Source organism: Aliarcobacter trophiarum LMG 25534 (assembly GCF_003355515.1).
GTDB classification, from domain to species: domain Bacteria; phylum Campylobacterota; class Campylobacteria; order Campylobacterales; family Arcobacteraceae; genus Aliarcobacter; species Aliarcobacter trophiarum.
Genome location: NZ_CP031367.1, coordinates 1 through 57,671, shown reverse-complemented (window position 1 = coordinate 57,671; position 57,671 = coordinate 1). Strand labels below are relative to the sequence as shown.

Below are 57,671 nucleotides of genomic sequence, written 5' to 3'. Positions count from 1 at the left end.
GGGATATGATGGAGGCAAATACTTGGTTTCCACGAGAAGTTCAAATGACACAAGATGCTAAAGATTATAAGTTTTTAACTCAACCTGAAAAAAGAATGTATGATTTGGTTTTAAGTCAACTAATTTTTATGGATAGTTTACAAACAAATAACCTTATGGATAATATCAATCCATATATTACTGCTCCTGAAATAAATGCTTGTTTATCAAGACAATCATATGAAGAAGCAAATCATAGTAAATCTTATGCTGTTATGGTTGAAAGTATCTCTGATAATACAGATTTAATCTATGATATGTGGAAAACAGATACAAAACTAAGAGAAAAAAATACTTATATTGCTGGAGTTTATGAAGATTTATCAAATGGCGATTTAACTGATGAGAAGATGGTTTTAGCAATGTTTGCCAATCAAATTTTAGAAGGACTATATTTTTATGCTGGATTTGCAGCTATTTATGCACTTGGGAAAAGTGGGAAAATGCTTGGAAGTTCACAAATGATTAGATTTATTCAAAGAGATGAGGTAACTCACCTTTTACTATTTCAAAATATGATAAATAGTGTAAGAAAAGAGAGAGCAGACCTTTTTACACCTGAACTAGAAGAAAAAGTTAGAGCAATGTTTAGAAAAGCTGTTGATTTAGAGGCATCTTGGGGAGCTTATATTACTCAGGGGCAAATTTTAGGATTTACAGATAGTATTATTAGACAATATATTGAATATCTAGCAGATAGAAGACTTGAAGCTATAGGATACAAACCTGAATATAATGTAAAACATCCAATTCCATGGGTAGACGGATATGCAAGTTTTAATGACCAAAGAACAAACTTCTTTGAAGGGAATGTAGTAAACTACTCAAAAGGTAGTATAGATTTTGATGATTTCTAATATTTAGTTAGACAAGGAAAACATATGTCAATTTTTATGAAGATTTCTATTTTACTAATTTTATTTATATCTCTAAATATTTTATCTATTTATACTTTTGATTATAAAGATTACTTTGCAAATAAAAAAGAGAGTATAGAGTTAAATGAGAAAAATAGTATATTTAAGTTCTTTAGTGAAGATTTCTTTAAAAAACCCACTTATGTTTCATCAAACTTTGTTATTACAAAAAACAACAATAAACTATTTTTAAGCGGTATATTTTCAAGCAATGAAATGGCAAAGAAAATTACTGATTTTTTAAAGATAAATAACTTAGAAAATATTACTATTGTGGAAAATAGTCAAATTAATAAAGATTTATTAGAGCAAATTGTAGAGCTAACTGCTATTTTGAAAGATAATTTTGAAGATAACTCAAAAATAAGTTTTGATGGTAATAAAATAGTTTTAGAAGGCTTTCTTAAAGATGAAAGCTATAGGGAATTAGTAAATATAACTCTTTCAAAAATATCAAACTATGAGATTCAAACAAATATCTATGAAAAAATTAAAAGTGTTGACTTAAATCAAGAAAATGTTACAAAAGATGATGAATTAAATAAATTAAATAATAATCTTCAAGAAAAAAAGAGTATTTTGTCAAAAGATGATGTACAATTGCTTGTAAATAACCTTTTTATCACAGATAAAATATCTTTTGAAAGAAAAAGTGTAGAGCCAACAGAAAAATCAAAGATGTTGATAGAAAACTTAAGTATTATTTTAAAAGAAAATAATAGTTTTTCTATAGAGGTTGGTGGTCATACAGACTCAAGAGGAAATAAGGAGCTTAATAAAAAAATATCTCAAGATAGAGCCGATATGGTAAAAGAGATTTTAATAAGCTTTGGAGTGGATAAAGATAGAATTAGAGCAGTTGGATATGGAAATGAACGACCAATCGCAAAAGATGATGAAAACGGTTTATCAGATATAAATAGAAGAGTAGAGTTTATTATAGGGGATTAATAATGCTTACAGATGTCGCACAGTATATTGTCTTGAATTTAGCAGTTGCCTTTGTCTTAGGTCTAGTTTTTGGTTATATCCTTGGGAAAAGAAGTAAACAGACTTTTTGCTCGGCACAAAATAGTAAAGATATAAATGTTGTTGAGAAAAATAAGTTTAAAATCAATCCTATTTTCAATAAAAGTGCTAGTTTAGACTTCAAACCAATGGTTTTGAGTTCATCAAATAAAAAAGATAACCTTAAAAAGATAAAAGGTATAGATGAAAATATAGAAAATGAGCTGTTTAAATTAGGTATTTACCATTTTGAACAAATCTCATCTTGGACTAGTAAAAATACTGAATGGGTAGAAAACTTCTTAAATCTTCCAAACTATGCACGAGCAAATCAGTGGCTTGAACAAGCAAAAATTTTAAAAACTGGAAAAGAGACAAACTATAGTCAAAAACTTTTAGAAGATTTAGAAAATAGCTCTCAGAATTTAGAAAATTAAAAACTTATATTTTAGTTTAGCTTTACTATATATCTTCCAATACTTTTTGAATTAAGTAGCTCTTTATAGGCATCTCCTATCTCATCAAGAGTTATCTCTTTTATAATAGTATTTAACTTATCAACCCTAAATTTACTAGCTAACTGTTCCCATGACTCTTGTTTCTTAACTAAACTGCACTCAACACTATCAATTCCAATAAGTCTTACACCTCTTAAGATAAATGGAAACACATTTGTATTTAAATCACTTGAAGCTGTAAGACCACAGCAAGTAACCACTCCATCATATTTTGTTTGCTTTAAAGAAGTTGATAAAATATCTCCACCTACAGTATCAATAACAGCTGCAAATTTTGGAGCTAAAAGAGCTTTTGCACTATCTTTTAAAAAGTTGTCTCTTAAAATAACTTCCTTTGAACCAATCTTTTTCAGAAAATCTATCTTATCACTTTTCCCTGAAATTGCTACAACATTAAAGCCCAAACTATTTAAAATAGTAACTGCTAAAGAGCCTACACCACCTGTTGCTCCTGTAACTAAAATATCTCCACTTTCAGGAGAGATATTGTTATTAATCAACTCATTTATGCTTAAAGCAGCTGTTAGTCCAGCTGTTCCATATGACATTATCTCTTTATCACTTAAACAATCTGGTGCTTTTACAATCCATGAAGCAGGAACCTTTGTAAACTGTGCATGACCACCATCTGTATTCATTCCCAAATCATATCCTGTTACAATAACTCTCTGCCCTACTTCAAAATGATTTGATTTTGTCTCAAAAATAGTTCCTATAACATCAACACCAGTTATATGTGGAAATTTTCTAGTAACTCCACTATGTCCAATAGAGCTCAAAGCATCCTTATAGTTTAAACTAGAGTATGTAACTTTTATAAGAACTTCATCTTCACCACAAATTGGTTTTTCTACCTCTTTTACACTAGAACTAACTTCACCATTTTTATCTTTTTCTACTACAAAAGCTCTCATTTTTTCCCTTTTGATTTGAATTTTTAGTTTTTTATTAAATCATTTAAACTATCTTTTGGACTTTTTCCATCTAGTATAAGTTTAACCTCTTTTGCAATTGGAGTGTAAATCTTGTACATTTTTGATAGCTTATCTATTGCATTTGCTGTTTGTACTCCCTCAGCAACTTCTCCTAACTCTTTTAATATCTCTTCTAAACTTCTATTTGTAGCAAGTCCCAAACCAACTCTATAGTTCCTACTCATTGTAGAGTTTGCTGTCAAAAATAGATCTCCAGCTCCACTAAGACCTAAAAAAGTCATCTTTTTTGCTCCAAAATATTTACCAAATCGTTGCATCTCCACTAAGCCTCTTGATATTAAAGAGGCTTTTGCATTATTCCCTAAATTTAATCCTTCACAAATTCCACTAGCAATTGCTAAAACATTTTTATAAGCCCCTGCTATTTCAGCTCCTACAACATCTGAACTATAGTATGTTTTTATAAAATTTGGGAAAAATTTACTAAACTCTTCATATATCTTTTTTGATTTAGAATTTATAACTAAAGCACAAGGAAGCCCTTGTATAACCTCAGCTGCAAATGATGGTCCAGAGATAAAACCAATACTATTATTTGGTATAAAGTTACTATAGATTTCATTTAAAAATGCTCCTGTAGAGGCCTCTATTCCTTTGCTTGCAACTAATATTTTTTGATTGGAATATACAAAGTTTTTCTCTAGCCAATTTCTTATTTCTTGGGCGGGAATTGCAATTACTAAATATTCACAAGAGAGAGCAAACTCTAAGTCAACAAAGTTTTTAATATCCCTTTTTGATCTTGAAGTTATATAGCACTCTTCTTTTTGACTTAATGCAAAATGAAGAGCTTGTCCCCATTTTCCTGCTCCAATAACTGCAAGTTTCCCTTTTCTCATTATTTTGATAATCTCTCTTTAATTAACTCATTTACTTTTTGAGGATTTGCACTACCTTTACTAGCTTTCATAGTTTGTCCAACAAAGAATGCAAACATCTTTTCTTTTCCAGCTTTATATTCAGCTACTTTATCTTGATTTGCACTTAAAATCTCATCAATAATAGCCAATATTGCTCCATCATCACTTACTTGTTTAAGTCCCAATTTTTCAATTGTTGCATCTACATTATCAGAGCTATTTGCAATTAAATCATCTAAAACCTCTTTTGCGGCTTTTCCTGAAATTGTACTATCTTCAATCCTTTTTACAATTGTAGCTAGTGTTTTTGCATCTATTGGAGACTCTTCAATAGTAACACCCTCTTTTAATCTTCCTTGAAGTTCAACTGTTAACCACGTTGTCGCATTTTTGGCACTAATTCCTTCGCTCATCATTGAATCAAAATAGTTTGCCATCTCCAAAGATGAAGTTATAACAGATGCATCATACTCTTTTAATCCATACTCTTTTACAAATCTAGCTTTTTTTTCATCAGGAAGTTCTGGAATTTTTGAATACTCTTCTAACATCTCATCACTAATTACTAAAGAGAGTAAATCAGGGTCAGGAAAATATCTATAATCAGCAGCATCCTCTTTTCCTCTCATACTTCTAGTTTCCCCTGTATTTGTATCAAAAAGTCTAGTCTCTTGAACTATCTCTCTTTCATAAACACCATCTTCCCAAGCTTCTATTTGTCTATTAACTTCATAGGCAATTGCTTTTTCAATAAACCTAAATGAGTTCATATTTTTAATTTCACATCTAGTATAAAACTTTGTATCACCTTTTGGACGAATAGAGACATTTACATCACATCTAAAACTTCCCTCTTGCATATTTGCATCGCTAATTCCAATATACCTAACAATTGAGTGAAGTTTTTTAAGATATAAAATAGCCTCTTCTGCACTTCTCATATCTGGTTCACTAACAATTTCAAGTAACGGAGTTCCTGCACGGTTTAAATCTACTTGTGAGTGGTTACCACTATGAATGTTCTTTCCAGCATCATTTTCTAAATGTGCTCTTGTAACTCCAATAGTTTTACTAGTTCCATCTGGAAAATCTATAGTCAATTCACCAAGTCCAACAACAGGAGTACTTAATTGAGATATTTGATAACCAGTTGGTAAATCAGGATAGAAATAATTCTTTCTATCGAATACTGATACTTTATTTATCTTTGATTTAAGAGCAGTTCCTAACATAATTGCTTTATGTACTGCCTCTTTATTTAGAACTGGAAGTCCTCCAGGAAGAGCTAAACAAGTTGGACAAGTGTTACTATTTGCCTCTTCTCCAAAACTTGTTGCACAAGAACAAAAAAGCTTACTTTTTGTATTTAATTGTGCATGAACCTCTAGCCCTATTACTGTTTCAAACATACTTGACATATTTATAATCCTTATCTTAATACTTTTATATCTGCTTTTACTTTTTGTTTCTCAAAATGATCTTTCAAAAATGTTTGCTCTCTTTGTTCCATAATATCATTAAAAACTCTAGGTTTTACCATCTCAAAAGGTAAAGCAACTTTCCCTTCTGCTTGTTTTAAAAATAGAGTAACATACTGTTTATCAGCCGTAAATATTGGTGTAAATGTATTTTGTTTTGTTCCATTTAAAATATATTGTAACTGAGCATGAATTTTACTACTATCTAATCTTAAGGGAGTTTTTGTAACTTCACTTGATTTTGCTTTTGCTTGATTTTGAATTGTATCAATAAGTGCATTTTTATTTGTAGAGCTATATTGAATAACCTCAAAATACTTTGAAGTTAAATATTTATTTATATTTTTTTCATAATATAGTTGCATATCATCATCATTTGCAATTGCAAGTTGCCCACGAACTAAGCTACTAATAAGTTTTTGTCTAATTACAGCATTTTTTGCCTCATTCTCAAAAACTTCATAGTTTGGATACTCTTGTTTTACAATAGATTTAAAAGCATATACATCCATTCCATTTGAATTTGCAAGTTTTTCAATATACTCATTTGTTTCAAAAATATCAGCAGAGATATTGTTTTTCTTTACTAATTGGTCATATAAAATCTTATCTATAAGATAGCTAACTGCTTCATTCTTTGAGATTTTATTTACTGACATTGTTTTTTCAATATCATATTGTGTAATTGGTTCATCATTAACCGTAATTGCTATACCATTTAGTGTTGAAGCATATGTTAAACTTGAGCCTAAAAGTAAAGCTAATAGAAATTTGTGCATTTTTGGAAATCCTTTCTTTGATAAAAGGGATATTTTATCGAAATTCCCTTAAATTTTATAAAATTTGCTCTATAACAACACCATTATCTTCTAAGAATTTTGAGATGATTTGCGAATTTGTATGTTCATAAGATTTTTCATATACTATTCTTTTTATTCCACTTGCTATTAGATTTTTTGAGCATTCGCTACAAGGTTCTAATGTCACATAAATTGTTCCACCTTCGATACTAATACCTTTTCTTGCAGCCCAAATAATAGCATTCATCTCTGCATGTATCTCATAAGTTTTTGACCATTCGTGGTGCTCTTTTGTATATTCTGCATTCCAATAATCACTGCAATTTTGGTACCCAGAAGGTGTTCCATTATATCCAGTTGATAGAATTCTTCCATCTTTTACTATTACAGCTCCAACTTGTTTTGATACGCATTTTGAAGCAAGAGATATCTCTTTTGCAATATTTAAAAAGTTTTTATCACTAATCATATTTCTAACCTAATTTTTTTTAAAGATTATAACAAAATTTGATTTATAATCTTAAAAAAAGCTTATTTTTGTAAATAAAAATATAAAAATTAGAAAGTTTTTGATATTATCATAGAAATTTTTCTAAAAAAAAGGCTAAATATGGATTTTAAAGATATAAAAGAGTTGATTAGAGTTTTCGATAAAAGTGAACTTAATAAACTAAGAGTTAAAGAAGGAGAGTTTGAAATCTCTATGCAAAGAGGTTTTGAAGGTGGGGTTACTACAGTTTCTACAACTCCAATGGCTCAAGCTATTGCTCCAGTTGCTCAAACTGCTTCTACATCTTCATCTGTTTTATCTACTCCTGCTGTTTCAAATGAAACACCAAAAGAGAATTCAGTAAATGGAATAACAATAAATGCACCTATGGTGGGAACTTACTACTCTTCTCCTTCTCCTGATTCTCCATCTTTTTGTGGAATTGGTGATATTGTTAGAAAAGGACAAACTCTATGTATTTTAGAGGCTATGAAAATTATGAATGAGGTTGAAGCTGAATATGATTGTAAAATTATTGATATTTTAGTTCAAAACGGTGAACCAGTTGAATATGATATGCCAATATTTATAGTTGAAAAAGTTTAAGAAGCAAAATATGGCAGAAATAAAAAAGATTTTAATAGCAAATAGAGGTGAGATAGTTCAAAGAGCTATTAGAACTATAAAAGAGATGGGTAAAAAATCTGTTGCAGTTTATAGTGCTGGAGATAAAAATGCCTCTTATTTAAAACATGCAGATGAAGCTGTTTGTATTGGTGGAGCAAAATCTAGTGAATCATACTTAAATATTCCTGCTCTTATAACAGCAGCTGAAATGACTGGTTGTGATGCAATTTTCCCTGGATATGGATTTTTATCTGAAAACCAAGATTTTGTAGAGATTTGTAAACTACACAATATTAAATTTATTGGTCCATCTTCTGAAGTTATGGAAAAGATGGCTGATAAATCAAAAGCAAAAGAAGAGATGGTAAAAGCAGGAGTACCTGTAGTTCCTGGAAGTAAAGGTGCAGTAAGAACTCTTGATGAAGGTAAAAAAATTGCACGTGAGATTGGTTATCCAATTATGGCAAAAGCATCTGCTGGTGGTGGTGGAAGAGGTATGAGATTAATCAAAGAAGAGAAAGACTTTGACTCACAATACCTTGCAGCTTCAAGTGAAGCATTAGCAGCATTTGGTGATGGGACTATGTATTTAGAGAGATTTATAAATAATCCTAGACATATAGAAGTTCAAGTAATTGGAGATAGCCATGGAAATGCTATTCATGTTGGGGAAAGAGATTGCTCTTTACAAAGAAGACACCAAAAAGTTATTGAAGAATCACCAGCAATTTTATTAAATGAAGAGACAAGAGCAAAACTTTTGGAAGTTGCAGTAAAAGCTACAAAATATTTAAAATATGAGGGTGCTGGAACTTTTGAGTTTTTAGCAGATGATAAACAAAATATCTATTTTATGGAGATGAATACTAGACTTCAAGTAGAACATCCTGTTTCTGAGATGGTTTCAGGTCTTGATATTGTAGAGTTGATGATAAAAGTAGCTGAAGGTAAAGAGCTTCCAGCTCAAGATAGTATTAGATTTAGAGGTCATGCTATTGAGTGTAGAATTACAGCTGAAGACCCAAATACTTTCTTACCATGTCCTGGAAAGATAACTCAATGGATGGTTCCAGGTGGAAGAAATGTAAGAGTAGATTCACATATCTATACAAACTATATAGTTCCTCCTCATTATGATTCAATGATTGGAAAACTAATCGTTTGGGGTAGAGATAGAAATAAAGCTATAAACATTATGAAGAGAGCTTTAAGTGAGTTTGAGGTTGAAGGAATTAAAACAAATATCCCATTCCATAAAAAAATGATGGCGAACCAAGATTTTGTTGATAACAACTACGATACAAAATACCTTGAAAACTACAAAGGTCTTGATAGCATTTAAGAAAGTTTTCTTTCTTAAAGCTATATCTAATATATTTTTAGATAAACTCCGCAGATTTATACACATTTATATGCCTATCTTTTTTTAAGATTTAGTAATTTTATACTAATAACTTACATATTTTTTATATTTGATTATCCATTTTAGGAAGGTTTTTTAATATAAGAGTGTATATTTAAAATATATACTTTAAGGATAAAAAATGACTTTTAAAGATTTTAATTTCAAAGAAAATTTACAAAAAGCAATAGACGAAGCTGGATTTAAAGAGCCAAGTCCAATTCAAATAGATGCTATCCCACATATACTTTTAGGAAAAGATATGGTAGGACAAGCTCATACAGGAACAGGAAAAACAGCAGCTTTTGGACTACCTGTTTTAAATCAATTAACGGGTAAAAATGCAGAGGCAGTTGTAATAGTTCCAACAAGAGAACTAGCAATGCAAGTATCTGATGAACTTTTTAAATTTGGAAAGTTTCTAGGAATAAATACAGCAACAGTTTATGGTGGTCAATCATACTCAAGACAACTAAAACTAATGGAGACTGCTAGTGTAATTGTAGCAACACCTGGAAGATTTTTAGATTTATTAAAAAATGGACATATAAAAATCAAACCAAGATTTGTAATTTTAGATGAAGCAGATGAGATGCTTGACATGGGATTCTTAGATGATATTAAAGAGATTTTCACATATCTTCCTGAGACTAGACAAACTTTACTATTTTCAGCAACAATGCCAACAGCAATAAAAAATCTAGCAAAAACAATTTTAAAAGAGCCAGAGTTTGTAACAATTACAAAAGCTGATGTAACAAACAAAAACATTACTCAAACTTTCTATGTAGTAGATGAAAGAGAGAGAGATGATGCACTTATAAGACTTTTTGATTATAAAAATCCAAAAAAATCTATAATTTTTTGTAGAACAAAAAAAGATGTTGATAGATTATCAACTTTTTTAATCTCTCAAGGGTTTATGGCTAAATCATTACACGGTGATATGGAGCAAAAACAAAGAGAAGAAGCTATTAAAGCATTTAAAACTTCAAAGCTAGAGATTTTAATTGCAACTGATGTTGCTGCAAGAGGACTTGATGTAAATGATGTAACTCATGTATTTAATTATCACTTGCCTTTTGATGGTGAATCTTATGTTCATAGAATTGGAAGAACAGGAAGAGCTGGAAAAGAAGGAGTTGCTATTTCAATTGTAACACCTCATGAGTTTAGAACTCTTCAAAGAATTGAAAAAACAATTGGTACAAAATTAGAATCTAAAGTTGTTCCAAATATTTCAACTGTAAAACAGAAGAAAATTGATGAGCTTAAACAATCTATTTTAGATCAAGAGATAAAAGATTATGCAATAGCTATTGTTGAAGAGTTAAAAGATGAGTTTGACATATCTACAATTGCATTTAAATTAGCTTCTATAATTGCTTCAAAAACTTATGTAAAGGGGAACAATCACATAGGAAAAAGTGAGCTTGATATAAGTAGATTAATAGAAAATGTATCAAGAAATAACGATAGAAGTGATGATAGAAGAGGTTCTTCAAGAGGAAGAGGAAGAAGTGGTGGACAAAGAAGAGATTTTGCTCCAAGAGATGATAGAGGTGGTCAGAAAAAGCCCTCAACATCAAGAAGTAGAACTAGTTCAAGTAGAGATTCTGCTGATAAACCTGCAAGAAGTTCAAGACCTAGAAGAAGAGATTAAATCTCTTCTTTTTCCCCGTTATCACTAAACTCGAAATAAGAGTAATTAAACTATAATAACTTTATCACAATTTAGATACATAAGGAAAATCGTATGGATATTAAAACTATAAAGACTATTGAAAGTGCCACCGAGAAATCTCTTTCAAGTTTCGCAAAATTATCTCTCTCACTGCTATTTTTATTAGCAGTATTTCTTTGGACATACTCTTCTCACGGTAAAGTACCCGATAATACTTTTTTAATAATAGGTGCCATTTTTGGAGCATATATGGCTTTAAATATTGGGGCAAATGATGTTGCAAACAATGTAGGGCCAGCAGTTGGAGCAAGAGCTTTAACTTTAACAGGGGCAATTATAATAGCAGCAATATTTGAAAGTGCTGGAGCTATTGTAGCTGGAGGGGATGTTGTTAATACTATTAAAAGTGGAATTATTGATATTACATTAATTTCTGATAAAAACTCATTTATTTGGGCAATGACAGCAGGTCTTCTTGCAGGTGCTGTGTGGTTAAACTTTGCTACATCTATTGGTGCACCTGTTTCAACTACTCATGCAATTGTTGGTGGTGTAATGGGAGCTGGAATAGCAAGTGCTGGCTTTTCTATTTTAAATTGGGGTAGCTTAGCAGAAATTGCTTCTTCTTGGGTTATATCTCCTTTACTCGGTGGAATTATTGCTGCTAGTTTCCTATATTTTATAAAAAAACAGATTGTTTATAAAGAAAATATGCTAGAACAAGCTAAAAAATTTATTCCTATTTTAATCGCTATAATGACTTGGGCATTTTCTACATACCTAATTTTAAAAGGTTTAAAGCAAGTAATTCATGTTAGTTTCTTATTTGCCTCAGGAATTAGTATTCTATTCTCTGTATGTGCATATTTTTTGACTAAAAGAAGTATAGATAAAAATTTATCCTCTCTATCAAATGATAGAGCTAGTGTAAATAAATTATTCACACCTGCTCTAATCTTTGGTGCAGCTCTACTATCATTTGCACATGGGGCAAATGATGTTTCAAATGCAATTGGTCCTCTTGCTGCTATAAATGATGCAATTTTACATGAAGGGGCAAATGTAAATGCATCTGTTCCATTTTGGATTATGGTTGTTGGTGCAATTGGTATAGTTATTGGACTTATTTTATATGGTCCTAGACTAATAAGAACTGTTGGTAGTGAAATTACAGAACTGGATCAAATGAGAGCATTCTCTATTGCAGTAGCAACTGCTCTTACTGTTATTTTAGCAAGTCAATTAGGTCTTCCTGTATCTTCTACTCATATTGCAATAGGTGGTGTTTTTGGAGTTGGATTTTTAAGAGAGGCTCTTGATATGACGGAAAAGAACTATGTTCAAGATATTAGAGAGAAATTCAAAAAACATAAAAAAGAGCTTGAAAAAAATCAAGCAGATTTATCTAAGCTTGAAGCCATTAAAGATAAAAATAAACAAACTTATATAAAAATTGTTGAATTATTTAAGAAAATAGATGAAATTGAAGCTCAAGTAAAACAGGAGAAAAAAGATTTCAAACAAGCAAAAGGTACAAAATATGTAAAAAGAGATGCTGTTAAAAAAATAATCGCTGCTTGGGTTATTACAGTACCTACATCAGCTCTTTTAGCTGCTGGAATTTTTTATATGATAAAAGGAATTGTAGCAGTTTAAGACTGCTACTAAAGGATAAAAAATAGAAGCTATACTTTCAGTTCTTCCTATCTATTTTTTTATCTTTTTGGGTTTTATTGCAAAAAAAAAGCTACAAACTCAAATAGATGAAAAAACTTTAGTTTTAATCTCCCTTTACTATCTACAACCAATTATGATTTTTTGGGGATTAACAAAAGAACCTTTAAATTATGAGTTTATTTTTTCTCCAATATTTACTATTATTTGTATGTTAAGTACTTTAGGTTTAATGCTTTTGTACTCAAAATTTATATTCTCATCAAAAACAGATAATAATATCTTTTTAGCAACTGCTCTTATAGGAAATACTGGTAATTTAGGTATTCCTTTGGGAATTGCACTTTTTGGAGAGCAGAGTGTACCATATACTAGTATTATAAATATCGCAAATATCTTTTTTATGTATACAGTCTCTATCTTCTTTTTTGCAAGAGAACAGTTTAATTTTTGGCAATCAATAAAATCTATATTTAAAATCCCTGTTATTTGGTTTGCCGTTTTTGCTCTTTTTATAAACTACTATAAGATACCTATTCCCAAAGAGTTTGATTTTGCCTTAGAAATGGGTGCATATAGTGCTTTAACTCTTCAACTTATGATTTTTGGAACTTATTTATATAGTGTAAAGATAAAAGCTATTCCTTGGAAGTTATCTTTACATATTAGTTTTGTTAAACATATTTTATTACCTGTTATAGGTCTTATTTTAATTATAAACTTTACAGATTTAAACTCTATGATTGCTTCCATTATTATTATGGAGCTAATGGTTCCACTTGCTGTAAATAATGTAAATTTTTCTGTAATATATAATGTAAAATCTAGTGATGTTGCTGCAACCATTTTAGTTTCTAGTGCTATTTTTGTACTTTTATTGCACTTTTACATTGAGATTATTGACTATTTTATAAAGTAAATATATGAAAAAACTTGATCTTAAAGATTTTACAATTTATTTTGAAGGTGAAATTTATAACACAAATATTTACACATTTAAAAATGAATTTGAACTCTTAGAAGATTTTTATCTTAAATATAGCTTTGATTTTGTTTCAAAATTAGATGGAAACTTTGCCTTTTGCATCTATGATAAAATAAAAAATCTTTACTTTTGTTCAAGAGATAGATTTGGAAATATTCCACTATATTATTATATAAAAAATGAAATATTCATATTCTCAACTTCTATAAAAGATATTTTAAAAGAGTTATCAATTACTCCAAAAATGAATAAATTAGCTCTTAGTAAATATATCCAATACTTCTCAACTTTTGGTGAAGATACCTTTTATAATGATATTTATAAACTTGAAGAGGCTTCATATTTGATTTTTGAACCAAAAAAAGAGTTAACAAAAAAGAGGTACTATAAAATAAACACTTACAAGGCTATAAATGATGAAAGTATAGCTTTAAATGATTTAGAGAAGCTTTTATTCTCTGCAATAGAAAAACGGCTTAAATCATCTCCTAGTACACTTTTAAGTGGTGGAGTTGATAGTTCACTTATATCTTCAATATATACAAAATTATCTGGTAAAAAAATAGATACCTTTTCTATAGGTTATAGTCAGTACAAAAACTATTGTGAGCTTTCCTATGCAAGAATCGCTTCAAATCATATAAACTCAAATCATCATGAAGTTATAATTAATAAAAAACAGTACTTAGATAGTTTTTATAGCTCTTTAGAGTTCTTTGATGAACCTCATGGAGACAGTGCAGCTATTCCACTAAATTTTTTATTAAAAAATGTTAAAGATTTTGGTGTAAACTCTTTGCTCTCTGGAGAAGGAGCTGATGAGCTTTTTTTAGGATATGATAACTATGCAAAATTTTTGAAATATCACAATTTTGAGAAATCTTTATCAAAAGAGCAAAATAGTTTTTTAGATGAGATAATATCCGCTTTACAAAACAATACAAAAGAGAGTGAGTTTTTGAGAAGAGTTGTAAAAAAGCAAAATATATATAACTCTTTTGGAGAGATTTTTAATGATATACAAAAAAGAAAGCTTTTTGTAAAAGTTCCAACATTCAAAAATGAAACTCCAAAAAAAGATTTTATAGATAATATGAGCTATATTGATCTAAAACTTTGGGTTTCAAATCCTGTTTTATCAAAAGTATATAAAGTTTCAAATATAAACTCCTTGCAAATACATACACCTTTTTTGGATAATGATATAGTTAAATATATTTTTAGTATAGAAAGTCAACTTAAAATGGGAGATACTAACAAATATCTACTAAAGAAAATAGCTCAAAAACATATTCCAAATGAGATTATAAATAGGGTAAAGAAAGGTTTTAATAGTCCTTTTAATGAATGGCTTCAAGAAGAGTTTGGAAACTCTATACTAGAAACCATTTTAGAAGTAAATAAGCAAACACAATTTTTTAATGAAAATTATTTGAAACATATTTTTACATTGGCAAGTTCAAATAAATTTAAACAGCATTTGTACTCTCTTTTTGTTTTTTCTTTATGGTATAAAAAGATATATCTTTAAATCTATTTATACTACTAAAAACTTATTCTAAATGGTTTTACTTTCTAAATGTTTCCCGTGAAACATTACTATTTTTCCCAAAACTCTTTTAGTGCTTGTGGTGCTTTTTCCTCATCATCTTTAATACTAAAATCTGAATTAAAACTTATCTGCTCAATCTCTTTCATAGCAGCTTCATAATCTTCTTGACTAATTTTTGAGTCACCTTTTATAGTTTGTTCTTCTGTTACAGTTTCATTTATAGTTTTTGTGTTTATATTTGTACTATTTCCAGCTTTTAAATTCAAATAATCTTTCATTATTTTCTCATACTGTGAAAAGTCTATCATTATTATAGATGGTTTGCCATCTCGGAGTATTATCGCTTTTTCTATCTCTTTTTTTTGTAATTTATCAAAAATAGATTTATTTTTTCTTACCAAATCTGTTGCCGAAAACATCTCATCTGATGTGTATTGTAATAAAGACATAATGTAACCCTTTACATAAAATATCTTGTATTATAACACATTTTATAAATTATATATAGAAAAGTATTTATTTACTAAAAATATCCTCAGCCCACTCAGTTATTGGTCCTCTTAGAACCTTTTCAAGTTTTATCGCAAAAATATTTACAAGATGATTTTCAGCTTGAGTTGATTTTAGAAGAGTTGTTAGTGCATTTGTATATCTGTTTACATAGAAATTATCTATTTGTTTGTTTGAACCTAATATAACAACTTTACAACTATTATCAATTCTTGATAAAACCATCTGCATAGTTTTATTTGACATATTTTGTGCTTCATCTATGATTATAAAGCTATTTGATAAAGTTCGTCCTCTCATCTCTCCTACCCACATTGTCTCAATACCATAGTTGGAAATCATCTGTTCTACTCTTGCAGTTACTTCGCTATCATCAAGTGGGTTATATGGTACATCACTTCTTTTGTTTCTTTTTCTTTTATGTTCGCTTCTTATTATATAATCTAAACTATCCATCAAAGGATGATTATAAATTGCAAATTTCTCTTCAAGCCCTGGTAGATATCCTACATCTTCACCTTTGTCTAAGGACTCAATAGAGTTTCTTATATAGATAATTTTTTGAAACTCTTTTTGACGTACTAGTTTTAAAGCTCCACTTAATGCCAAGAGAGTCTTTCCACTTCCAGCTTTTGCTTCTACTATTAATACATTGTAAAAGTGATTTATAATTGCATTTGAGAAAAATAGTTGCTCTTTATTTAGTGGAGTTATTATCTGATTTCTAATCTCAACTTCATCTAATAAAACTATCTTTTCATTTACAATACTTGCTAATATTACTTGATCTGAACTTTTTACCTTAAAGCAATAAGAGAAGTTATTGTAACTGTACTCTTCATCAAAGTTTATAATATCTTGATTATTTAAGCTCTCTAAATCTTCAAAATTTATCTCTATCTCCTTAATAAATTTGAAATCTAGTTTATCAAGCTCTTTACCATGAAGTGCTTCAGTTTTTATATCAAGACTCAAGGCTCGTGTTCTTGCCATAATATCCATTGATATAAAGATTATATCTTTTGTATAAAACTCTTTAATTTCACTTGCAATTTCAAGAATTTTTCTATCATTTAAAATATTGAGTGATATATTTTTACTACTAGCTTTATACTCCTCTTTTGAGATAATATCTATTATAGTTTTACTATTTTCAATATTTACTCTAATAATCTTTTTGTCTTCAAAACAAAAACTATCATGAACTTTTGAGTTTTCTAATATTCTCGCAAACTCTCTAGCTTGGAAATTTATCTCTTCAAATCCACTTTTTTTGCTATCTATTTCATCTAAAACCGTTTCAGTAAGTATTAAAAGGTTGTTTCCACTATCACTTAATTTAAAAATATTCGAAGCATTTTCTAAAAGTATATTTGTATCCAAAAGATAGTATTTTTCAAAATTCATTTAATTTCCCTTTTTTGGTTTTAAAATCATATAAGAGATAAATGCAAATAGCATCACAATAATCACCGTAAATAGCACTGAAAAAGATTTTGTAATTACATATGTAACTATCAAAATTGCTAAAAGTGTTGGTTGCTCATTGTACATACGAAAGAATTTACCACTTTTCTTACAAGTTCCACTTTCTAACTGTTTTCTATAAACTTCAAGTGATAGTGAGTAGATACTTAGTAAGAGTACCATTAAAAGCTTTGCATGGAACCAATCTTGACTTAAGAGAAGAGGATTTAATACTACCATTGCAACTCCACTAAATATTGTCACATACATAGCAGGATTTCCAATATATTTATATATCTTGTACTCTTGTATTTTTACAACCTCTACAAACTCTTTTTTCTCTATATTTTCTACATGATAAACAAAAAGTCGTGGTAAATAAAATAACATTGCCATCCAAGATAGTACTGCAATAACATGTAAACTTAAAACCCATGTGTAGTATTCCATTTTCTTCTCCTATTTTATAATGAGTACTATTTTATCAAAGTTTAAAGAAAAGTTTTCAACTCTCTCCTTTTATTTTCTTTAACCACTCACTTAAAGTTTTTTCAAATCCAATATCAAGTGAGTGATAAAGATTTAAATCTTCTTTTAAATACTCTTGTTCTACATATCCGCCAAAGTCATGAGGATATAAATATCCTATGTGTTGACTATCTAAATGTTTTGGAATATCAAGAATCTTGCCATTTTTTATCTGCTCAAGAGCTTTATTAATTGCTTTATAAGCACTATTTGATTTTGGACTTGATGCTAAGTATATTGCACATTGAGCCAAAATTATTCTGGATTCTGGATAGCCAATTTTATTACATGCACTCATAGTTGATACTGCCAGATTTAAAGCATTTGGATTTGCGTTTCCTATATCTTCACTAGCAAAAATTACAAGTCTTCTAGTAATAAAATCTACACTCTCTCCTCCATCTATTAATCTTGCCATATAATAAAGTGAAGCGTCAACATTTGAACCTCTTAGAGATTTTATCATAGCACTTGCTAAATCATAGTGTGAAGAGCTAGAACTAACTCCATCTCCTATAATATTTGCTCTTAGCTCTTTTAAAGTATCTAGCTTAATATCTTTATCAATCTTTATTGAAAAGTTTAATAGTGTTAGCATAGCTCTAGCATCTCCACTACTTGAGTATATCAAATATTCTTTAGCATCTTTAGTCAAAACTATATCAATATCTTTTAAAACAATATTTAAAATCTTCTCCATATCACTATATGAAAAAGGTAAAAATTCATATAAAAATGATCTAGATCTAATAGCACTTGTAAGAGTGAAAAATGGATTTTCTGTACTAGCTCCAATAATTTTTGCACTATAACTTTCCATAATAGGAAGCAAAACTTCTTGCTGATTTTTTGATAATCTATGAACTTCATCTATAAAAATCAAAGGCTTAATAAAACTATCTTTATATCTATCAAATACCTTTCTTAAATCTTCTACTTTTATAGTTGTTGCATTGAAATAGTAGTAGTCACTTCCTAACTCTTTTGCTATGATTTTTGCTAGTGTTGTTTTGCCAGTTCCTGGTTTTCCATAGAAAAATAGATGAGGAATCTCTTTTTGTTTTATTAGCTTATATAATGCTTTATCTTGCCCTAAAATATGAGTTTGCCCTATAAAATCTTCTAATCTTATAGGGCGATATTTATTTGATAAATCAACCATTGTCTTTTTCATCTAGAAAAATTCTAAGATTTTTGTACTCATCTTTTGATAAAAATCTTGATTTTCCTGTTGGAAGATTATTTAAACTAACCCCACCATATTCAACTCTTTTTAAATCCATAACATCTAAGCCAAAGTGAGCAAAGAATCTTCTAAGTTCTCTATTTTTCCCCTCACTAATAACTACTTTAATCTTAGATATTTTTTCTCCATTTGTTTGAATATCATAAGCTAAAAATGGCGCAAAACTCATAGATTTTATCTTTGTCTTTTTATATGCACCTTTTGTTGCATCTTCTATCTCTAATCCTTTTTGCATTGCCATTTCAACTTTTGGAGAAATATGTCCACTCACTTTTACTTTATATACTCTTTCAAGATTTGAGTGCATAAGAGCATTTACAACCTCTACACTATCACTTAAAAGCAAAACTCCCTCACTAGCATAATCTAGTCTTCCAACACTCAAAAAGTGTTTATATTTGCTCTCTAAACCATCGTAAATTGTCTTTCTTCCTTGAGGATCTACTTTAGTTACAAGCTCGCCTTTTGGTTTATTATAAACAATTACTGTGTAAATACGGTTTTTGTCCTCTTTTATAATTTTTTTACCAATCTCTACTTTATCTGTAGATTTTACCTTTGTAGCTAAATCTGTAATCACTCTGTTGTTTACTCTAACTTTCCCTTCAGAAATAAGAGCATCTGCCTCTCTTCTTGAGTATTGACTGTTGTGTGAAATGAATTTATTTAGTCTTAACTGCTCATTATCTCTTGTATTGCTATCTGCTCTTTTTGCATCTTTATTTATATCTTTTCTCATTTTATACCTGCTTCTATAAGATCATGAATATGTAACAAGCCTTTTAACTCTCTGTTTTTATTTGTAATTATGAGAAGTTGAATTTTATAGTTCTCAATGATTTGTAAAGCATCACTAGCTAAAAGATTATCATCATCAAAAGTTCTTGGATTTAAAGTTGCAATAGTTTCAACACCACAATCAAGAGAGAAATCATCTTTCATTAATGCTCTTCTCAAGTCTCCATCACTTAGAACTCCAATTACTCTATTTTCTTCATCTTCAATAATTACAGTTCCTAATCGCCCTTCACTCATCACAATAATTGCATCTTTTAATTTTGTTTCACGTGAAACAACAGGAAGATTCTCTTTTCTTAAAAGATCATCCAATTTTATAAAGAGCTTTTTACCTAAACTACCACCTGGATGAAAAGATGCAAAATCCTCTTTCTTAAAATCTCTTTTTTTCATCAAACAAACTGCAAGAGCATCACCCATAGCCATTGTTAAAGTTGTAGAAGATGTTGGAGCAGTATCAAGAGGACAAGCCTCTTTTTTAACACTAATATTTATAAAATAGTCTGAATATTTAGCCAACGTTGAGTTTTCATCTCTTGCCATTGCAATTAGTGGGATATTAAACCTTTTTATATGTGGAAGAATTTGGATAAGCTCTTCACTCTCTCCACTATATGATATTCCTAAAACTATATCATCTTTTCCAATCATTCCTAAATCGCCATGCATAGCCTCTGTTGGATGAAGAAAGAATGAGCTAGTTCCTGTACTTGCAAGTGTAGCTGCAATTTTTGCACCTACAAGTCCAGATTTTCCAACACCAGTAACAATTAATTTACCTTTTGAATTTACAATTAAATCTACAATACTCTCTATATCAAAAGAGATAGAGCTTGAAGCAATTTCAAGCTCTTTTGCTTCAATCAGTAAAACCTCTTTTACTATCTCTTTATAGTTCATTTAAAGTCCTTATTGAACAAATATAGTAGGAACAATCATTGGGTATTTTTTATATTTTCTTACACAATGTTTTCTTACAACTTTTCTAAGTTCATCTTCTAAAATTCTACTATTTTTAAATATCCCAGGTTTTGCATTAACTAAAAATGTATTTAAAATCTCCTCTATCTCATTTGTAAAAAATCTATCTTGCTTATCAGATATAAAACCAAATGTTGCAACTTTTGGTTTTATAGCGAGAGCTCTATCATTTTCATTTATTTGAGCTACAATCATAACAATTCCCTCTTTTGCCATTGTCTGTCTATCAATAACCACATCATCAGAGATTTTATTATTTAATTGATTATCTATATAAACTTTACCACTTTTTACAGATTTTACTTTTTTAAGATATTTTGGATTAACTTCTATTTGTTCACCATCTGCCATAACATACACGTTTCTCTCTAAAACACCACAATCAACTCCAGTTTCACCATGTTTTAAAGCATGATTATACTCTCCATGAACTGGCAAGAAAAATTTTGGTTTAACAAGTCTAAGCATTAATTTTTGCTCCTCTTGGGCAGCATGTCCAGATACATGTATATCAGCATAATCTTGATAAGCAACCTGTGCACCAGCTTTTAAAAGATGATTTATAATCTCTGAAACACTTCCTTCATTTCCTGGAATTGCTTTTGACGATAGAATTATTTGATCTTCTGGTTTTATTTTAATATGTCTATGCTCATGAATTGCCATTCTATATAAAGCACTCATTGACTCACCTTGGCTTCCAGTTGTTACAATCATAATCTCTTTATCAGAGTATTTATTTACTTCATGAGCCTCTATAAATTGGTCTTTTGGAAATTTTATATACCCTAGAGTCATAGCAATATCTAAATTCTTTTCCATAGATCGACCAATTACACAGATTTTTCTTCCATATTTAAGAGCTTTTTCAATAGCTTGTGCAACTCTATGAATATTTGAAGAGAATGTACTCATTATAACTCTTCCTTTTGCTGTGCTAAAAATTCTTTCAAACGTAGGACCAACTGCTTTTTCAGTTTTTGTAAATCCAGGTGTGTGTGAGTTAGTTGAATCTGAAGTTAAAACTAAAACACCCTCCTCTCCATAATGAGCAAGTCTATGTATATCTGTTGGAAAACCATCATATGGAGTATGGTCTATTTTAAAGTCACCTGTATGAATCATAGTTCCAGCTGCTGTTTTTATAGCAATTGCAGATGAATCAATAATTGAGTGAGTAATATGCATCCACTCTATTTCAAAATCATTTCCTATTTTTATTGGAGTTCTTTTTGAAATAGCTCTAAACAGAGCTCTATGCTCTCTCATTTTATGTTCATCAAACTTACTTCCAATCATCTCTAATGGCAGCGGTGAACCATAAATTGGAAACTGCATCTCTTTAAACAAATATGGCATTGCACCAATATGGTCTTCATGTCCGTGAGTAATAATAACTGCAACTATCTTATCTTTAATCTCTCTAAGATATGTAAAGTCTGGAATTAAAATATCAACTCCATGCATATCACCATCTGGAAAACTCATACCAACATCTACAATAATTGCTTCATTTTCAGTCTCAACAACCATCATATTCCCACCAATTTCATTTAATCCTCCAAGAGGAGTAATTCTAATTTTGGCATTTGAGTTTAGATTTAGTTTATAGTGAGGATTTAATCTATCTTTATGTATTTTCTCATTTATCATATAAGCTTTTTTAAGATCATTTATCCAACCATCACCACTTGTTGGTAAATCTTTATTGAAAAATCTAGGTTTATTATTTGGTTTTTTCTTCTTATAAGGCTTTTTTTCATAAGCTTGTTCGCCATTTGAGCCATTTTCTTGAGAAGCTTCGCTATTTTCTTTTCTAGGTGGTCTAGGAGTTCTTGGTCTAAACTCTCTTTTCTCACGGTTTACTGAGTTTGTTCTATCCCCGTTTAATTTTGTTTCAGTTTCACTTACTTTAACAATCTCTTCATTTTTTATCTCTTCCATTTTTTACCTTTGTATGCATTTGGCTATACAAAGATGAACTAACTTCGTGAGGTCGTAAATTGTCATTCAATCCTAACTCATTATAAAGAGAGAGGATTTCAGATTTATCTAAAATAGAGCTAAGATTTTTTGATAGTTTTTTTCGTGGCTGTACGAAACAGGCTTTTAAAAATCTATTAAAATCTTTATCTACTTTTTTATCTAAATCTTTTTTTATATAAAGAATTGAAGATGTAACCTTTGGCATTGGGTCAAATGCCGTTGGAGGAACATCAAAGAGTATTTTTGATTCTTTTGAGATAGTTTCTGTAATTATCCCCAAAGATGAGTACTCTTTATCATTTACTTTTGCTGAAAATTTTTCAGCAACCTCTTTTTGAACCATTACAATAATATGTTCGCAAAGCTCATCTTCAAATGCTCTTAATATAATATTTGTTGCAATATAGTATGGTAAATTTGCTATTAAATCATATTTCATACTATGTAGAGATTTTAGCTCATCCCAAGCCCTTAAAACATCGATATGCTTTAAATCAAATCTTCTGTTCTCAATCTCTGTTGCAAATTTCGACTTTAAAATACCAATTAAATCGGTATCAACCTCATAAGCTGTCACATCTTTGTATTTGACTAAATTTTTAGTCAAATCACCTAATCCAGGCCCAATTTCTACAATATGATTATTGTTTTGGGGCATCGATTGGATGATTTTATCTAAAATTGAACTATCTTTTAAAAAGTTTTGCCCAAACTCTTTTTTTGCTTTTACTTTTTCCATAAGTTGAGAGTATATCTTTTTTTAACTTACATTTTGGTAATATTTTTTACTAATTATTAAGGCTTTTTTCTAAAAGCTCTTTAGGTCTTGCTACTTTCAAGAGGATTTTTAATCCTATTAGTAGTCAAAAAGATTATGGTTCCTTTTAAATGGGGACTATTAAAAAAGGAATTACTTTGAATAATCTAACAAAAAGAATAATCCCATGTCTAGATGTAAACAATGGAAGAGTTGTAAAAGGTGTAAACTTTGTGGGTTTAAAAGATGCTGGTGATCCAGTTGAAATAGCAAAAAGATACAACGATGAAGGTGCTGATGAGCTTACATTTTTAGATATTAGTGCAAGTGTAGAAAACAGAGGAACTATTGTTGATATTGTAAAAAATGTGGCAAAAGAGGTATTTATTCCTTTAACAGTTGGGGGAGGAATACGAAATTTAGATGATATTTATGCACTTTTAAATGTAGGTTGTGACAAAATCTCTATAAACTCAAGTGCTGTTAAAACTCCAAACTTGATAGATGATGGGGCAAAAAGATTTGGAAGTCAATGTATTGTTGTAGCAATAGATGTTAAAAAAGTAGCAAATGGTTCATATAATGTTTTTGTAAAAGGCGGTAGAGAAGATACTGGGATAAATGCAATAACTTGGGCAAAAGAGGTAGAAAATAGAGGAGCAGGAGAGATACTTTTAACTTCTATGGATACAGATGGAGTAAAACAAGGTTTCGATTTAGAAATTACTGAACAAATCTCTAAAATAGTAAATATTCCTGTAATTGCAAGTGGTGGAGCTGGAAATATGCATCATTTTAAAGAAGCTTTTGATTGTGGAGCAAGTGCTGCTTTAGCTGCTTCAATATTTCACTTTAAAGAGGTAGATATTATGGAACTTAAGAAATATTTACAAAAAAATGGTATTAATGTAAGGATATAAAATGAAAAGAGTATTATCAACTGCCTTATTCTTTCCTATTTTTGCTTTTTCATATGAGCTAGGATTTAATAAAACATTCACAAAAAGTATAAATGCAGATACTATTATGAGTAATATCTCTATTTCAGTAGAGAAGCCTAATGAGAAGAGTATAAATATTGAAATAGAAAAATTCAATAACTTTGTAAAGAACACAAAGAATATAACAATAGAAAACAGCTATTATAATTTGACTCCAAAATATGAATATATAGATAATAAATCAGTATTTAAGGGTTATCTAGGAGAATCTAGATTTACTATAAAATCAGAAGATACAAAAAAAATAAATGGATTTTTGAATGATTTAATTGAACTAAAAGATAGTATAAAATCAAACGATTTAAAACTAAATGTATCAAACCTATCTTGGGAATTAAGTAATAAATTACAATACAAAATGATAGATGAACTTAGACTTGAAGCTTTAATTTGGATAGAAAATTATGCAAAAGAGTTATCAGCACAAATATCAAAAAAATGTAATGTAAAAAGTGTAAATATAAATGAAGAGAGTTCTACATACTACCCTAGAGCAAGAATGCAATCTAGTGCAGATAGTCTTCAAAAAAGCTATGAGCAAGAGATTACACCAATTAATAATGAACAAAGTATAAAAATAAATACTAACTATATCTTGGATTGTAAGTGATTGTATCTGCTGGAAGGAATGAAACATTTCCATTTGCAAATAGCATTGGAGTTGGTCTTATTGAAAGCACAATAAATCTTACAAAAATTTGTCTTTTTAACAGACCTGAGTTTATACTTTTTGTTGGAAGTGCTGGAAGTTATGGGAAATACAAAATTTTCGATATTATAGAGTCAAAAAGTTCAACTAATCTAGAGCTTTCATTTTTACAAAATTTTGCCTACACTCCACTTGATAATGCTGTAAAAATTGATACAAATTTAACAAAAAGTGAAATAGTTGTAAATAGTTCAAACTACATAAGTATAGATAAAACTATCTCAAAAGAGTTTTTAAACTACAATATTGATTTAGAGAATATGGAGTTTTTTTCAGTATTAAGTGTAGCAAAAGAGTTTGAGATACCTGCATTTGGTATTTTTGTAGTTACAAATTACACAGATGAAAATGCTCATAAAGATTTTGTAAAAAATCATAAAGCTGCTATGGAGAAGTTATTTAAATACTTAGAAGATAAAAATATAATAAAAGCAAAAGAGGCAAAATAGTGGCAAAATTTGATGAAATATCAATCTATGATTACACATTAGAAGAGTTAAAAGAGAGATTAAAGCCTTCGTTTCGCGCAAAACAGGTATATAATTGGTTATATAAAAAATATGCAAAATCTTATGATGAGATGAAAAACCTTCCAAAAGATTTGATTGAAGATTTAAAAACAAATTATCCACTTGATGTAATGCAAATTGTAAAAAAAGAGCAAAGTAGTGATGGAAGTATAAAATATCTTTTTAAACTAAGAGATAATCTTACAGTTGAAGCTGTTTTACTCTTGATGAAAGATAAAAAATTAGACGAAGATGGACAAATTGTAAGAAGTGAAAAATATACAGTTTGTATCTCAAGTCAAGTTGGATGTAAAGTTGGTTGTAGCTTCTGTCTTACAGCAAAAGGTGGATTTGTAAGGAATTTAACAGTTGGAGAGTATATAGCACAAATTATACATATAAAAAGAGACAATGAAATAGCTGAAAACAAAGCTTTAAATATTGTTTATATGGGAATGGGTGAACCACTTGATAATTTTGATAATTTTGTAAAAGCTGTTGAAATATTTTCAGAACTTGATGGATTAGCAATTAGTAGAAGAAGACAAACTGTCTCAACATCTGGAATTGCAAGTAAGATTAAGAAACTTGGAGAAAAAGATTTACAAATTCAACTAGCTATTTCTCTTCATGCTGTTGATGATGAATTAAGAAGTGAACTAATTCCTATGAATAAAGCATATAACATTGCAAGTATAATTGAAGCAGTTAAAGCATTTCCAGTTGATACTAGAAAAAAAGTTATGTTTGAGTATTTGGTTATAAAAGATAAAAATGATAGTTTAGATGCTGCTAAAAAACTTGTAAAACTTCTTGATGGAATACAAGCAAAAGTAAATCTAATCTATTTTAACCCATATCCAGGTACGACTTATCAAAGACCACTTGAACAAGATATGATAAAATTTAAAGATTTTCTAAATAGTAAAAGTGTTATTTGTACAATAAGAGAGTCAAAAGGTTTAGATATTAGTGCTGCATGTGGGCAACTAAGAGAAAAAGAGATTAAAAAGGATTAAGGTGGGAATTTTAGAGATAGCTTTATTGATTTTTATAGTTTTGGTTGTGATTGGAAGTGGTGTTGGATTTTATCTACACAATAAAGAAGAAGAAAAATAAAAAGGAGTTAAAAATGGTAGTTACAAGATTTGCACCGAGTCCAACTGGGTATTTACATATAGGTGGACTTAGAACTGCACTATATAGTTATTTATGGGCTAGAAAGAATAGTGGAGTTTTTAGACTTAGAATTGAGGATACAGATTTAGCAAGAAATAGTGAAGATGCTTTAAAAGCTATAATTGAAGCCTTTGATTGGGTTGGGTTGTCTTATGATAAAGAGGTTGAGTACCAATCAAAAAGAACAGAGATTTATAAAGAGTACATAAATAAATTATTACAAAGTGGAAATGCTTATAGATGTTATATGAGTAAAGATGAACTTGATAGATTAAGAGCTTCTCAAGAAGCAAATAAACAAACTCCAAGATATGATGGTACATGGAGACCAGAAGAGGGAAAAATTTTACCAGAAATTCCTGAAGGTATTGAGCCAGTTATTAGAATAAAAGCACCAACAACAGGTGAAATTAGATTTATGGATGGAGTAAAAGGGGATATAAAATTTGATGCATCATTTGTTGATGATTTTGTAATTGCTAGAAGTAATGGTATGCCAACTTATAACTTTGTTGTAACAATTGATGATATGTTAATGCAAATGAGCGATGTAATAAGAGGAGATGACCACTTATCTAATACTCCAAAACAGATAGTAATTTATAATGCCCTAGGAGTAAAACATCCAAATTTCTACCATGTTCCTATGATAAATAACCCTGAAGGTAAAAAATTATCTAAAAGAGATGGTGCTATGGATGTAATGGAGTATAAAAGATTAGGTTATCTTCCAGAAGCACTTTTAAACTTTTTAGTAAGACTTGGTTGGTCAAACAAAGATCAAGAGATTTTTTCTATGGATGAGATGCTAGAATTCTTTGACCCAAAAAATATAAATAGATCAGCATCAGCTTATAATGCCGAGAAATTACTATGGTTAAATAGTGAGTATATAAAAAATGCTTCAAATGATAGATTAGAAAAAGAGTTGAAGTTTTTTGATTTAGATTTGAGTAATTGCTCTAAAAAAGAGGATATTTTAAATCTTTCAAAACAAAGAGCAAATACTCTAATAGAACTAAAAAGCTCAATTTTACTTATTTTAAATGAGCCAAATAGCTATGAAGAGGCTGGAGTTAATAAATTTGTAAAAGAGGATACTATAGAGATTTTAAAAGATTATTTAGCTCTTTTAGAAAGAAATCAAGATAGTTTCTCTAGTATTGAAGCATTAGAGAGTTTAACTAAACCGTTTATTAGTGACAAAGGTTTAAAGTTTCCTCAAATTTTCCAACCAATAAGATTAGCATTAACAGGTTCAACACAAGCTCCATCGGTTTATGACATACTTTTTATCTTAGGTTTTGATGAAGTTAATAAAAGAGTTTTAAAAACTTTAGAAAAAAATTTTAAAAACTCTTGATTTAGAAAAAATATTAAGGCATAATGTCTAACTTTTTCAAAGGATTAAAAATATGAACATTTACGTTGGGAATTTATCGTATAAAATGAGCGATAAAGATTTAGAAGCAGTTTTTGCTAAATTTGGTGCAGTTAAAAGTGCAAAAATTATCATGGATAGAGAGACAAATAGATCAAAAGGTTTTGCATTTGTTGAAATGGAAGATGCTGCTGCTGGAAATGCTGCTATTGAAGCTCTAAACGGTAAAGAAACTGATGGTAGAACTTTAAGAGTAAACGAAGCTAAGCCAAAAGAGGACAAGCCAAGAGATAGCAGACCTAGAAGAAGTTTCTAATTCTGTTTTTTGGGACTTCTGTCCCATTTCTTAAAAATGAAAATCCTACTTCTTGAAGATGATTTAATATTAAATGAGATTCTAGAAGAACATCTTTCAAACCAAAATCACAAAATTATTACAAGCTTTTCTTATGATGAAGCTATAAAACACTTATATTCACAAACTTTTGATTTACTTTTACTAGATGTAAATGTACCAAATAAGAATGGTTTTGAACTCCTAAAAGAGCTTAGAAAAAATAGTATAAAAACTCCAGCAATATTTATAACATCTTTAAATATGGTAGAAGATATGCAAAAAGGTTTTGATAGTGGATGTGATGATTATATTAAAAAACCTTTTGAGTTAAAAGAGCTAGATTTACGAATCAACAATATAAAAAGGCTTTTTAATATAGATATAAATAAAGAAATCCAACTTAATAAAAAGATAGTTTTAGATATAGAGAAGCAACAGATAATTAAGGATGATATTTGGCAGAACTTAACAAAGAAAGAGTTTGAAATACTTTTATATCTATACAATAACAGAGCAAAAACTATTAGTATAGATGAGATAATAAACAATGTTTATAGCTATGAAGATAGTATAAATGATAGTACAATAAGAACATATATAAAAAATCTTAGAAAACTTTTGGGAGATGAGATGATTTTAAATATAAGAGGAGCTGGTTATAGACTTAACATCTAGTGAGAAAAGAAGTTTTAGGAACTTTTTAGCTCTTTATCTTGGCTCATCTTTTGTGCTACTTTTATTATCTCTATTCTTCTACTATCAAAATGAGAAAAACCTCTATTTTGATCTAATAAAATCAAATATGCAAAATACTCTTTCAAAAGTTTCTAATGAAATAATTGTTTCGCATATGAATCAATTTAAATTTGATAAAGATAAATATATTTTAAATGATAGCTATAAAATCTCTTTTTATGATAAAAACAGAGAACTTCTTTTTGGTTCAATAGATGAAAAGCTAGAGAATACTCTAGGTTTTATACATAAAAAAGATAGTTTAAAACTAATTGATAACTCTACAGTTGGACATTTAGGCATCTGGTATATAGCTTTAGAAGATTTTTCTTTTAGTTCAAAATTAAATAGCTTAAAGTATCAAATCATATTTATATTTTTATTTGTTTATTCAATTATTTCTATAGTTGGAGTATATTTAGCAAAACTATTTTTAAAACCCATAAATGATGAAAGAGTTAGATTAAATAACTTTATAAAAGATACAACTCATGAGTTAAACACTCCAATAAGTGCCATAGTAATGTCAAGTAGCAGTGAAAATATAAATGAGAAACAGCTAGAAAGAATAAAGTTTAGTGCAAATAGAGTAAGTGAGATCTATAAAGATTTAACCTTTCTTTTTTTAGAAGATAAAATAGAAAAAAAGCTAGAAAACTTAGAACTTTCAAAGATTATAAAAGAGCAAATAGATAGCTTTGAACCAATATTCTCAAGAAAAAAACTAAATATTATAATAAAGCTTGAAGAGTTTAGTTTTTATATAAATAATGATGATTTTATAAGACTGTTTAATAACCTTTTTTCAAATGCAGTCAAATACAACAATATTGGTGGCTTTATAGAAGTAGAGTTAAAAAACAAATCATTAAGCATCAAAGATAACGGAATAGGAATAGAAGAATCTAAACTAGATGATATTTTTAAAAGATTCTTTAGAGCAACAAACCAAAGTGGTGGTTTTGGTTTAGGATTAAATATTGTTGACAAAATCTGTAAAAAGTATAATTTAAAACTAGAGATACGCTCTATAGAAAATAAAGAGACTACATTTAAAATATTTTTCTAAACTACACACAAACTACACACAAACTTAGATAGATTTTCAAATATCAAAAAAAAGGATGGTATTTATGAAAAATCTATTTAAAATCTTTTTTGCCCTATTCTTGGCAAGTAGTTTTTTAAACGCAGACTCTTTAAAAGAGAAGTTTGAAGTTGATGGTTATAGTATTGAGCTAAGTAGTAAAAGAGATTTAAGTGCAGGAAGCAATGAGTTTTATGCAAAAATCACAAAAGATGGAGTTTTGGTAAAAGATGCTCAAGTAAAGGCAAAGTTTTTTATGCCAGAGATGCCAGGTATGCCATATATGGAACATGAAGGTGTTGGAACTTATAAAGGTGATGTTTATAGTTTTGTGATTAACTTTTGTATGGATGGAACATGGCAATATAATCTTAGATTTAAAACAGCAGATGAAAAGATTCACTCTATAAAAAGTAGTGTAAGTTTCTAATATGCAAAAGGTAGTTTTTGTTTTAATTATTACTATAAACTCACTATTTTCAAACTCTATAAATGAGATTGTAAATAAGAGCTTGGAAAATAATTTTGATATAAAAAGTCTTGAAAAATCTATTGAAATTGCAAATTTCCAAATAAAACAGGCAAAAAATTGGCAAAACCCGATGTTGAGTTTTAAGACAAATAATATTGCACTAAACAAAAATTACCTAAATGATCAAAAAGAGTATGGAGTGGAGTTTTCACAAGCAATTCCTATAGGTGATAGATTAAACCTTGAAGAGGGTATTGCTAAAAAAGAGAAAACTTTAATAGAGTTTGATTTAGAAGATAAAAAGCTTGAATTTGAGTCAAAAATCTACTCTTATTCATACTCAATCTTAATTTTAGAAAATAGACTAAAACTTCTAAAAGAGTACCAAAAAAATCTAAATAGGGTTGAAGAGCTATATACAAACTCATATATGTATGAAAATACAACTTTAAATGAGATATTAAATACAAAAATATCAAAGTCTGAGTTAAATATGAGGTTAAATGAACTACAAACTACAAAAGATAATTTATACCTAAATTTAGAGCTTTTAAGCTATGAGAAAATTGAAAAAATTAATGATAATCTTATTATAAAAGATATTGATAAAAAAAGAGTAATAGAGAGTTTAAACTCTCATCCAAAGATAAAATCTCTTCAAACAATAAGTCAAAAATATAAAGATATTTCAAAGCTTGAAGAGGCAAAGAAATTTAGTGAAGTAACCTTGGCTTTAGAGTATATGCAAAACAAAGAGCAAGATTATGCAAATGTTACAGTTTCTATTCCACTTCCAATATACAAAACAGAAAATATTAATAAATTAAAAGCGAATTTAAATACAAATGAGACAAACAATAAAGAGCAGAGTCAATTAAAAAATCTAAGAGTTCAATCTGAAATATACTTAAATAATATTGAACAATATAAAGCAAACTATAATATTTTACAAAATGAAATAATACCAATAAAAAGAGAGTTACAAAAGAGTTTAGAGAACTCTTTATCATTTGATAAATCAAGAGTTGAGGATATTTTAAAAAGCGTAAATGAGCTAATTGATTATGAACTAAAAGCTAGCGAAGTTTTAGAGAAATACTTTGCAAACTACAGCGAACTAATCTACTATTCAAACAGAGGTGTGAAATGAAAAAACTACTACTTTTTTTAATTTTTACTATATTAAATCTTAGTGCAGAACAAATTGATGCAAAACAACTATTTAATATAGAAAAAATTAAAGCAAAGAAAACAAGTTATATAGATACAAAAGAGTATTATGGAATTACAAAATTAAATGAAGAAAAAACTATTGATATTGTAAGTAGATTTGATGGATATATTACTAATTTAAATGCAAATAAAAATTATATGAGTATAAAAAAAGGTGAAGAGCTTTATAGTATCTATTCAAAAGAGATAGCAAATTTACAAAATGAGTTAAAGATAGTTAAAGATATAGATGAAACTCTATATAAAAAAAGTTATCAAAAGCTATTAAGCTATGATATACAAAATGCGAAATTTTCAAATAATAATCTAGTTATTAGCTCCCCTATTTCTGGAATAATCACACAAAAAAATATAAATAATAAAAGCTTTGTTGAGAGTGGAAAAACCATATTTACAATCTCATCTTTGGATAATATTTGGTTTATTGCTACTATTTATCAAGAAGATTTAAAATTTATAAAAGAGAATCTTAATGCAAAGATAAATATAGATGGCTTTGATAAAACCTTTATAGCAAAAGTTGATTTCATATACCCTATTTTTAATGAGAATAAAACTATTGATGTAAGATTTGTTTTGGAAAATAAAGATTCTAAAATTTATCCAGCTATGTTTGGAAAAGTAAGAATAGAGATTAGCAAAGATGAGATTATAACTCTTCCAAAAACAGCTATTATAAAAAAAGATAGTGGCTATTTTGTATTTATCCCAAAAGAAGATGGCTCTTTTACTCCTAAGAAAATAGAAGCTAAAAGACTAGATAGTAATCTTTATGAGGTAATTAGTGGGCTTAATTTAGATGAAGAGGTGATAAATAACTCCCTGTTTTTATATGATGCAGATGCTATGACAAATAGATTGTATGATGCAAATAGTGATGAGGAGTGGTAGAAAATGGTTGAAAAGATAATTGATTTAAGTGTAAAAAACAGATTTGTAGTTCTTTTTATCTTTTTTCTACTTAGTTTTGCTTCTATTATTGCTATAAAAAATACAAATTTAGATGCTATTCCTGATCTCTCTGCAAATCAAGTAATTATTGAAGTTGAGTGGGCAAACCAGAGTGCAAAAACTATTGAAGAACAAATATCTTACCCACTTATTTCAAATCTTATGAGCCTACCTAATATTGAAACAATTAGAGCTATGAGTAGCTTTTCAAACTCTATGATATATATTATTTTTAAAGATGGAGTTGATTTATATGATGCTAGAAGTAGGATTTTAGAACAACTTTCAACTCTTCAAGGAACATTTCCCTCATTAGCAAAGGTAAAACTAGGTCCAGATGCTTCTGGAGTTGGTTGGGCTTATCAATATGCTTTAAAATCAAATAGTAAAAGCCTTGATGAGCTAAGAACCCTACAAGACTATTTTTATAAGTTTGCACTTTTGGGAGTTGATGGAGTTAGTGAAGTTGCAACTATTGGAGGTTTTGTACGAAGTTATGAGATAACTTTAAACCAAGATAAGTTAGTGCAGTATGATATAAGTATAAAAGAGCTAAAAGATGCAATAACTATGAATAACAATGATAGTGGAGCTAGAGTAATACTTGAAAATGGCTACGAAAACATTATTAGTGCAAGAGCATATTTAAAATCTAAAAAAGATATCGAAGAGATTACAATTAAAACTTTAAATAATACTCCATTAAAAATAAAAGATGTGGCATCTATAAACCTTACAAGTCTTGATAGAAGAGGAGTAGCTGAATTAAATGGAGAAGGAGAAGTTGTTGGAGGTATTGTAGTTACTAGATACAAAACTAATGTTTATAGCACAATACAAAAGGTAAAAGAGAAGCTAAAAACTCTACATATTGAAGATGTTGAGGTGGTTGAGGTATATGATAGAACCTCACTAATAGATGCTGCTATTGATACTTTAAAAAGAACCTTAGTTGAAGAATCAATAATTGTTATGATAATTGTTGGATTATTTTTACTCCATTTTAGAAGTGCTTTAATTATAATCATTACTCTTCCTCTAACGGTGCTAATTAGCTTTTTACTTATGAAACTATTTGGTATTGGTTCAAATATTATGAGTTTAGGTGGAATTGCAATAGCAATTGGGGCTATGGTTGATGCAACAATTGTAATGGTAGAAAATGCTCATAAACATCTTCAAGGAAAAGAGAATATTAGTGAAGAAGAGAGATTTAGAGTAATTATTGAATCAGCAAAACAGGTTGGTCGTCCTATATTCTTTGCTCTTTTATTAATAGTTGTATCTTTTTTACCAATTTTTGCCCTTAGTGGACAAGAGGGAAAACTATTCTCTCCACTAGCTTTTACAAAAACTTTTGCAATGCTAGGTGGGGCTATAATCTCTATTACATTAGTTCCTATTTTAATGCTCTATTTTATAAAAGGAAAAATAGTAAGTGAAGATAAAAATATCTTAAATAACTTTTTTATAAAGATATACTCTCCACTTTTAAAACTTAGTTTAAAACTAAAATATTTAATACTTACTATTTTCTTTTTTATTTTGTTTTTGGGAATTTATACATACTCAAAACAAAAGTGGGAATTTATGCCAACACTAAATGAAGCAACATTTATGTATATGCCTGTAACTCCTTATGGTATAGGTACTAATTTAGCACGTGAATTGGCACAAAAGACAAATATGGTAATAAAATCATTCCCTGAAGTAGAAAATAGCTTTGCAAAAGCTGGACGAGCTGCTACTGCAACAGACCCTGCTCCACTAGCAATGCTTGAAACAATCATAACTTTTAAACCTCAATCACAATGGCGAGATGGAATGACATATAAAAAACTAATAGATGAGATGGATAAAAAGCTTCAAATAAAAGGTTTGATTAATACATGGACATACCCTATTAAAGGAAGAATTGATATGTTACTTACAGGTATTAGAACACCTTTAGGAATAAAACTATATGGAAAAGATTTACAAATACTTCAAGAAGAGAGTAGCAAAATAGAGAACATTTTAAAAACTCATGAAGGAACTATGAGTGTTAGTGCTGATAAGATAAATCAAGGTTACTATTTAAATATAAAAATAGATGAAGAGAGCTTAAGTAGATATGGTATAAATAAAGACGATATTTTGGAGAATTTAAGTATTGGAGTTGGAGCAGAACAACTTACACTATTTTTGGATAACTTAGAAAGATATCCAATAAGTATTAGATATCAAGCAGAGCAAAGAGAGAGCTTAGAGGCTTTAGAAAACCTTCAAATAAAGACAAATTTAGGTTTCAAACCTCTTAAAACTTTTGCTGTTTTAAATTATGAAGAGAGCCCTAGTATTATTCAATCTGAAAAGGCTTTAAAAGTTGCATATATCTATATAAGCCCAAAAACAAGCTACTCAATAGATGAGTATAAGATAAAAGCAAATATGCTTTTAAAAGATTTTAAACTTCCAAGTGGTTACTATTTTGAGTGGTCAGGGCAAAGTGAATTTTTAAAACACGCTATGGATAAACTATTATTAATAATACCTTTGGTCTTGGTATTTATTTTTATTTTAATATATATGGCACTAAAAAATCTAAAATACACTTTGATTATATTTTTTACTCTCCCTTTTGCTTTAAGTGGTGGACTCTTTTATATAGATTTTTTAGGGTTTAATCTATCTATTGCCGTAATTGTAGGATTTATGGCACTTTTAGGAGTTGCTGCTGAGACATCTATAGTTATGATGATATATTTAGATGAAGCATATAAGAAACTTACAAACAAAACAAAACAGAGTATAAAAGAGGCTATTTATCAAGGTGCTGTTTTAAGGCTAAGACCAAAACTAATGACCCTTTTTGCTATTTTAGGTGGACTTATTCCAATTATGTATATAAGCTCAGTAGGAAGTGAAATAATGCAAAGAGTAGCTGCTCCTATGATTGGTGGAATGCTTAGTTCAGCATTTCTAACTCTTTTTATTATTCCTACAATATTTTATATATTTATAGAAAAAAAAGCTCATCTATGAAATTTTATTTTTTATTAACTTTAAAGTTATATGATTAGGAGTAAATTTAAAATAAAGGGGTTGGAATGAACTTATTATCTAAAATTGCTAGTGCAATGATTTTATCGGGAGGTTTACTAATGGCTGCTCCATATACGGTTGATAACGCTCACTCAAATGTTGGGTTTAGTGTAAAGCATATGATGATTACAAATGTTCATGGAAAATTTACATCTTATGATGCAGATTTAGAGTTTGATAATGCAAATAAAACATTTAAAAAGCTTGTTGCGAATGTTGAGACAAAATCTATTGATACAGGAATAAGTGATAGAGATAACCACTTAAGAAGTGATGACTTTTTTGCTAGTGAAAAATTTCCTAAAATGTCTTTTACTATGACATCATATAAAGCAGATGGTGATGATGGAAAAATGGAAGGAACTCTTACAATAAGAGGAATTTCAAAACCTGTAACTTTAAAAGTTGAAGATATTTCAGTTTTGGGTGATAAGGTAGGTTTCTCACTAGAGGGAAAAATAAATCGACAAGACTTTGATTTAAAATGGAATAAAGCTATAGAGCTAGGTGGAGTTGCTGTTGCAAATGAAGTAAAAATTAAAGTAGATATTGAAGCTAAGAAAAAATAATCTCTTTATAAAGTAGGGTTATCCCTACTTTTATAAATTTTCTGGAAAGTTTTCTATCACAAAATCTATATCTTTATCTCCTCTTCCACTAAGGTTTATTAAAATAGATTTCCCAAAATTCTCTTCACTCTTAGCATATTTTATAGCAAATCCAACTGCATGAGATGACTCTAAAGCTGGAATAATTCCTTCTAATCTGGAAAGTGTATAAAATGCTTCAATTGCTTCAGTATCACTACAAAGAGCCACTTTCGTTCTTCCAATACTACTTAAATATGCATGTTCTGGTCCTACACTTGGATAATCTATCCCACTTGCAATACTATGTACAGGGGCTGGTTCACCATTTTCATCACTTAACATAATAGAGTTAAAGCCATGCATAACTCCCTCTTTTCCATAAGTAATACTTGCACTATGCTCACCTATTTTTTCACCTTTTCCTGCTGGTTCAACTGCATATAGATCTACACTATCCTCAATAAATCCACTAAATATTCCCATAGCATTACTTCCACCTCCAATACAAGCAGCTACCACATCTGGTAATTTTCCTGTCATCTCAAAAAATTGCTCTTTTGCTTCAAAGCCAACAACACTTTGAAAATCTCTAATCATCTTTGGAAATGGATGAGGACCCACTACACTTCCTATTGCAAAAAGTGAGTTTTTTGTATCATTTAAATAGCTCTCAAATGCACTATCAACAGCCTCTTTTAAAGTTTTTAAACCTTTACTTACAGGAACTACTTTTGCTCCTAAGATCTTCATTTTTACCACATTTGGATGCTCTTTTTTTATATCAACTTCACCCATATGAATTTCACACTCTAAACCAAAATAAGCAGCAGCCGTTGCTAGTGCAACACCATGTTGTCCAGCACCTGTTTCAGCTATTAACTTTTTCTTACCTAAATATTTTGCAAGTAATGCTTCAGCCATACAGTGATTTAGTTTATGAGCACCTGTATGGTTTAAATCCTCTCTTTTTAAATATATATTAGCACCAGCAAAATTTGATAGATTTTTTGCAAAATAGACAGGTGTTGGTCTTCCTTGATAATATTTTCTAATAGATTTTAACTCATTTAAAAAGTTAAAATCCTTTGATAACTTTTTATATGCTTCATTTATTTCATTAAATGGCTCTACTAATTGAGGTGGAATAAATGAACCACCAAATTTACCAAAATATCCTCTCTCATCTGGAAAACTATCTAAATATAGTCTATCTTTTTGCATCTTTTGCACCTTTTAAAATAAAATACAAAAATAGTATCATATTTTAGATAATTCTTTAAATAATATTATTACTCTATCTCTGGTTCAAACTTCTTTGCAAGTAGAAGTAAAATAGCTCCAGCAACAACTATTACTGCTGTTAAAATCAAAGCATAATCATAACTTCCATATTTTTCTATAAAATAAACACTATATAGTGGAGCAATAACCTGCCCTATTCCATATGAAGAGGTCATAGCACCCATCAAAACAACAGGATTTCCTTTTGATAGTTGCCCTCCTAAATTCATAAAAAGTGCAACAAGTCCTATAAAAGTTCCTCCATATAAAACTCCACTTAGAAGATTTAAGTAAACATTTGAAGATAGAACTGGAATTAAAATTCCTACTGCTTGAAGTAAAAGTGCAATTATTATTATATTTGAGCTTCCAAATCTATGAGCCAATAACATCCAAATAATACAAGATGGAATACCAGCCACTCCAACTAAAGTCCAAGTAATACTTCCAAAACCATCTAAACCTTTTAGATTATTTATAATATCTGGTAAAAATGTAGCTTGTACTACAAAGCCAACACCTTCTGTAAAATATGCGATAATCAAAACTATAACAAAAGGTGTAAAAATAGTAAAATCAAACTTTACCTTTACCGCATTTTGCTTTATCTCTTTATCAAAAGATAAAATATACATACTATAAACTGATAAAACAAGAGCAAAAATAGCTAGAATTGTCCAACTATCTCTCCATGTATAACCCATGCTTAAAACAAATCTTGCTATTAAATCTGTTGTTAAAATAGAGAATCCTATTCCACTAAAGTGTATTCCCATAGCTTTTGTTTTACTTTTTATAGTTAACTTTTGCATCACTATTGAAGTTCCAACAATTAAACACATAGCTCCTGCAAAACCACCCAAAACTCTTCCTATTAACCACAAAGTATCATTTGAACTAAAAGCTAAAATAAAAGTTGTAGTTATAGCTAAAAAAACTCCCAATCTATAAAGATATACTTTAAAATTTATATCTTTTATAAAAATAGAAAAAATAGAACCACCCAAATATCCAGCAAAATTTAGTGAAGCTAGTATCCCTACGAACTTAATAGTAATATAATCATCAAGCATAGCAGGTATCAAACCTGTAAAAGCAAATCTTGCTACTCCAAGCCCAATTATTATTGAAAATATCCCAGCAATAAGAATTGCAATGTTGTTATTTCTATCAAACAATTTTATCATCTCTTTATCTCTTCTTAAAATTTTGTTATCATATCACTAAAGGTTATTTTATGTCAAATAATCAATAATGATATGTGATATAAGGAAAAATGATATGGATTTGAATTTATTAAGAGTTTTTGTAAGTGTTGCAAATAATAAAAGTATCTCAATGGCTGCAAATGAGCTAAAATTTGCTCAATCAAATGTAACTTCAAGGGTAAAACAACTTGAAAAGACTCTAGGAGTTGAGCTATTTTACAGAGTTCCAAAAGGTGTTATTTTAACTCCTAGTGGAGAAAAGTTCTATCCTCAAGCTTTGGAAATTATTCATAAGATGGAGAATACAATTGCAAGTTTATTAAATACAAATGAACTTAGAAATTTAAAAATTGGTTCAACAGACTGCAATGCAGCAGTTAGAATTTCTCCATTTTTATTGAAACTCCATAACGATTTTCCAAATACCCAATTAGAACTCTTTACAGGAACAACAAAAGATATTTTACAGTTGATAATGGATTATAAAGTTGATATAGCTTTTATTAGCGGAGAACCTACAAATAATAATCTAATGGTTTTAAAGAAATTTGAAGAGGAGATAGCTATTTTAGAACCTTTTAAATCACACAATCCAAACGTAACTTTGAGCTTTAAAGATGGTTGTGTTTATGATGATTTTCTAAAAGATTATTGCAAAGAGAGAAATATCTATATAGAAAAAACTATCCCTCTTGGTAACTTAGAGACAATTCTCTCTTGTATAAAAGTTGGCATGGGGAAATCTTTACTTCCTTATAGTATTGTAAGAAAAATGGGTTATGATAAAGATATAAAAATGACTATTTTACCAAAAGAAGAGGCATATATCCCAACTTGTATGGTTTGTAGAGTTGATAATATTCCAAAAATTAGTGACTATTTAAAAGCTATGAATATTGATTAATAAGCGATGAGTATATTGTTTTAGTTAAACTTCTGCTGTAAGTTTTATACTCATCGTTTATTAATCTTTTAAGATTAGGATTATATCTATTTTATATATATTTTTTATTAGATAAATGAATTAATAGTTAAAATTTAAGCAAAGTGTAACTTTTAGTAGGATTTTATAAAATAAATCCTACTAAAATAGTAATAAAACCTAAAAGTGCTAAAAGTATTGATGCTATTTTTGTCTTATCTTTTCCAAAAAATAGCGAATAAAAAGAGATCAAAATATTATTACTTCCTATGGCTATCAGAATTGATGATGCTATTGTTGAAGTTGTAACACTATACTTTGCAGTTAATAAAGATAATATAAATGGATTTATATCTGAAAATCCAACAACTACAGATAAGAATTGAAGTCCTATTAATCCAAAATTTTCTATAACTAGATTTGTAATAAACATAGTTAATACAAATAATATAGCAAAAATAAATGCTGTTCTAAGTTCCAAAGGATTTGTATCTATTGCTTCAACACTATAACTAATTTTTTCTGATTTAAAATAAAATCCTAAAGTAAGTGCTAGAGTAATTAGTATTAAAAAAATAAGTGGTATAAGAATAGCCATTGCTACTTCTTTATTAAATAGATATGTTAAAAATAGAACCCTAAAATACATCATTAAAATAGCAGCAAATATAGAAGCTCCTATAATATTGTTTTCCTTTAAACATAAAGCTTTTTTTGATATTACAATAATAGTTGCAGTTGAAGAGTATATTCCACCCAATAAACCCATTAAAAACATACCTTTTGAGGGGAAAATATATTTTTGAATAATGTAAGATATATATGAAATAAGTGCAATTACAACAACTGTAAGCCATATTTTATATGCTGATATCTCTAAGTAAGGTATATTTTTATCTTGAGGAAGAAGAGGTAAAATAACTGCTAAAAGTAACACTATTTTTCCAATAGTCTCTAGTTCATAAAGATTTATATCAATTTTAAACCTTAGATTTCTTTCTTTAGAGTTTAATAAAAATATTGTAATTACAAAGATTAAAGAGCTAAACCAAACAGGATATAAATTTATAAGTGGTCCAAAACTATAGACTACAAGCAAAACCAAATATAAGATAATACTCATCTTTTCATCTATATATTTATTGTACAAAATTGCAAAAAGTAGAGTAAATGCAAAAAAACCACTTATATATACAGAAAAATATGTAGTATCTAATTTATAAAGAATAAATCCTAACATTCCTAAAAAAGTATAAGTTCTTGTCGTACCCAAAGAGTTTTTTTTAGTATCAGAATGATATTTTATTTGATATGCCTTCAACTCTAATCCTATTAAAAAACTAAAAACTAAAGTTAAAATAAAGTAACTAAGAAGCGAATTTATCTGCATTTTATACCCTTTTATGCAAGATTAGATTAAAATAATACCATTTTTTAGGATATTTTGTAAAACAAAATTTGACCTACATCATTATTTATTAAAGTATATAATGCTAAGATTTTCTTACGTTATATACTTTTAGTTATAACAAAGGAAAAAAGATGTCTATATCATCAAATTTAACTTTAGAGCTTTTTAATCAGCCTTTTTTACTAGAAAAAAGAATAGAACTTCTTCTTGCCATAGAAAAAACAGGCTCTATTAATAAAGCTGCCAAAGAGGTTCCTATGAGCTATAAAGCTGCTTGGGAAGCAATTGAAGCTATGAATAATCTATCAACTACCCCAATTGTTCTAAGAGAGACAGGGGGAGTAAATGGTGGTGGTACAACTCTTACAGAGTATGGAAAAAAGCTATTAAAGAGCTATTTTCTATTAAAAGAGGAGCATAGAAAGTTTATAGAAAACCTAAATAGAATTACTGATTTAAACAGTGGTTCTTTAAAAACTATAAGGAGATTATCAATGCAAATAAGTGCTAGAAACCAAATTGTTGGAGTTATTGAAAATATAACAGATGGTGCAGTTAATAGCGAAGTAGCATTAAAACTAAAAGGTGAAAATAAAATTGTATCTATTATTACAAATAGTGCAGTGGAGAATTTAGGTTTAAATAAAGGTGATGAAGTTGTTGCTGTTATTAAATCTAGTAATATTTTATTATCAACTGATACAAACTTAAAACTAAGTGCTAGAAATAGTTTAAAAGGAACTATTGAAGCTATAAATGTTGGAGCTGTTAATGCTGAGGTTATTATAAATATTGGCAATGGTGACAAAGTTGTATCAATAGTTACTATGAACTCTATAGAGAAAATGGGACTTAAAGTGGGAACTAGTGTTGATGCTATTATAAAAGCATCTGATATTATGATTGGAAAATAAGGAAAAATATGAAAAAGATTGTTTTAGGATTACTATTTTTATGTTCAACTATTTTTGCTGGAACAATAAATATAGCTGTTGCAGCAAATGTTTCTTATGCTATAAATGATTTAATAGCAGAGTTTAATAAAACAAATAAAGATACAAAAGTTGAAGTAGTTCTTGGAGCTAGTGGAAAATTCACAACTCAAATTCAAAATGGTGCACCATTTGATGTTTTTATGAGCGCCGATATGAAATTTCCAGAGATTTTAAAGAAAGAGGGATTAACTGCTAGAGAACCAGTAATTTATGCACAAGGAAGTTTAGCAATGCTTAGCTCTAAAGAGCTAGATTTTTCAAAAGGTATTACTCTTGTTTCTGAAAATAATATAAAAAAAATTGCTATTGCAAACCCAAAAACTGCACCTTATGGAACAGCTGCAGTTGAAGCACTTAAGAATGCAAATATTTTAGAAAAAGTTGAAGAGAAGTTTGTATATGCTGAGTCTATTTCTCAAGCAGTTACTTACGCTATGACTGCTGCTGATATTGGATTTATTGCAAAATCATCTTTATATGATGAGAAAATGTCTCAGTATAAAGAGGGTAAAAATTGGATAAGTGTTGATCCTAAACTATATACTCCAATTGATCAAGGTATTGTGGTTTTAAATAGAGCAAAAGATAACAAAGAGGCTCATGCTTTTTATGACTTTATCTTAAGCCCTAAAGCAAAAGAGATATTTTTAAAATTTGGTTACTTAGTAAAATAGTTTAGGAGAAAATTTGAATTTTTTTGTAAAAGTAAAAGAGATAAAAACTATTGATAGTTTAAATATTGTAGAGTTTGATTTTCATGGTATTACATTAAAAATGATGAGTTTAGAGTTAGATAGTGATATAACTATAAATAAAAGAGTTGAACTTTTGGTAAAACCATCAAATGTAATAATTTCAAAAAATCATATAGAAGAGATTAGCCTATCAAACCAAATTCTTACAAAAATCTCAAATATTAAAGATGGTGAGCTTTTAAGCTCACTATCTTTAAAAGCATTTGATACTTTTTTTGAAAGTATTATTACAAAAGATTCAAAAATAAAATTAGATTTAAAAGAAAATGATGAAGTAAATATTTTAATTAAAGCTAGTGATTTATCAATTTTAAGGATATTAAATGATTAATTATTTACTAAATGTAGATTATGCTCCATTTATTTTATCTTTTAAATTGGCATTTATTACCACTTTGATTTTGTTTGTGATATGTTTACCACTTGCTTGGTATTTATCTCAAACAAAGTCAAAATCAAAACCATTTTTAGAAGCACTTTCAACTATGCCATTAGTAGTTCCTCCTACAGTTTTAGGATTTTATCTTCTTTGGGGATTATCTCATAACTCACCTATTGGGATATTTTTTGAAGAGTATTTTGGAATAAAACTTGTGTTCAATTTCTATGGAATAATTATTGCAAGTTGTATTTATAGCTTTCCATTTATGGTGCAACCACTTCAAAGTGGTTTTGAGAGCTTAGATAAAAATATGTTAGAAGCTAGTTATATAAGTGGAAAAAGTAAATTTAAAACTATGATTTTTATAGCTCTACCAAATATAAAACCATCTTTAATGACTGCTTTGGTAATTAGTTTTGCTCACACTGTTGGGGAGTTTGGAGTTGTTTTAATGATTGGTGGAAGTATTCCAAATGAGACAAGAGTTGCAGCTATTGCAATATATGAATTTGTAGAGATTTTAGACTACAAAAATGCACATATTTATAGCCTTATTATGATTGTTATTAGTTTTATAACTTTGCTTTTAGTCTATATTTTTAATGGTAAAAATAAAAGAGGCAAACTTATATGATAGATTTAAAAATAAGTAAAATGCTTCATGGAAGTCATGGAGAGCTTCATTTAAATATAAATTTACATATAAATAAAGGTGAGTTTGTAGCTTTAAGTGGAGAAAGTGGAGCTGGGAAAACAACACTTCTTAGAATATTAGCAGGTCTTGAAGATTCAAATTCCAAAATAGAAGTAGATGGTAATATTTGGCAAGGTGAAAAATATATTAAACCTATTCAAAAAAGGGATATTGGTTTTGTATTTCAGAACTATGCTCTTTTCCCAAATCTAAATGTAATAAATAATCTTCTATTTGTGAAAAAAGATAAAGAGTTGGCAAAATATCTTTTAAATCTTACAAATCTTTATGAGCTAAAAAATAGAGATATAAATAGTTTAAGTGGTGGACAACAACAAAGAGTAAGTCTTTGTAGAGCTTTAATGAAGAGGCCAAAACTACTTTTATTAGATGAACCACTATCTGCTTTAGATTTTAGCATTAGAGCAAAACTTCAAGATGAGATACTATCTTTACATAAAGAGTTTGAAACAACAACAATTATGATAAGTCATGATCCTAGCGAAATGTATAAAATGGCTTCAAGAGTTTTAGTTTTAAAAGATGGAAAAATAGTAAAAGATGGAAGTTCAAAAGAGATACTTTTAAAAACAAAAGGTAGCCAAAAACTCTCTTTTGAAGGACTCTTACTAGAGATTATAAAAGTTGATGTAATAAATGTAGCAATTGTATCTATAGGTCAACAGCTAATAGAGGTTGTAGTTTCAAATGAAGAGTTAAAAAGTTTAAAAATAGGAGAAAAAGTAACTATTAGTACAAAGGCTTTTACTCCATCAATAGTAGGAGTATAAATTTTTTTCAATAGCGTTATATACAAAAATAAATAAAGGAAAAATATGTATAGAAAGTTAAGCTTAGTTGTAGCTACAACACTTTTTGCAGGAAAATTACTTGCGAGTGAAACAACAAATTTAGGTCAAATTGATATATTTGAAAATAAAAATTCAGATAGTAGATTTAAAAGCAATGAAATAAGTGCTGAAGATATGAAATTACAAGAAAAAAATAGTGTAGTAGATGCACTAAATACAATTAGTGGTTTAAACACTTATGGATATGGGGCAAGAGGGGAGCAAACAATCTCTATAAGAGGCTTTAGTGCTAGACATTCACCTGTTTTTATAGATGGAATTGCTATAAATGTACCTAGTGAGGGTTATGTAGATTTATCAAACTATACAACTTTTAATCTTGATAAAATTCAAGTAACAAAAGGTTTGAGTTCTCCTCTTTTAGGAATTAATACTTTTGCTGGAGCAATAAATTTAGTTACAAGAAAACCAACAAAAGAGCTTGAGGGCTCTATAAGCGCAGGAGTATTTAGTGGAGATGGTAAAAAAACTTATATAAACTTAGGAACAAACCAAGGTAAATACTATATTCAAGCAAGTGGTTCATATTTAGATAGAGACTATATTCCAATGTCAAGTAATTTTAACTCAAATTCAAATCAAGATAATGATAAAAGAGTAAACTCATATAAAACTGATAAAAATATAAATCTTAAAGTTGGATACACTCCAAATGATACAGATGAGTATGCATTTAATTATATAAATCAAAAAACAGAAAAAGGGATGCCAACTGATATTTTTGCAGTACCGCCAAAAGGAAAACAAGCTGGACCCTATAGACAATGGGACTATTCAAACAAAGAGAGTTTCTATTTTCTATCAAATACAAATTTTAAATATGCTTACTTAAAAAGTAGAGTATTTTATGATAAATATGAAGATAATATGCTCTTCTTTACTGATAAAACATTTTCTAAATTAAATAAAAATGCTCTTCCAACACCATATGATGCAAATACAAAAGGCGTATCACTTGAGCTAGGAGAGTATGATACACAAAGAAATAGTTTAAAACTGGCATTTCATATAAAAAGAGATACTCAAGAAGATAATGATAGTGGAAAAACTTATACTAAAAAGATGGATTATCTATCTATTGGACTAGAGGATACTTTTAGATTTACAGATAATTTTAGAGTAATTGCAGGAGCTAGTTGGGATAAAGACAAGGTAAAAGAAGCAAACAATAAAAAACCAGATATAAATTACGGTAGCGAATTCGACCATGCAAGTTCAAACTCTTTTAACCCTATGATAAAATTTGAGTATGATATAGATGAAACTTTTAATTTATATGCAGGTATTGCTAAAAAAACAAGATTCGCTAGTTTAAAAGAGAGATACTCTTATAGATTTGGTAAACAAATACCAAATCCAGAACTAAAACCTGAAAAAACTATAAACTATGAAATTGGTGTAAATAAAGTATTTGAAAATCAAGGAATAAAATCAGTTTTATTTTATTCAGATGTAAAAGATTATATTCAAGAAGAGATTATTAATCCAAATGCTCCTAAAAATGACCAAGTAGCTAAAAACAATAATATTGGAAAAGTTAAACATATGGGTTATGAGTTAGAGTATTTTTATTCATTAAGCAATACTCTTGATATAGATGCAAGCTACACAAGACTTTTAGCAGAAGATAGAGATAATAAAGTAGATATTATAGATGCTCCAAAGCATAAAGTAGTATTAGGAACAACATACAGACCTGTAAAGGGTTTAACAACAAATATAAATATGCAATACTCTTCAAGTAGGCATACAGACCAAAATGATAGAAATAAAGATGTAGGTGGAGCTACTATTTGGAATGCAAAAATTGCTTATGAATTTGTAAAAGGTTTAACTCTTGATGTTGGTGCTTCAAACATATTTGGTAAAAACTATGAATATAGTTATGGTTACCCAGAAAGTGGAAGAGTTATATACTCAAATTTAACATATAAATTTTAGATGAAGATAACACTTTATATAAATAAAACAGTAGCAGATCAAATAAAAAAGGTCTGTTATGTTTAAAATGATTTTTTTGATTTTATCTCTATATTCTTATGCAAATGCAAATAGTTACAAAGATATGTTTGAGAAAGATATAGAGATAAAAAAAGTAGATAAAATTTATGCTTCAACTCCTACAATTTTATACTCTTTATATGCTATAGATAAGAGCAAAATTGCTGGATTAAATTTCCCTTTTAATAAAGTAGAAGCCATTTATATAGATGAAACTATAAAAAGTCTTCCAATAATTGGTGGTTGGTTTGGTAAAGGAAATACACCAAATAGTGAAATGATTTTAAAGATAAATCCAGATGTAATCCTTTTAAGTGAAACTTCAAAAAATCAAAGTGAAAAGAGAATAAGAGACTCTTTAGGAAATATAAATATCCCATTTTTCTATATAAAAGCTAACTCTATAGAAGATATTATTAACTCTTTTTCATATTTAGGGAAATTAACTTCAAACGAAAAAAGAGCAAAAGAGTTAGAAAATTACGCAAAAAAAGTTTTAGATGAAGCTAAAGAGCTATCAAAAAAAGTCAAAGAAAAACCAAGAGTATATTATGCTCAAGGTAACAATGGACTTGAAACAGAGTGTGATAAATCAATAAGATCTGAACTAATAACTTTAGCTAGTGGGGACAATGTTCATAAATGCCAAAATTCAAATACTTATGGAAAAGAGCTTATAAACTTTGAGAAAGTTTTATCTTACAATCCTGAAATTATTTTGGTTTATGAAAAAGAGTTTTATAAAAAAGTTTATAGTGATCCAAAATGGCAATTTATAGATGCAGTAAAAAATAAAAAAGTATATTTTTTACCTAAAGGTCCTTTTAGTTGGTTTGATAGACCACCATCTTTTATGAAAATATTGGGGCTTAAGTGGTTACTAAATATTTTACATAGTAATAGTTATGAAATTGATATAAACAAAGATGCAAAAGAGTTTTACTCACTATTTTTAGGTTTAGAGCTAAGTAATATTGAATTAAATCATATTATGGGCAAAGATATTGAATAAATCTATTTTCCTAATTATTATTCTAGTAGTTTTAATGAATAGTTCACTATTTATTGGAAACTATGAGATTTCATTCGATAACTATATAAATTTTATAAAAGCAATATTTGGTTTCTCTTCAAATCTATCACAAGAACAATACGAAATGCTTAAAAGTATAATATTTGATATACGATTACCACGAATTATAGCTGCTGTAATAATTGGTGCTTCTTTAGCAATTTCAGGAGCTTCATTTCAAGCTATGTTTGTAAATCCACTTGTTTCTCCTGGAATTTTAGGAGTTTTAAGTGGTGCTTCATTTGGAGCAGCTTTAGGAATGGTTTTAGGTTGGAGTTGGTTTTTTATAAATATTAGCACATTTATTTTTGGTTTTTTAGCAGTTATTTTTGCACTTTTTATCTCTTATATCTATTCAAATGAAAAAAATATGATTATTTTAGTTCTTGGAGGAATTATAAGTAGTTCTTTATTTTCTGCACTTTTGTCGATATTAAAATATAGTGCTGATCCTTATGATACTCTTCCAGCAATTACCTATTGGCTTATGGGAAGCTTATCTTTTAGCACTTCATCTATAGTTTGGAATTTAACTATTCCTATACTTTTAGGAGTATTTATTTTAATTTTTCTATCAAAATATCTAAATGCTTTAAGCTTAGGAGATGAAGAAGCAAAAGCTTTGGGAGTTGATACAAAAAAGATTAAAATTATTGTTATTTTAGTGGCTACTTTTATCAGTGCTTTAAGTGTTATTTTAGCAGGTATTATTGGATGGATTGGACTTATAATTCCACATATTACAAAATTCTTATTTGGAGCTGATAATAAAATAGTTCTTCCAATAAGTGCCATTATAGGAGGAATATTTTTACTTATTGTTGATAATAGCTCAAGAATAATTTTTAGCTTTGAAATTCCAATAGGTATTGTTACATCAATTATTGGAATACCTATATTTATTTTGGTTTTAAAAAGTGCAAAAAAGGGGTTTTAATGCTTTTAATTGATGCAAAAGATATCTCTTTTTCTTACCAAAAAAAAGAGGTTCTAAAAAATATAAATTTTGAACTTCATCAAGGAGATATATTATCTTTGATTGGAAAAAATGGTTGTGGAAAAACCACTTTATTAAAAGTGCTTTTGGGAATATATAAAAGTAAAGCAGATATAAAAATATTATCAAAAAATATAAATGAGTATAAAAACAAAGAGTTGGCAAAACTTATCTCTTATATCCCACAAACTCACCAAATACCTTTTGATTATACTGTTTTTGATGTAGTTTTAATGGGAAGGCTAGCTTATCTTAATCTATTTTCAAACTACTCACAAAATGATAAGCAATTAGCTATAAAGAATTTAGAAAAAGTTGGTATTTTACATTTAAAAGATAAGATTTATTCACAAATTAGTGGAGGAGAAAGGCAATTAGCTTTTATTGCAAGGGCTTTAACACAAAATGCAAAAATTATATTTATGGATGAACCAGTTACTGGACTTGATTATGGAAATCAACTAAAACTTTTAAAGTTTTTAAAAGAGTTAGCAAATGAAGGCTTTACTTTTGTAAAAACTACTCACTATCCAGACCATGCTTTATATGCCTCAAATAAAGTTATGATGTTAAAAGATGGGAAGGTTTTGGATTATGGGTTAGTTGGAAATAAATTAACAGTTAAAAATATAAACAAACTTTATGATGTAAATGTTGAAATCATTTCAAAAGAAAATTACAAATTTTGTATACCAAAAATTTAAGGAGAAAAATATGAAAAAAATAGTTTTTGTTTTAATTCTTGCAATTAACTTATTTGCAAATGAGAATTATAAAATATCAACAGAAGTTGAAGTTTCTGGATTGGTGGAAAACACTATAAAATTGGATATAAAAGAGCTTGAAAAAATGAGTTATTTTAAAAGTGGTTCAACTCCTGTTGTTTGTATGAGTGGAGAAACAAAAGATAATGTAGATAGCTTTGAAGGTGTTTTACTAAGAGATATTATTGATAAAGCTATCTTAAAAGTAAATAGCCGTAAAGAGTACAACAATATATATTTTAAAGTTATAGCAACAGATGGTTATGAAGCAATTTTTTCATATAATGAAGTTTTTAATACAAAATTGGGAGACAATATAATAGTTTTCTATAAGAAAAATGGAAAATATCTTGAAAATTATCAAGGGAAAATTGCATTAATAAGTATAGATGATATAAAAAATGGTCCTAGACATATAAGATGGCTTGAAAAAATTATTGTAGGCAAAATTTAAAATTAAAAAGAGGAAATAATGGCACTAGTAAATACAAATTTAGACAAATTGAATTTTTCAAAACTATATAAAATACAGATGAAAAACTCTACTTTTAAAAGTAAAAGTAGCTCTGATTGGGATAAAAAAGCAAAATATTTTAAGGAAAGTGTTGTAAATAGCCCATATACAAAAGAGTTTATAAGCAAAGTTGATATAAAAGATTGTAAAACTTTACTTGATATTGGAAGTGGTCCTGCAACCATCTCTTTAGCACTTACAAATAAACTTGAAAAGGTTTATGCACTTGATTACTCAAAAGAGATGTTAAGCTATGCAAATGAAAATGCAAAAGAGCAAAATATAAAGAACCTAGTAACTATTCATAAATCTTGGTATGACTCTTGGGAAGATGTACCAAATGCTGATATTGTCGTTGCAAGTCGCTCTATGGAAGTAAAAGATATAAAAAAAGCTTTACAAAAACTAAATGATAAAGCAAATAAAAGAGTTTATATAACTACAAAAGTTGGTGGAAGTTTTATAGATAAAGAGATACTAGAGCAAATTAAAAGAGATATTATTCCACGACCTGATTATATCTATTTAGTAAATTGTTTACATAGTATGGGAATATTTGCCAAAGTTGATTTTATACAAACAAAATCTTCAAAGTTTGATACACAAAATGAAGATGATTTTATACAAAGTTTAAAATGGAGTTTGGGTGATATGTCAAAAAAAGAGGAAAAAATATTAAGAGAGTACTTTAATAAAACATATAAAAATAAGAGAACAAAAGAGTTTATAACTTGGGCTTTTATTTCGTGGGAGAAATAGTCTAAATTATCAAAGCTATAAAGAGATATCTTCCTAGCTTTGATATTACTACTAGAACTAAAAATAGTTTAAAATTGTATCTTAAAATTCCAGCTACAAAAGTAATTGGGTCACCAATTATTGGTAACCATGCAAAAAGAAGAGAAAATACACCATATTTATCAAAATATTTTTTACCAAGATTTATATATTTCTCATTTACAAGTTTTTTATTTACTAAATACTCTTCACCTTTTAAACCCAAATAATAGTTTAGAACTGAACCTAAACTATTTCCTAAAGTTGCAATAAATAAAAGATAATATATATTAAACCCTTGATTTATATTATAAATTAGTAGAGCTTCACTTCCAAGCGGAAGTAAAGTTGCACTTGCAAAAGCTGAAATAAAAAGTATTAAATATGTCATTCTTCTCTTTTATTATATATTAAAGTTATATTTGCTAAACTCACACTCTTTAAAAGTAGCATTGAGAACACAAAATGTGTTTTGAATGCTCCTTTTTAGACCCTTTCAAGTGCTACTAAAGACAACGCCCCAGGATAGGAATATAGCAAGGCACCTTTTTTAGTGTTGTGATTGGATATCTGGGAAGGAGTGCTTTTTTATACTTCTAAATTAAATCTTCAAAACTATCATTTAAAATTAAAAGTTTTTTACTATTTTTATTATAAATAAATCTTTCATCACCATTTTTTACAGCGTTTAAAATAGTATTTTTTATCTCTAAATCACTTTTTGATGCTCTTTTTAAAATAATAAAAAACTCTTGAAGTGTTATAAATTCACTATTTTTATCTTTAAAACTATTTTTTTTGTCTTCAATTTGTGGTTTATATATTGTTTTCATCTCATTAAAAGCACTTTGCAAAAGTTTTATTTCACTATTAAAAACTTCCATAACTCTTTTTTGATTTTTTTCAAGCCTTTTTATCTCCATAAAATGCTGGTTTTTCATCCATTTTATAGATTTTTTCAAAATTTCTATCTGTTCATCTTTTGATACTATTACTCTTTCAAAAATATTTTCTTCAATACTTTTTTTATCATCTTTTTTGCTATTTTTTATACTCTCTTCATCAATATAAACAAATATTTTTCCATCTTTTTTCTCAGATTTTAGTTGATTTTTTCTAATACGATAGTGAACACCTTGCAAAGAGATTCCCAAGATTTCTGAAGCTTCTGTAGTGGTTACCAATCTTTGCAAGGTTTTTCTCCTTTTAGATTTTTGAACTATCTATTTCTATAATAGTATGAACATTTCCCCTTGGTTTAAAATCTGCAATTACTTTAAGCCATTTTGGTTCTAACTTAGAGAAAAGTGTATCAAATATCTCATTTGCAGAGTTTTCATGAGAAATATATCTATTCATAAATGAGTTAATATAGATTTTTAAAGCTTTTAATTCAATTACACTTTTATTTGGTGTATACTGAATTTTAATTGTTGCAAAATCAGGATAACCACTTCTTGGACATTTTGCCACAAATTCTGGTAATTCAATATCAATTATATAATTTTTATTATGTTCATTTGGCCAGAAATTTTCAGGATTATTTATATCAAACTCTAAAATCTCTTTTTCACCATATTTTATTTCCATCTCTTTTCCTTTATACATCAAGATGTTCTACATCTTTAGCATGTGATTCTATATAGTTTCTTCTTGGTTCTACTTCATCACCCATAAATAGAGTAAATGTATCACTAGCAGCCTCAGCATCTTCTATTTTTACTCTTAAAAGTCTTCTATTTTCTGGAGTCATTGTTGTTTCCCAAAGTTGTTCAGGATTCATCTCTCCTAAACCTTTATATCTTTGAATATATGCACCTTTTTTTGCAAGATTTTCTATCTCTTCAAGAAGCTCAATTAAATCTTTTCCATCAAAAAGAGTTAAATCTCTCTCTTTTAGTTTATTATAAATAAATGTAGCTTGACTAAAGTATGGAGAAGCAAAAAGTTCATCATCAATAATCAACTCTTCTAATCCCTCTTTTGTTTGTACAAATAGTTGAATTTTTTCCTCTGTTATAGTTTTTGATAAGATATTATGACCTTTTTCTAAAATAAAATCTTTAACTTTTTCATATAAAGCGCTATATTCAAGATTTACTAAATCACTATTTTCTATTAAATATTTTAATACTTCAAGTAAAGAGTATCTTTTTGCTAATTGCTCTAACATCGATCTATAACGAGCTACTTGTTTAAATAAATCAAGTAAATCATTATATCCCATACCTTCAAACTCAAAATTTTCTAAACCATTTTCAATTAAATATGAACTTAAAGCATTATTATCTTTTAAATATATCTCATTTTTACCTTTTTTATATCTATAAAGTGGTGGTTGAGCTATATATAAATAACCTTTTTCAACTATTGGTTTTAAAAATCTAAAGAAAAATGTAAGAAGCAGAGTTTGAATATGGCTACCATCTACATCGGCATCGGTCATAACAATTATTTTATGGTATCTTACTTTCTCTTCATCAAAATCTTCACCAATTCCACATCCAAGTGCAGTAATAATATTTCTAATCTCATCAGATTTTAAAATTTTATCAAGTCTTGATTTTTCAACATTTAAAATCTTTCCTTTTAGAGGTAAAATTGCTTGATAAACTCTATCTCTTCCTTGTTTTGCTGAACCTCCTGCAGAATCACCCTCCACTAGATATAACTCTTTTATTGTTGGATCTTTACTTTGACAATCTGCTAATTTACCTGGAAGTGTTCCTATACTCATAGAATCTTTTTTTCTAGTTAATTCTCTTGCTTTTTTAGCAGCTTCTCTTCCTCTTGCTGCCATAAGAGATTTTTCCATAACCATTCTTGCTTGTGTAGGATTCTCTTCAAAATATTTATCTAGATTATCACCAGTTAATTTTTGTGCAATTGGTCTTACATAAGAGCTTCCTAATTTTCCTTTTGTTTGACCTTCAAATTGTGGTTCAGGAACTTTTACAGAAACAACTGCAATAAGCCCTTCTCTTACATCATCTCCTGTTATTTTTACATCTTTTTCCCGTGCTGCTGCATTTTCACTTAAATATTTTGAAATAGATCTTGTAAGTCCTGCTTTAAACCCCGCTTCATGTGTTCCACCATCTATTGTTCGTATATTATTTACAAAACTTAGAGTTTTTTCAATATATGTATCGTTATACATTAAAGCAATATCTACTTCTACACCATCAACTTTATCACTAAAATGCATAACATCACAAAGTGCTGTCTCTTTATTCATATCTGCAACAAACTGTTTAATTCCACCTTCAAAATGGTAAACCTCTTTTAGTTTATGTGCTTCATCTTCAAGTGTAATAGAGATTATTGGATTTAAATAAGCAACCTCTTTAAATCTTTTTTTAAGAATATTAAATTCATATTGAGTAACTTCAAAAATTGAATCATCTACTAAAAATTCTATTACAGTTCCAGTTTTTCTAGGACTATCTCCTATAACTTCAAGTGGAGCTACAGGAATTCCCTCTTTAAACTCTTGAAAATGTATTTTTCCTTCTCTATAAATAGTCATTTTAAGATGTTTTGATAGTGCATTTACAACTGAAACCCCAACTCCATGAAGTCCACCTGAAACTTTATATGTATCTTTATCAAATTTTCCACCAGCATGTAAAACTGTAAGAGCAATAGTTGCTGCACTAACTCCTTCAGTTGGATGAATTCCAACAGGAATTCCTCTTCCATCATCTTCAATTTTTGCCCAACCATCTTTTGTAAGAGTTACTTTTATATTTTTACAAAATCCTGCCATTGCTTCATCTATTGAGTTATCTACAACTTCATAGATTAAGTGGTGAAGTCCATTTATATTTGTATCACCAATATACATTCCTGGTCTTTTTCTAACTGCTTCAAGACCTTTTAAAACTTTAATATTACTAGCACCATAATCTGACATTTTATTTCCTTTTATTTTTCTAAAACTATTGGCATTACAATAGTTATAAATTTATTATCTTCTAAATAGAATGGAAGATTTGACTCATTGAAACCGATTTTTATTTTATCATTTGTTGTCATACTTAAAAAATCTAATATATATTTTGCATTTACAGCTATATAAAATTCATTTGGAATATTTAATTCCATATCAACTTGTGTAGTTGCTACACTATCTGTATCTAATGATTCAAAAACAATAGCTTCTTTTTTAAATGTAATTTTTATATTTGAATTTAAAGATGTAATTAGTTTTATAGATTCTATAAATATATTTTTTGGAATATATAGATTATTTTTTATATTAGATGGAATAATTCTTTCATAATCTGGATATTTTCCATTTATAAGCTTTGTAAAGAAAGTTGTATTTTCATTTGAGATTACTAAATTTGTATTATCATAAGAGATTTTTGCATTATCTAAAAATAGTTTTTGAATTTCAAAAATAGCTTTTTTTGGAATAATTAATTGAACTTCTTCATTTGACATATTTTCTAAACTATTCATAGCTAATCTTCTAGTATCTGTTGCACAAAAATTTATTTTTTGGCTTTTTATATCTAATAAAGCACCATTTAATTCAAATTTTGGATTGTTATTGTCTATTGCTGGAGATATTTTTTTAATAGAGTTTATAAAATTTAATGTTGATATAGATAAATCCTTTAGATTTTCATATTTATTTAATGTTGGATATTCATTTGGATCATAATTTGGTAGTTTGAATATTGATTTACCTTGTTTTATTATAAGATTACTAGAACTAGTCTCTAATGTAATATCTTCATTTTTTAATCTTTTAATAAATCCTAATAAATTATTTCCATTTACTGTTGTTTTTCCATCTTCAAAATTATTTATATTGTCAATTTTTACTTCAAGACCAATTTCATAGTCAGTAGCTTTTATAGTCAATTTTCCATTTAAAATTTCTAAATACAAATGAGATGTAATTGCACTTGAATCTTTTTTTTCTAAAAATGGTTGCATTTGACTTACAACATTTTCAAAAGTAGATTTGTTTATTACTAGTTTCATTTTTTCTCCTATTTTTATTTATTTTAAGTATTAGTAGTAGTCTATGTGAAAAGATGTAAATACTCTTTTAGGCACTATAAAATCAATGTTTAATATAGTGATTAAAATTAAATATATATTCACATCTTTTCACACATCTAACTATTACTCCTTATTTATTAATTTATTTTTTAAATTTTGAATTATCAATTTAAAATTTTCATCTTTTTCAATTAGCTCAGTTGTTTTTTTCATATTATGAGATATTGAACTATGATCTTTCATCTCTAAAAATTTTGCAATATCTGGCATTGAGTTATGAGTTAATTCACGTGCAAGATAAATTACAATTCTTCTAGCATTTGCTACACTTGAAGTTCTTTTTTTAGATTTTATATCACTTGGTTTTATATTTAATTCACTTGCAACTAAACTTATAATATCTGGAAGTTTTATATTCTCTTTATTCTCTTTTATTTGGTCTTTTAAAAGATTTTGAACCATTTGAAGGTTTATTTCAAGATTAAGTAAAGAGGCACTTGCATTTATTCTTATTAAAACACCTTCTATTTCTCTAATTGAACTATCAAGTGTTGTTGCAATAAATGAGACAATATCACGACTTAGATTAATACCATTCAATTCAGATTTTTTTTCAATAATTGCAATTTTTGTCTCTAGTTTTGGAATTTGAATATCTGTTGTTAAACCCCATTCAAATCTTGATTTTAACCTATCAACAAGTCCAGCTATTTGAGATGGAAGCCTATCTGAAGTCATTACAATTTGTTTTTTTGCATTGTGTAACTCATTAAAAGTATGGAAAAACTCCTCTTGAGTACTCTCTTTTCCACTTAAAAATTGTACATCATCTATTAAAAGTAAATCACAATTTCTATATTTTTCTCTAAAATGTTCCATATTTTTTTTATTTATTGAAAATATGAAATCATTCATAAATTGTTCTATTGTTACATAAATTACAGTTTTATCATTTTCTAAAGCATGATTTCCAATAGCTTGTAAAATATGAGTTTTTCCTAAACCTGTTCCACCATAAATAAAAAGTGGATTGTATTGAATACCTGGTTTTGAAGCAACTGCTAAAGCTGCATTATATGCCATTTGATTTGAAGGACCAACTACAAATGAATCAAATGTATAAGATGGGTTTAATATTGTGCTTTCTGGACTTTGATTTTGAATTAGACTATTTTGTATCTCTTTTTTTGTCTTTTTTTCACCAAATAGTCTAATCTCAATATCTGGTTTTATGTTTATACTTTTTTCAAAACAGTTTTGTATAAGATTTGTATATTTGCTTTTTATCCAAGAGGCTATATATTTATTTGCTACTTCAAATATTGCAATATTTTCTTCAATAGATAATTTTTTTAAAACAAGTTGTTTTAAATATCTTTCGAAGTCATTTTTGTTTGTCTCTTTTTGAATAAGTGATAAAAACTCTTTATTTGTCAT

Annotated in this window: 56 protein-coding genes and 1 other RNA gene (1 of these 57 running past the window's edge); 35 read left to right on the top strand and 22 right to left on the bottom strand. The window is 28.3% G+C overall.

Annotated features, from left to right (window positions below):
- The 3 genes in view from ATR_RS00285 to ATR_RS00275 are tightly spaced (at most 24 nt apart) and all read left to right on the top strand, a layout consistent with a single transcriptional unit that may run on beyond the window.
- Positions 1–896, top strand: the 3' portion of a protein-coding gene (locus ATR_RS00285) for a ribonucleotide-diphosphate reductase subunit beta (protein WP_115427510.1). It extends 136 nt beyond the left edge of the window; the window shows 896 of its 1,032 coding nt (coding positions 137–1,032); its start codon lies beyond the left edge, outside the window; the stop codon is at positions 894–896.
- Positions 897–920: 24 nt separating this feature from the next.
- Positions 921–1,907 (top strand): OmpA family protein, encoded by a 987-nt coding sequence (locus ATR_RS00280; RefSeq protein ID WP_115427509.1) that lies wholly within the window; start codon positions 921–923, stop codon positions 1,905–1,907.
- Positions 1,908–1,909: 2 nt separating this feature from the next.
- Positions 1,910–2,401, top strand: coding sequence for a hypothetical protein (locus ATR_RS00275; RefSeq protein WP_115427508.1), 492 nt, complete (start codon positions 1,910–1,912; stop codon positions 2,399–2,401).
- A gap of 11 nt (positions 2,402–2,412) precedes the next feature.
- Here ATR_RS00275 and ATR_RS00270 read toward each other — a convergent pair whose 3' ends face one another.
- The 5 genes from ATR_RS00270 to ATR_RS00250 are packed head-to-tail and all read right to left on the bottom strand — an operon-like array spanning position 2,413 to position 7,084.
- Positions 2,413–3,396, bottom strand: coding sequence for a YhdH/YhfP family quinone oxidoreductase (locus tag ATR_RS00270; RefSeq protein ID WP_115427507.1), 984 nt, complete (start codon positions 3,394–3,396; stop codon positions 2,413–2,415).
- Positions 3,397–3,419: 23 nt separating this feature from the next.
- Positions 3,420–4,316 (bottom strand): NAD(P)H-dependent glycerol-3-phosphate dehydrogenase, encoded by an 897-nt coding sequence (locus ATR_RS00265; RefSeq protein ID WP_115427506.1) that lies wholly within the window; start codon positions 4,314–4,316, stop codon positions 3,420–3,422.
- Entirely contained in the window at positions 4,316–5,746 is a 1,431-nt protein-coding gene (gene gatB, locus ATR_RS00260) for an Asp-tRNA(Asn)/Glu-tRNA(Gln) amidotransferase subunit GatB (protein WP_235657214.1), read from the bottom strand. The genes ATR_RS00265 and gatB overlap by 1 nt, the downstream gene beginning before the upstream one ends.
- A gap of 20 nt (positions 5,747–5,766) precedes the next feature.
- Positions 5,767–6,594, bottom strand: a complete 828-nt coding sequence (locus ATR_RS00255; protein WP_115427504.1) for a peptidylprolyl isomerase — start codon at positions 6,592–6,594, stop codon at positions 5,767–5,769.
- 55 nt (positions 6,595–6,649) lie between these two features.
- Positions 6,650–7,084: a deoxycytidylate deaminase gene (locus ATR_RS00250; RefSeq protein WP_115427503.1), complete on the bottom strand. Its 435-nt coding sequence runs from the start codon at positions 7,082–7,084 to the stop codon at positions 6,650–6,652.
- Positions 7,085–7,225: 141 nt separating this feature from the next.
- On the opposite strand from ATR_RS00250, the gene accB reads away from it, so the two are divergent.
- The 6 genes from accB (at position 7,226) to ATR_RS00220 (ending at position 15,008) form a co-directional block, all read left to right on the top strand.
- Positions 7,226–7,711: an acetyl-CoA carboxylase biotin carboxyl carrier protein gene (gene accB, locus ATR_RS00245; protein WP_115427502.1), complete on the top strand. Its 486-nt coding sequence runs from the start codon at positions 7,226–7,228 to the stop codon at positions 7,709–7,711.
- Positions 7,712–7,721: 10 nt separating this feature from the next.
- Positions 7,722–9,074 carry an acetyl-CoA carboxylase biotin carboxylase subunit gene (locus tag ATR_RS00240; RefSeq protein WP_115427501.1) on the top strand — a complete coding sequence of 451 codons (1,353 nt, stop codon included), beginning with the start codon at positions 7,722–7,724 and terminating at the stop codon, positions 9,072–9,074.
- A 202-nt stretch (positions 9,075–9,276) separates the two neighbouring features.
- Entirely contained in the window at positions 9,277–10,797 is a 1,521-nt protein-coding gene (locus tag ATR_RS00235; RefSeq protein ID WP_115427500.1) for a DEAD/DEAH box helicase, read from the top strand.
- A gap of 93 nt (positions 10,798–10,890) precedes the next feature.
- Entirely contained in the window at positions 10,891–12,474 is a 1,584-nt protein-coding gene (locus tag ATR_RS00230; RefSeq protein ID WP_115427499.1) for an inorganic phosphate transporter, read from the top strand.
- A 67-nt stretch (positions 12,475–12,541) separates the two neighbouring features.
- Positions 12,542–13,411, top strand: coding sequence for an AEC family transporter (locus ATR_RS00225; RefSeq protein WP_235657213.1), 870 nt, complete (start codon positions 12,542–12,544; stop codon positions 13,409–13,411).
- Between the two features lie 4 nt (positions 13,412–13,415).
- Complete coding sequence (locus tag ATR_RS00220) at positions 13,416–15,008, top strand: asparagine synthetase B family protein (RefSeq protein ID WP_115427497.1); 1,593 nt, start codon at positions 13,416–13,418, stop codon at positions 15,006–15,008.
- Between the two features lie 68 nt (positions 15,009–15,076).
- On the opposite strand, the gene ATR_RS00215 is transcribed toward ATR_RS00220, so the two are convergent.
- The 8 genes from ATR_RS00215 to rsmA all read right to left on the bottom strand — a co-directional run bounded on the left by ATR_RS00215 (position 15,077) and on the right by rsmA (position 23,284).
- The gene (locus ATR_RS00215) at positions 15,077–15,478 is read right to left on the bottom strand and encodes a hypothetical protein (RefSeq protein WP_115427496.1); all 402 of its coding nucleotides are present in this window, start codon (positions 15,476–15,478) and stop codon (positions 15,077–15,079) included.
- Between the two features lie 67 nt (positions 15,479–15,545).
- A complete protein-coding gene (locus ATR_RS00210) occupies positions 15,546–16,946 on the bottom strand; it encodes a PhoH family protein (RefSeq protein WP_115427495.1) in 1,401 nt (466 codons plus the stop codon).
- The gene (hemJ, locus tag ATR_RS00205) at positions 16,947–17,456 is read right to left on the bottom strand and encodes a protoporphyrinogen oxidase HemJ (RefSeq protein WP_115427494.1); all 510 of its coding nucleotides are present in this window, start codon (positions 17,454–17,456) and stop codon (positions 16,947–16,949) included.
- 55 nt (positions 17,457–17,511) lie between these two features.
- Positions 17,512–18,696: a replication-associated recombination protein A gene (locus ATR_RS00200; RefSeq protein WP_115429368.1), complete on the bottom strand. Its 1,185-nt coding sequence runs from the start codon at positions 18,694–18,696 to the stop codon at positions 17,512–17,514.
- Entirely contained in the window at positions 18,689–19,519 is an 831-nt protein-coding gene (locus ATR_RS00195; protein WP_115427493.1) for a pseudouridine synthase, read from the bottom strand. Before ATR_RS00195 ends, ATR_RS00200 begins: the two co-directional genes overlap by 8 nt.
- Positions 19,516–20,478 carry a KpsF/GutQ family sugar-phosphate isomerase gene (locus ATR_RS00190; RefSeq protein WP_115427492.1) on the bottom strand — a complete coding sequence of 321 codons (963 nt, stop codon included), beginning with the start codon at positions 20,476–20,478 and terminating at the stop codon, positions 19,516–19,518. Before ATR_RS00190 ends, ATR_RS00195 begins: the two co-directional genes overlap by 4 nt.
- 9 nt (positions 20,479–20,487) lie before the next feature.
- On the bottom strand, positions 20,488–22,503 hold the full coding sequence (locus ATR_RS00185) for a ribonuclease J (protein WP_115427491.1): 2,016 nt from the start codon (positions 22,501–22,503) through the stop codon (positions 20,488–20,490).
- Positions 22,484–23,284 carry a 16S rRNA (adenine(1518)-N(6)/adenine(1519)-N(6))-dimethyltransferase RsmA gene (gene rsmA, locus ATR_RS00180; protein ID WP_115427490.1) on the bottom strand — a complete coding sequence of 267 codons (801 nt, stop codon included), beginning with the start codon at positions 23,282–23,284 and terminating at the stop codon, positions 22,484–22,486. Before rsmA ends, ATR_RS00185 begins: the two co-directional genes overlap by 20 nt.
- A 176-nt stretch (positions 23,285–23,460) precedes the next feature.
- On the opposite strand from rsmA, the gene hisF reads away from it, so the two are divergent.
- The 13 genes from hisF (at position 23,461) to ATR_RS00115 (ending at position 36,549) form a co-directional block, all read left to right on the top strand.
- Entirely contained in the window at positions 23,461–24,222 is a 762-nt protein-coding gene (gene hisF / locus ATR_RS00175) for an imidazole glycerol phosphate synthase subunit HisF (protein ID WP_115427489.1), read from the top strand.
- A 1-nt stretch (position 24,223) separates the two neighbouring features.
- Positions 24,224–24,913 carry an SIMPL domain-containing protein gene (locus tag ATR_RS00170; protein ID WP_115427488.1) on the top strand — a complete coding sequence of 230 codons (690 nt, stop codon included), beginning with the start codon at positions 24,224–24,226 and terminating at the stop codon, positions 24,911–24,913.
- A complete protein-coding gene (locus tag ATR_RS00165) occupies positions 24,910–25,461 on the top strand; it encodes a phosphorylase family protein (protein WP_115427487.1) in 552 nt (183 codons plus the stop codon). Before ATR_RS00170 ends, ATR_RS00165 begins: the two co-directional genes overlap by 4 nt.
- Positions 25,461–26,540 (top strand): 23S rRNA (adenine(2503)-C(2))-methyltransferase RlmN, encoded by a 1,080-nt coding sequence (gene rlmN / locus ATR_RS00160; protein ID WP_115427486.1) that lies wholly within the window; start codon positions 25,461–25,463, stop codon positions 26,538–26,540. Before ATR_RS00165 ends, rlmN begins: the two co-directional genes overlap by 1 nt.
- Before the next feature lie 113 nt (positions 26,541–26,653).
- Entirely contained in the window at positions 26,654–28,063 is a 1,410-nt protein-coding gene (gene gltX / locus ATR_RS00155) for a glutamate--tRNA ligase (RefSeq protein ID WP_115427485.1), read from the top strand.
- Positions 28,064–28,115: 52 nt separating this feature from the next.
- Positions 28,116–28,397 (top strand): RNA recognition motif domain-containing protein, encoded by a 282-nt coding sequence (locus tag ATR_RS00150; protein ID WP_115427484.1) that lies wholly within the window; start codon positions 28,116–28,118, stop codon positions 28,395–28,397.
- Between the two features lie 36 nt (positions 28,398–28,433).
- Positions 28,434–29,093, top strand: a complete 660-nt coding sequence (locus ATR_RS00145) for a response regulator transcription factor (protein ID WP_115427483.1) — start codon at positions 28,434–28,436, stop codon at positions 29,091–29,093.
- A 127-nt stretch (positions 29,094–29,220) separates the two neighbouring features.
- The gene (locus tag ATR_RS00140; protein WP_115427482.1) at positions 29,221–30,222 is read left to right on the top strand and encodes a sensor histidine kinase; all 1,002 of its coding nucleotides are present in this window, start codon (positions 29,221–29,223) and stop codon (positions 30,220–30,222) included.
- Between the two features lie 64 nt (positions 30,223–30,286).
- On the top strand, positions 30,287–30,670 hold the full coding sequence (locus ATR_RS00135; RefSeq protein WP_115427481.1) for a FixH family protein: 384 nt from the start codon (positions 30,287–30,289) through the stop codon (positions 30,668–30,670).
- A gap of 1 nt (position 30,671) precedes the next feature.
- Positions 30,672–31,862: a TolC family protein gene (locus ATR_RS00130; protein ID WP_115427480.1), complete on the top strand. Its 1,191-nt coding sequence runs from the start codon at positions 30,672–30,674 to the stop codon at positions 31,860–31,862.
- The gene (locus ATR_RS00125) at positions 31,859–32,836 is read left to right on the top strand and encodes an efflux RND transporter periplasmic adaptor subunit (protein WP_115427479.1); all 978 of its coding nucleotides are present in this window, start codon (positions 31,859–31,861) and stop codon (positions 32,834–32,836) included. The genes ATR_RS00130 and ATR_RS00125 overlap by 4 nt, the downstream gene beginning before the upstream one ends.
- A gap of 3 nt (positions 32,837–32,839) precedes the next feature.
- On the top strand, positions 32,840–35,920 hold the full coding sequence (locus tag ATR_RS00120) for an efflux RND transporter permease subunit (RefSeq protein ID WP_115427478.1): 3,081 nt from the start codon (positions 32,840–32,842) through the stop codon (positions 35,918–35,920).
- Between the two features lie 65 nt (positions 35,921–35,985).
- Complete coding sequence (locus tag ATR_RS00115; RefSeq protein ID WP_115427477.1) at positions 35,986–36,549, top strand: YceI family protein; 564 nt, start codon at positions 35,986–35,988, stop codon at positions 36,547–36,549.
- A 30-nt stretch (positions 36,550–36,579) separates the two neighbouring features.
- On the opposite strand, the gene trpB is transcribed toward ATR_RS00115, so the two are convergent.
- On the bottom strand, positions 36,580–37,791 hold the full coding sequence (gene trpB / locus ATR_RS00110; protein ID WP_115427476.1) for a tryptophan synthase subunit beta: 1,212 nt from the start codon (positions 37,789–37,791) through the stop codon (positions 36,580–36,582).
- Positions 37,792–37,859: 68 nt separating this feature from the next.
- Positions 37,860–39,038, bottom strand: a complete 1,179-nt coding sequence (locus ATR_RS00105) for a YbfB/YjiJ family MFS transporter (RefSeq protein ID WP_115427475.1) — start codon at positions 39,036–39,038, stop codon at positions 37,860–37,862.
- 94 nt (positions 39,039–39,132) lie between these two features.
- Between ATR_RS00105 and ATR_RS00100 the strand changes: the two genes are divergently transcribed.
- On the top strand, positions 39,133–39,963 hold the full coding sequence (locus ATR_RS00100; RefSeq protein WP_115427474.1) for a LysR family transcriptional regulator: 831 nt from the start codon (positions 39,133–39,135) through the stop codon (positions 39,961–39,963).
- A 163-nt stretch (positions 39,964–40,126) separates the two neighbouring features.
- Here ATR_RS00100 and ATR_RS00095 read toward each other — a convergent pair whose 3' ends face one another.
- Positions 40,127–41,371, bottom strand: a complete 1,245-nt coding sequence (locus ATR_RS00095) for an MgtC/SapB family protein (RefSeq protein WP_115427473.1) — start codon at positions 41,369–41,371, stop codon at positions 40,127–40,129.
- A 152-nt stretch (positions 41,372–41,523) separates the two neighbouring features.
- Between ATR_RS00095 and ATR_RS00090 the strand changes: the two genes are divergently transcribed.
- Genes ATR_RS00090 through ATR_RS00040 form a run of 11 tightly spaced genes read left to right on the top strand, consistent with a single transcriptional unit; the run spans position 41,524 to position 51,197 of the window.
- On the top strand, positions 41,524–42,306 hold the full coding sequence (locus ATR_RS00090) for a TOBE domain-containing protein (protein ID WP_115427472.1): 783 nt from the start codon (positions 41,524–41,526) through the stop codon (positions 42,304–42,306).
- 8 nt (positions 42,307–42,314) lie between these two features.
- Positions 42,315–43,061, top strand: coding sequence for a molybdate ABC transporter substrate-binding protein (gene modA, locus ATR_RS00085; protein WP_115427471.1), 747 nt, complete (start codon positions 42,315–42,317; stop codon positions 43,059–43,061).
- Positions 43,062–43,074: 13 nt separating this feature from the next.
- The gene (locus tag ATR_RS00080) at positions 43,075–43,473 is read left to right on the top strand and encodes a TOBE domain-containing protein (RefSeq protein ID WP_115427470.1); all 399 of its coding nucleotides are present in this window, start codon (positions 43,075–43,077) and stop codon (positions 43,471–43,473) included.
- A complete protein-coding gene (gene modB, locus ATR_RS00075) occupies positions 43,466–44,158 on the top strand; it encodes a molybdate ABC transporter permease subunit (protein ID WP_115427469.1) in 693 nt (230 codons plus the stop codon). The genes ATR_RS00080 and modB overlap by 8 nt, the downstream gene beginning before the upstream one ends.
- Positions 44,155–45,009 (top strand): ABC transporter ATP-binding protein, encoded by an 855-nt coding sequence (locus tag ATR_RS00070; RefSeq protein ID WP_115427468.1) that lies wholly within the window; start codon positions 44,155–44,157, stop codon positions 45,007–45,009. Before modB ends, ATR_RS00070 begins: the two co-directional genes overlap by 4 nt.
- Before the next feature lie 45 nt (positions 45,010–45,054).
- Positions 45,055–47,031 (top strand): TonB-dependent receptor plug domain-containing protein, encoded by a 1,977-nt coding sequence (locus ATR_RS00065; protein ID WP_115427467.1) that lies wholly within the window; start codon positions 45,055–45,057, stop codon positions 47,029–47,031.
- Between the two features lie 58 nt (positions 47,032–47,089).
- Positions 47,090–48,103, top strand: a complete 1,014-nt coding sequence (locus ATR_RS00060; protein ID WP_115427466.1) for an ABC transporter substrate-binding protein — start codon at positions 47,090–47,092, stop codon at positions 48,101–48,103.
- A gap of 34 nt (positions 48,104–48,137) precedes the next feature.
- Positions 48,138–49,100, top strand: a complete 963-nt coding sequence (locus tag ATR_RS00055; protein WP_115429366.1) for a FecCD family ABC transporter permease — start codon at positions 48,138–48,140, stop codon at positions 49,098–49,100.
- Positions 49,100–49,864, top strand: coding sequence for an ABC transporter ATP-binding protein (locus tag ATR_RS00050; protein ID WP_115427465.1), 765 nt, complete (start codon positions 49,100–49,102; stop codon positions 49,862–49,864). Before ATR_RS00055 ends, ATR_RS00050 begins: the two co-directional genes overlap by 1 nt.
- 10 nt (positions 49,865–49,874) lie before the next feature.
- Positions 49,875–50,378 (top strand): molybdopterin-dependent oxidoreductase, encoded by a 504-nt coding sequence (locus ATR_RS00045; protein WP_164966696.1) that lies wholly within the window; start codon positions 49,875–49,877, stop codon positions 50,376–50,378.
- Between the two features lie 18 nt (positions 50,379–50,396).
- Positions 50,397–51,197, top strand: coding sequence for a class I SAM-dependent methyltransferase (locus ATR_RS00040; RefSeq protein ID WP_115427463.1), 801 nt, complete (start codon positions 50,397–50,399; stop codon positions 51,195–51,197).
- 1 nt (position 51,198) lies between these two features.
- On the opposite strand, the gene ATR_RS00035 is transcribed toward ATR_RS00040, so the two are convergent.
- The gene (locus ATR_RS00035) at positions 51,199–51,606 is read right to left on the bottom strand and encodes a YqaA family protein (RefSeq protein WP_115427462.1); all 408 of its coding nucleotides are present in this window, start codon (positions 51,604–51,606) and stop codon (positions 51,199–51,201) included.
- A 92-nt stretch (positions 51,607–51,698) separates the two neighbouring features.
- On the opposite strand from ATR_RS00035, the gene ffs reads away from it, so the two are divergent.
- Positions 51,699–51,795: signal recognition particle sRNA small type (ffs, locus tag ATR_RS00030), an RNA gene on the top strand.
- Between the two features lie 16 nt (positions 51,796–51,811).
- Here ffs and ATR_RS00025 read toward each other — a convergent pair.
- The 5 genes from ATR_RS00025 to dnaA form a co-directional block, all read right to left on the bottom strand.
- Positions 51,812–52,408 (bottom strand): MerR family transcriptional regulator, encoded by a 597-nt coding sequence (locus tag ATR_RS00025; RefSeq protein WP_115427461.1) that lies wholly within the window; start codon positions 52,406–52,408, stop codon positions 51,812–51,814.
- A 13-nt stretch (positions 52,409–52,421) separates the two neighbouring features.
- Positions 52,422–52,799, bottom strand: coding sequence for a preQ(1) synthase (gene queF / locus ATR_RS00020; protein ID WP_206731635.1), 378 nt, complete (start codon positions 52,797–52,799; stop codon positions 52,422–52,424).
- A 16-nt stretch (positions 52,800–52,815) separates the two neighbouring features.
- Positions 52,816–55,131: a DNA topoisomerase (ATP-hydrolyzing) subunit B gene (gene gyrB / locus ATR_RS00015; protein ID WP_115427460.1), complete on the bottom strand. Its 2,316-nt coding sequence runs from the start codon at positions 55,129–55,131 to the stop codon at positions 52,816–52,818.
- 11 nt (positions 55,132–55,142) lie between these two features.
- Positions 55,143–56,213, bottom strand: a complete 1,071-nt coding sequence (dnaN, locus tag ATR_RS00010; protein WP_115427459.1) for a DNA polymerase III subunit beta — start codon at positions 56,211–56,213, stop codon at positions 55,143–55,145.
- A gap of 144 nt (positions 56,214–56,357) precedes the next feature.
- The gene (dnaA, locus tag ATR_RS00005; RefSeq protein WP_115427458.1) at positions 56,358–57,671 is read right to left on the bottom strand and encodes a chromosomal replication initiator protein DnaA; all 1,314 of its coding nucleotides are present in this window, start codon (positions 57,669–57,671) and stop codon (positions 56,358–56,360) included.

Bases quoted from the DNA above. Each gene is read 5' to 3' on its own strand.
- ATR_RS00065 (WP_115427467.1), top strand. From the start codon at position 45,055: ATGTATAGAAAGTTAAGCTTAGTTGTAGCTACAACACTTTTTGCAGGA.
- gltX (WP_115427485.1), top strand. From the start codon at position 26,654: ATGGTAGTTACAAGATTTGCACCGAGTCCAACTGGGTATTTACATATA.
- accB (WP_115427502.1), top strand. From the start codon at position 7,226: ATGGATTTTAAAGATATAAAAGAGTTGATTAGAGTTTTCGATAAAAGT.
- dnaA (WP_115427458.1), bottom strand. From the start codon at position 57,671: ATGACAAATAAAGAGTTTTTATCACTTATTCAAAAAGAGACAAACAAA.
- hemJ (WP_115427494.1), bottom strand. From the start codon at position 17,456: ATGGAATACTACACATGGGTTTTAAGTTTACATGTTATTGCAGTACTA.
- ATR_RS00115 (WP_115427477.1), top strand. From the start codon at position 35,986: ATGAACTTATTATCTAAAATTGCTAGTGCAATGATTTTATCGGGAGGT.
- ATR_RS00210 (WP_115427495.1), bottom strand. From the start codon at position 16,946: ATGAATTTTGAAAAATACTATCTTTTGGATACAAATATACTTTTAGAA.
- ATR_RS00130 (WP_115427480.1), top strand. From the start codon at position 30,672: ATGCAAAAGGTAGTTTTTGTTTTAATTATTACTATAAACTCACTATTT.
- modB (WP_115427469.1), top strand. From the start codon at position 43,466: ATGATTAATTATTTACTAAATGTAGATTATGCTCCATTTATTTTATCT.
- ATR_RS00150 (WP_115427484.1), top strand. From the start codon at position 28,116: ATGAACATTTACGTTGGGAATTTATCGTATAAAATGAGCGATAAAGAT.
- ATR_RS00055 (WP_115429366.1), top strand. From the start codon at position 48,138: ATGAATAGTTCACTATTTATTGGAAACTATGAGATTTCATTCGATAAC.
- ATR_RS00265 (WP_115427506.1), bottom strand. From the start codon at position 4,316: ATGAGAAAAGGGAAACTTGCAGTTATTGGAGCAGGAAAATGGGGACAA.
- ATR_RS00125 (WP_115427479.1), top strand. From the start codon at position 31,859: ATGAAAAAACTACTACTTTTTTTAATTTTTACTATATTAAATCTTAGT.
- ATR_RS00045 (WP_164966696.1), top strand. From the start codon at position 49,875: ATGAAAAAAATAGTTTTTGTTTTAATTCTTGCAATTAACTTATTTGCA.
- ATR_RS00270 (WP_115427507.1), bottom strand. From the start codon at position 3,396: ATGAGAGCTTTTGTAGTAGAAAAAGATAAAAATGGTGAAGTTAGTTCT.
- ATR_RS00275 (WP_115427508.1), top strand. From the start codon at position 1,910: ATGCTTACAGATGTCGCACAGTATATTGTCTTGAATTTAGCAGTTGCC.
- ATR_RS00070 (WP_115427468.1), top strand. From the start codon at position 44,155: ATGATAGATTTAAAAATAAGTAAAATGCTTCATGGAAGTCATGGAGAG.
- ATR_RS00100 (WP_115427474.1), top strand. From the start codon at position 39,133: ATGGATTTGAATTTATTAAGAGTTTTTGTAAGTGTTGCAAATAATAAA.
- ATR_RS00200 (WP_115429368.1), bottom strand. From the start codon at position 18,696: ATGGTTGATTTATCAAATAAATATCGCCCTATAAGATTAGAAGATTTT.
- ATR_RS00095 (WP_115427473.1), bottom strand. From the start codon at position 41,371: ATGCAGATAAATTCGCTTCTTAGTTACTTTATTTTAACTTTAGTTTTT.
- ATR_RS00185 (WP_115427491.1), bottom strand. From the start codon at position 22,503: ATGGAAGAGATAAAAAATGAAGAGATTGTTAAAGTAAGTGAAACTGAA.
- ATR_RS00255 (WP_115427504.1), bottom strand. From the start codon at position 6,594: ATGCACAAATTTCTATTAGCTTTACTTTTAGGCTCAAGTTTAACATAT.
- ATR_RS00140 (WP_115427482.1), top strand. From the start codon at position 29,221: ATGCAAAATACTCTTTCAAAAGTTTCTAATGAAATAATTGTTTCGCAT.
- ATR_RS00170 (WP_115427488.1), top strand. From the start codon at position 24,224: ATGAAAAGAGTATTATCAACTGCCTTATTCTTTCCTATTTTTGCTTTT.
- ATR_RS00215 (WP_115427496.1), bottom strand. From the start codon at position 15,478: ATGTCTTTATTACAATACACATCAGATGAGATGTTTTCGGCAACAGAT.
- ATR_RS00120 (WP_115427478.1), top strand. From the start codon at position 32,840: ATGGTTGAAAAGATAATTGATTTAAGTGTAAAAAACAGATTTGTAGTT.
- gyrB (WP_115427460.1), bottom strand. From the start codon at position 55,131: ATGTCAGATTATGGTGCTAGTAATATTAAAGTTTTAAAAGGTCTTGAA.
- ATR_RS00135 (WP_115427481.1), top strand. From the start codon at position 30,287: ATGAAAAATCTATTTAAAATCTTTTTTGCCCTATTCTTGGCAAGTAGT.
- ATR_RS00230 (WP_115427499.1), top strand. From the start codon at position 10,891: ATGGATATTAAAACTATAAAGACTATTGAAAGTGCCACCGAGAAATCT.
- ATR_RS00035 (WP_115427462.1), bottom strand. From the start codon at position 51,606: ATGACATATTTAATACTTTTTATTTCAGCTTTTGCAAGTGCAACTTTA.
- gatB (WP_235657214.1), bottom strand. From the start codon at position 5,746: ATGTTTGAAACAGTAATAGGGCTAGAGGTTCATGCACAATTAAATACA.
- ATR_RS00240 (WP_115427501.1), top strand. From the start codon at position 7,722: ATGGCAGAAATAAAAAAGATTTTAATAGCAAATAGAGGTGAGATAGTT.
- ATR_RS00060 (WP_115427466.1), top strand. From the start codon at position 47,090: ATGTTTAAAATGATTTTTTTGATTTTATCTCTATATTCTTATGCAAAT.
- ATR_RS00235 (WP_115427500.1), top strand. From the start codon at position 9,277: ATGACTTTTAAAGATTTTAATTTCAAAGAAAATTTACAAAAAGCAATA.
- ATR_RS00040 (WP_115427463.1), top strand. From the start codon at position 50,397: ATGGCACTAGTAAATACAAATTTAGACAAATTGAATTTTTCAAAACTA.
- ATR_RS00220 (WP_115427497.1), top strand. From the start codon at position 13,416: ATGAAAAAACTTGATCTTAAAGATTTTACAATTTATTTTGAAGGTGAA.
- ATR_RS00050 (WP_115427465.1), top strand. From the start codon at position 49,100: ATGCTTTTAATTGATGCAAAAGATATCTCTTTTTCTTACCAAAAAAAA.
- ATR_RS00145 (WP_115427483.1), top strand. From the start codon at position 28,434: ATGAAAATCCTACTTCTTGAAGATGATTTAATATTAAATGAGATTCTA.
- ATR_RS00250 (WP_115427503.1), bottom strand. From the start codon at position 7,084: ATGATTAGTGATAAAAACTTTTTAAATATTGCAAAAGAGATATCTCTT.
- ATR_RS00105 (WP_115427475.1), bottom strand. From the start codon at position 39,038: ATGATAAAATTGTTTGATAGAAATAACAACATTGCAATTCTTATTGCT.
- dnaN (WP_115427459.1), bottom strand. From the start codon at position 56,213: ATGAAACTAGTAATAAACAAATCTACTTTTGAAAATGTTGTAAGTCAA.
- modA (WP_115427471.1), top strand. From the start codon at position 42,315: ATGAAAAAGATTGTTTTAGGATTACTATTTTTATGTTCAACTATTTTT.
- ATR_RS00190 (WP_115427492.1), bottom strand. From the start codon at position 20,478: ATGAACTATAAAGAGATAGTAAAAGAGGTTTTACTGATTGAAGCAAAA.
- trpB (WP_115427476.1), bottom strand. From the start codon at position 37,791: ATGCAAAAAGATAGACTATATTTAGATAGTTTTCCAGATGAGAGAGGA.
- ATR_RS00090 (WP_115427472.1), top strand. From the start codon at position 41,524: ATGTCTATATCATCAAATTTAACTTTAGAGCTTTTTAATCAGCCTTTT.
- rsmA (WP_115427490.1), bottom strand. From the start codon at position 23,284: ATGGAAAAAGTAAAAGCAAAAAAAGAGTTTGGGCAAAACTTTTTAAAA.
- ATR_RS00195 (WP_115427493.1), bottom strand. From the start codon at position 19,519: ATGAGAAAAGATATAAATAAAGATGCAAAAAGAGCAGATAGCAATACA.
- ATR_RS00280 (WP_115427509.1), top strand. From the start codon at position 921: ATGTCAATTTTTATGAAGATTTCTATTTTACTAATTTTATTTATATCT.